Below are 57,671 nucleotides of genomic sequence, written 5' to 3'. Positions count from 1 at the left end.
GGACGAAGCCCCCGAACTCGTGGCGACCGCCCCGGACGCGACCGGGCACCCCACGTGGGACCTCGACGGCGGCTACCGGGTCGACCAGGTCGAGGAACTGGGCCTGCACGCTCCGGACGGGCCCTACGAGACGCTCGCGGGCCTGGTCGCCGAGCGGTTGTCCCGCATCCCCGAGGTCGGCGACGTCGTGGAACTGGGGGAGTGGACGCTGACGGTGACCGAGGTCGCGCAGCACCGGGCCGCCCGTCTCACCCTGACGGGACCGCGTCCCGACGCTGACGGTGACGCGGACGGTGCCGCCGACGCGGACGGCGACGACGCGCGGCGCGCCGATGAGGACGGCCGCTGATGACCGTCGTTCAACTCCTCATCGGAGCGCTCACACTCGTCACCAACGCCTTCTTCGTCGGCGCGGAGTTCGCGCTGATCTCGGTGCGCCGCAGTCAGATCGAACCGTTCGCCGCCGACGGCAACCGCCGTGCGCGCCGCGTCATCTGGGGTCTGGAGCACGTCTCCGCCGTCCTGGCCACGGCCCAACTCGGCATCACCGTCTCGTCGCTCGTGCTCGGCGTGGTGGCCGAGCCGGCCATCGCGCATCTGATGGAACCGGTGTTCCACGCCGTACGTCTGCCGGACGGCGCGGTGCACCCCGTGTCGTTCGCGCTGGCGCTGACGCTGGCGACGTACCTGCACATGCTCGTCGGCGAGATGATCCCGAAGAACATCGCGCTGGCGGCCCCCGCACGGACGGCCATGATGCTGGGGCCGGGGCTCGTGGCGATGACCCGCGGCCTCCGTCCGGTGATCTTCACGATCAACAAGCTCGCCAACGGCATCCTGCGGTTGCTGCGCGTCGAGCCCAAGGACGAGGTGAACGCGGCCTTCACCGGCGACGAACTCGGTCGCATGGTCGCCGAGTCGCGCGACACCGGCCTCCTCGACGAGGACGAGAGCGAACTGCTGCGCGACGCCCTCACGTTGGGCGAACGGCCCGTCTCCGAGATCGTTCTGCCGCTGCACAAGATGGTGCAGGCGCCGGCGGACGTCACCCCGCGCATGCTGGAGCAACTTGCGGTGCGCAGCGGCTACTCGCGGTTCCCCGTGGTCACCGACGACGGCGTGGTCCTGGGCTACCTGCACGTCAAGGACGCCCTCGACGCCGACGACCGGGACGCGCCCTTCCCCCGCGGGGCGTTGCGCCGGGCGACGACCGTCGCGGCCGAGACGCGCCTCGACGACGTCCTGACCGCGATGCGGCACACCGCGGCGCACCTCGCGGGCGTCACCGGCACCGACGGAAAGCTCATCGGCGTGGTGACGATGGCCGACGTCCTGAAGGAACTGGTGGGCCGACAGCACCGGGTCACCTGACGGGCGCTGCTGTGCCGGCGCTGCCCCGCGGGCAATGCCTCGGCTGGGCAATGCCTCGGCCAAATCTGGTGCTCGGCCCGCGCTGCGGTATCTACAGTCCGGTAGATTCACCGGCGCGGGCGGGCTCCCTTCGGCGAGTGCGCCCGATGGCACTGACGACTGGCGGAAGGAACGTACGCTGTGGGAGTCACCCTCGCCAAGGGCGGCAATGTGTCGTTGTCCAAGGCCGCGCCCGGACTCTCGTCCGTGGCGGTCGGTCTGGGCTGGGATGTACGCGCGACCTCGGGCGCGGACTTCGACCTCGACGCGAGCGCGCTGCTGCTCGGTGAGAGCGGACGAGTGCTGTCCGACGCGCACTTCGTCTTCTACAACAACCTCACGAGCCCGGACGGTTCGGTCCAGCACACCGGCGACAACCTCACCGGTGAAGGCGACGGGGACGACGAGGTCGTCAACGTCGAGCTGAACGGCGTGCCGGCCGACGTGACCCGGATCGTCTTCCCGGTGTCCATCCACGACGCCGACGTCCGCGGACAGTCTTTCGGCCAGGTACGCAACGCCTACATCCGTGTCGTCAACCGCGGCGACGACGCCGAACTGGCCCGCTACGACCTGACCGAGGACGCGTCGACCGAGACGGCCATGGTGTTCGGCGAGCTGTACCGGCACGGCGGCGAGTGGAAGTTCCGCGCGGTCGGCCAGGGCTACGCGTCCGGACTCGGGGGCATCGCACGGGACTTCGGCGTGAACGTCTGACCGACTCCGACGCGGTCGGGCAGTGTTCTCCGGCAGCCCCTGCATCTACAGACCTGTAGATGCAGGGGCTGCACTTCGTCCCGTCGGACAGGAGAGTGAAGCCGACCGAAAGGCGGGCGGTGTGACGCGAGTTCGCGGTCGCCGGGCGAGTGCGCGGCCAACGTGACTTCCCTCCCTATGTGGCGTGTGACGACGCACCCCGGGTAGCGCCTTGAGCGAGCCGAACATCTGGCTCGCCAACTCGAAGGGCATGGGTGCGACATGGGCATCATCGCGTGGATCATTCTCGGTCTCCTGGCCGGCGCCATCGCCAAGTTGCTCCTCCCCGGACGCGACCCGGGCGGCTTCGTCATCACGATCCTGATCGGCATCGCCGGGGCGCTCCTGGGTGGCTGGGCGGCCGCCGAACTCTTCGACCGCCCCTTCGAGAAGGACTTCTTCGACCTGCGCACCTGGGGCGTCTCGATCGCCGGATCCCTCGCCCTGCTGGTCGCGTACCGCATCTTCTTCGGCCACTCCCGCCGCGCCCGCCGCTGACTCGACCGGCGCCGCCGGCCGCCCGGCACGCGGACATGTTCGACGCGATCCGGGCGACCGCGCGCCCGGATCGCGTACCCCACCGCCACGGACGCGGGAGGGCGTTGCCGTCCTGCCGCCGCCTTCCCGAGCCGTCGCGGGTTTTCGTCGTTCGCGCTACGCCCGCCGCTCGACGACCTTGGCGTGCAGGAGCCTTCCGACAAGTTCGATGCGGAGACGGGGGTCGGCGGCGGCGGAGTTCTTGGGGCGAAGTTTGACCTTGGAGTAGGTGAGGGCGAGCCCGTCGGTGTCGAACACGATGTCCCGCGCGCCGGCGAAAAACAGCTTGCCGTGGACCATGTCCACCTCGACGCGCAGGACGTCGGAACTGATCACCGCGTCGCTGAAGTCGAAGGTGACGCGGCACAGTTGCGTGCGGACTTCGATACGTGGGGGCACCGACCACCGCCCCTCCCTGCGGTACTTGCCGCCGTGTTGCTCGACCACGAGCACGTCCTTGCCCTTGGCGCCGGGCGGCACCGGCAGGTCGGCGGTGAGTTCGGCCAACTCCCCGAGGGTACGGGCGGACAGTGCGCTCTCCAGCCGGGTGTCCAGTTCGTCGGCGTCCAGCCGACCGTCGCCGGCGGCGCGGCGCAGCGCATCCACGACGCGATCGCGGTCCTCGTGCGACGCCCGCGTGCCGGGTGGTTGGTTCGACATGCGGCCACGCTATCGGCCTCGCGTGATGATCCGGTGCCGGGACCGAGGTCGTCGGCGGCGTACCGGTCGGCGAGCCTTTGAGCAATTTCCGTCTTCTGGAAAAAGGCGTCGGGTTAGTGGTCCGTTCGCTGCGGTTATCGGCAGGTGACGGAGAAAGTGCCGACGCGATACCGTTGGCGCGTCGGCGGGCTGGGCATCCGAATAACCTCACACATGCCACCGGGGCCGGACAGAGAAAAATACGTCAGATATTCGGGCGGGTTCTGGCTGCGCAGATCCGCCTCGCGCCGTCGCCGGCCAGGGCATTGACATGAGCGGGCATCGACTGCAAACGTGATCGGCGCGCGCCGCGAATATCCGAACAGGGCGCGTTGCGCGAATTTCCAAAAAGCGCCGCTCTTGAAAACGGCAATACATTTCGCTCCTCATCCGCCTGGTTCGGCCGACAAAGGCCGCCCGGGTCACGGTGCTGCCACCGACACGCGGCACCTCACCCCCAGAAAGGTGGCTCGTGTTCACAGAATTCCGGCGACTGGCCCTGACAAGCGCCGTCGCCGTCACGCTTCTCGCCGTCTTACCGTCCGGCTCGGCCTCGGCGATCATCAACGGTGATCCCGCCACGAAGCCCTCGACCGTGTCACTCCAGAGCGTCAAGGACGGCGTCGCCGACCACGAGTGCGGCGGCGCACTCATCGCTCCCGACTGGGTGCTGACGGCCGCGCACTGTGCGCCGTACGTTCAGGACCAGGCCCGGCTGGGCTCGGTCACCTGGAACGCGGGCGGGGTCGTCGTGCGGGTCGCCCGCGACGCGGACAACAAGCCCGCCGTGTACAAGAACCCGGCCCATGACTCGGTGAACGGCGGCTTCGGGAACGACGCCGCCCTCGTCCGCCTGGAGCGTCCGGTGTGGGGTGCGCCGCTGCTTCCGATCGGCATCCCCGGCCGCTCGGGTGCGGTCGGCAATGTCGCGGGATGGGGGCGGACCTGCGACCGGGACTTCGACGACCCCGCGTGCAACGACTCCAATCCCGTGCGCTTGTGGCAGCTCCCGATGAAGCGCGTGGCCGACGAGACCTGCAACCTGATCCGGCCCCGGGACGGCCTCCAACTCATGGACCCCGCCACCATGAACTGCGTGGTGGTGGCCGACGGTCGGCAGGGCGGTGTCTGCTTCGGCGACTCCGGTTCGCCGTACACCGAAAAGGTGCGGACGCGGTTCGGCGAGGTCACGGTTGTCACCGGCATCGTGAACGGGATCATGAACGGCACGTTCCTGCAGCCGGACATCTGCTCCAGGAAACCCCCGAACGAGATCAACCGCGATGCGGTGACGGACGTCGGCTCGCAGCTGGAATGGCTGTTCGACGTGCTGCTCACGCACGGACCAGAGGCGGCGCAAGGCGTCCGGGACCGTCTGGTGACGACGACGGGCTGACGGTGGGCCACCCGGGGGCGCCGACGGTCGGCGTCCCCGGCGAGGGCATCACCAGTTACCCATCACCAGTTACCAATCACCAGCCACCAGTTCACCAATCGGCGTCGGTGAACTGGTCGAGCAGCGCGTCGCCGAGGTCCGCCGTCGGGGCGTCGCCGGCGCCGGGGAGGGGGAGTTCGGCCCAGATGACCTTGCCGCGGGCGGTGTAGCGGGTGCCCCAGCGGGCGGCGAACCTGGCGACGAGGAACAGTCCTCGGCCTCCCTCGTCGGTGGTGGCCGCGCGTCGCAGGTGCGGTGCGGTGCTGCCGGCGTCGGATACCTCGCACGTGAGGGCGCGTTCATGGATGAGGCGGACCCGGATCGGGGGAGTGCCGTAGCGGATCGCGTTGGTGACCAGCTCGCTGAGGATCAGCTCGGCGGTGAAGTCGATCGCGCCCAGGCCCCAGGCGTCCAACTGCCGGGCACACGCGGCGCGTACGGCGCCGACCGCCTCCGGGTCGGACGGCACGTCCCACACCGCGACCCGTGCGTCGTCCAGCACGTGGGTACGGGCCACCAGCAGCGCGACGTCGTCGCTCGGCCGTTCGACACCGAGCGCGGCGATCACCGCGTCACATGTCTGCTCCGGCGTCGCGGCCGGGCCCGCGGTGACCAGCGCGTCGCGCAGCAGGTCCAGCCCGGCGTCCCCGTCCCCGTCCTCGTGCCGGTCGCGGCGCTCCACCAGGCCGTCGGTGAACAGCACCAGCCGCGACCCCTCGGCCAGGTCGAACTCGGCGGTCTCGATGGGCAGTCCCTCGTTCAGCCCGAGCGGAAGCGACGCCGGCACCTGCGGGAAGTCCACGGCACCCGCGGCGTCCACGACCGCCGGCCCCGGGTGGCCGGCCCGGGCCGCGACCACCCGCCCGGCGACGGGGTCGTAGATCGCGTACAGGCACGTCGCCCCGGTCATCCGCCCCACCGACGCATCCGGACCGGCGAGGCCTTCGGGGCCGTCCGCGCCTCCGGGGCCGATCGCGTTGTCCTCGGGACGGTCCTGGTCGATCCCGGCGACGAGTTCGTCCAGGTGCCCGACCACCTCGTCCGGGGACAGGTCCAACGCGGAGAAGTTGCGTACCGCGGTCCGCAGCCGGCCCATCGTCGCCGCGGCGTGCAGGCCGTGCCCGACCACATCGCCGACCACCAGCGCCACCCGCGCGCCTGGCAGCACGATCACGTCGTACCAGTCGCCCCCCACGCCTGCCCCCACAACCGTCTCCGCCTCGGCCGCGTACGCCGCGGTGTCGGCTGGGGCGCCCGGGGCGGTGGCGGCGCGGGCGGGCAGGTAGCGGTACGCGGCGTCGACCGCGTCCTGTTCGGGGAGCGCGTGGGGGAGCAGGCTGCGTTGCAGGGTGACCGCGGTGGCGTGCTCGCGGGTGTACCGGCGGGCGTTGTCGACGGCGACGGCGGCTCGCGCGGCGACTTCCTCCGCGAAGGACACATCGTCGGTATCGAACGCCGCCGACCCCGCCCCGCGCCAGAACGTCGCCAGGCCCAGCACCAGGCCGCGGGCCTTGAGCGGCACCGTGACCAGCGAGTGCACCCCGGCCTCGATCAGCCGCGCGGCACGGTCGGGGGCCTGCGCCTGCCACGCCAGGTCGGCCGCCAGGTCCGCCCGCAGCACCCCGCGCCCGTCGCGCAGCGCCTCGGCCATCGGCGTCGCCTCCGCGAACTCGATCTCCTCGCCGATCGGATACAGCGTCGGAACACCGCCGCCCCACTCCGCCCAATGCGACGTCACCCGCCGCATCCGCCCGGAAGACCCTGGGGCCGCCTCGGAAGCGTCGTGCGTCTCCGGGTCGGTGACGGGCGAGGGAGTGGGCGAGGGGGTGGGTTCGCCGCCGTCGAGCATGGCGTCCAGGAGGTCGACGGTGACGATGTCCGCGAACCGCGGTACGCACAGGTCCGCCAGCTCCTGCGCGGTGCGCGCCACGTCCAGCGTGGTGCCGACCCGTACCCCCGCTTCGTACAGCAGGCTCAGCCGCTCGCGCACGGCCTGGGCCTGCCCGGCCAGCTGCCGCAGCTCGGTGGTGTCGCGCAGTGTCACCACGCTGCCGGCCGACCCGTACGGCGCGGTGGGCCGCTGATTGACCGCAAGCAGCCGGTCTCCGACGATGTGCACCTCGTCGGAGGCGTCCCGCCCGGACACCAGCAGGTCCGCCAGACCCGGCGGCAAAGCCAGGGACGCCGAACCGCGCCGCTCGACCACGTCGGGCAGGTCCAGCAGGCGCCGGGCCTCGTCGTTGGCCAGGACCACGCGCCGCTCGGCGTCCAGGATCAGCACGCCCTCGCGGGCCGCGTGCAGGACCGCGTCGTGGTGTTCGTACATACGGGTGATCTCGCTCGGCCCGAGCCCCCGGGTCTGCCGCCGAAGCCGTCGGCTCACCAGGGCCGCCGCGCCCGCCGACAGCGCCAGTGCGCCCGCCGCGCCGAGCACCAGCCAGGGGATCAGCCGCCCTACGGTGTCGTTGACGCGGTCCACGGTGATCGCGGCCACCACGAGCGCCAGCGGCTCGCCCGCGCGCCCGTACACCGGCACCACCGTGACGAACGCGTCGCCCTGGTTCGTGGAGTACTTCGTGGTCAGGGACTGCCCGGCGGCCAGGAACGGCCCCAGGTTGCCCTGGTAGCGGCTCCCGATCTGCGCCGTGTCCGGGCCGGTCAGGAACACCCCGGCCGGGTCGAGCACGGTGATCGCGTCCACCCCGCCGGCCTCCTGCGCGACCTGCGCGGCCGGTTCGAGGACGGCGGCGGGATCGGGGCCGGTCAGCACGTCCACCAGCCCGGGGGAGTGGGCGAAGGTTTCCGCGGCGGTCTGCGAGCGGTGCCGCGCGTCGCGTTCGCTGTCGCGGCGCGCCTGCACCAGCAGCACTGCCACCGCCGCGGCGACAAGCAGCACCACGACCACGACCTGGAGCACGAACATCTGCCCTGCCAGACTGCGCGGGCCGTGGACGCGCGACCGGATCAAGCGGACAAAACGCCCCATCATTTCTTCTTTCTAGCACCGTTCCCGCGGGTCGACCCGTCCCCGGCTCCGCCGCGCGCCCGGGGATGCGCCCGGGGCGACTCGTATTGCACCGACTGATGCAAAACAGGTAGCGTGCCGGTATGGCGAGGCCGCGATCATTCGACGAGAACCAGGTCCTGGAGACGGCGATGCGTACCTTCTGGGCGCACGGCTACGAGTCGACCTCGACCAGAGACCTGTGTGATGCCCTCGGTCTGGACCGCAGCAGCGTGTACAACGCCTTCACCAACAAGCGCGAGTTGTTCAAGCGGGCGCTGACCCGCTACATGGACGCGACCACGGCCGACCAGCTGCAGATCCTCGAGGACCCCGGACGGCCGCCGGCCGACCGGATCCGCGCGCTGTTCGCCCGGATCCTGCGCACCGAGGCGGAGAACCGGCGCGACGGCTACGGCCTTGGCTGCCTGACCGTCAACACCACCATGGAACTCGCTGGCCGCGACCCGGAGATCGCCCTGATGCTGGAGCGCGACGCGGAACGCCGCCTCGCCGCGCTGGCCGCGATCATCGGCGTCGGGCAGCGCGACGGCGGCATCGGGTCCGCCCGCGACGCGGCGGCGCTGGCCCGTTTCGTCAACGCGGTGATCGCCGGGATCCGGGTGGCCGCGCAAGGCGGCGCGGACGACGCCGCCCTCGAGGCCATCGCCGCCGCGGCCATGGACGCCCTGGTCTGACACCGCACTTCCGGGGCCGGGGCACTTCCTCGGCCCTGGGCCTTCCCCTGCCCAAATTCTGCATCGATCGATGCAAAAAGGAGTCCGCATGCCCCGTGCCGTCTACGTCCTGGCCATCGGCATCTTCGCGATGGTGACCAGCGAGTTCGCCGTCGGCGGCCTGATGCCCGAGATGGCCCGCGGGCTCGGTGTCTCGCTCGCCCAAGTCGGCTACCTGATCACCGCGTTCGCGGTCGCCATGGCGGCCGGCGGGCCGCTGATGACCGTCGCGCTGGTGCGGATACGCCCGAAGACCGCTCTCATGATGCTGTTCGCCGTCTTCCTCGCGGGCAACGTGCTGGCCGCCGTCGCGCCGTCCTACCGGGTCATGCTGGTCGCTCGCGTCGTCTCCGGCGTCGCCTCGCAGGCGTTCTTCGGCGTCGCCATATCGATGGCGGTCCACTTGAGCCGCCCGGAAGTGCGCGGCCGCGCCTTGGCCGTCGTGCTGAACGGCCTGATGCTCGGCACGCTCCTCGGACTGCCGCTGTCCACGGTGATCGGCGGGCAATTCGGCTGGCGTGCCGCCTTCTGGACCGTCGGCGCCCTGACCGTCATGGCCGCACTCGCCACGATGGCGGGCGTCCCCGACCTCGACCGCGCCGGTGACGGCGGCGGCAACCTGCGGCAGGAGCTTGCGGTCTTCCGGAACGGCCGGCTGTGGCTGGCCCTGTCGACCAGCACCTTCATCATCGGCGCGACCTTCGCCGCGTTCAGCTACCTCAGCCCGATTCTCACCGAGGTCACCGGATTCGCGTCGGAAGCCGTCCCGCTGCTGCTGGTCGCGTACGGGGCGGCGACGGTCGTCGGCAACCATGTCGTGGGACGCCTGGCCGACCGGCACACTGCGCGCGTACTGCTGGCCGGCCTCGTCCTCAACGCGCTGTTCCTGGCGGCATTTGCCCTCCTCGCCCACCTCCGCGTCCCCGCGGTGCTCGCCATGACGGGCGTCGGGCTGGTCGGCGTGACCATGAACCCGGCGATGGCGGTCCGCGTCCAGCGCGCGGGCAACCCGGGGCCGATGGTCAACACCGTCCACGCGTCCTTCATCACCCTCGGCGTGATCGTCGGCTCCTCGTTCGGCGGCCTGGCCATCGACGCCTTCGGCCTGCGTGCGCCGCTCTGGCTCGGCGCCGGCCTGGCCGTACTCGGCACCGCGACCGTCCTCCCCGAGCTCGGCCGCGCGGCCCGAAAGCGGCAGCGGCCGGTCTTGGGTGAGCCCGCGCAGGACAAGGCTGTGACCTGCGGCGGCGTCCGGACTTGACCTACTGATCCATCGCCCGCGAAAGGCCGGAGGTCCCTGTCCGACGGCCGCGCGTCGCAGCTCGTCGTCACGGGCGCCCGTAAGTGCCTTGACCTCGAAGGCGGTTCGGCCGGGCGCGGACCGGGTCGCCGGTCAGCAGTGCTTCATTCCATACTGGCCGGGGTTGAGGTCGAAGGCCCACGACGTGCTCACCGCGCTCGCGGGGACGAAGCCCCACTGGCCGGTGTCGTCCCCGACGGTGCCGTACCAGGTCTTCGTGCCGCCGCCGTGGAACTCGCCGATCGTGTAGCAGCCGAACCAACTCCATGTGGTGCGCAGAACGTCGACCTGCCAACTGTCCGTGGCGTACGGCGAACTCCGCACCGAGGTGGGGGCGGAGTTCCAACACGACAGGCTCCCGGTCGACGCCGTGACGCCGCAGGTCTGTCCGAGCGGCGCGACCTCCGCCCGGCTCTGCGCCTGTGCGGTCGCGGGTACGGCAAGCAGGCCCGCGGCCGCCGTGAGGGTCGCCGCGGCGGAGATGACAGTGCGTCGGATCGGCACGTGCAGTCCTTTGTGTAGACGGGTGTCCCCGTGGCTTGCGTGACCGCGCCGTCGCGATCACGCACGCAAGCCTCACAGGCGGATCAAGCGGCCGGAAAGGAGGAAGGCGCCATCAATCCACCGATGCCGATGCCGATGCCGATGCCGATGCCGGGATGCGGCCGATGGGTACGTGTTGAGGCCGCGGTGCCGCGTGAGCGGTCACAGGTGTTCGGCGGCGAAGCGTTCCAGGCCGGCGATCTTCTCGTCCAGCGTCTCGGCGTCCGGAATGCCGACGGTCCACGCGGCGGCCATGGTGTCGGTCACGCCCGTGGCGCGCAGGCGTTCGAAGGTCGCGGCGACCGGCGCCGCGTTCGGGATCGCGAAGACGGTGAACGGCACGTCCGGGTCAGTGGAGCCGTCGCGCAGCCGGGTCACGGTGGCGACTGTCCGCTCGATGTCGTCCAGGTCGTGGTTCATGCCCAGCCAGCCGTCGTGCCGCGCGGCGCGTTCGAGCGCCCGTCGGCCCGAGCCGCCGACCAGGATCGGCACTCGGTGCCGGGGAGCCGGGAACATCCCGCTCCGCGGGAAGGCGTGGAACCGCCCGTCGTGCTCGGCCCGGCCGTCGTCCCAGAAGTCCCGCAGGACGGTGAGGATCTCGTCGGTGCGCGCGCCGCGCGTACCGAAATCCCGGCCGAGGATCTCGAACTCCTCACGCAGCCAGCCGACCGCACAACCCAGCGCGACCCGCCCGTCGGTCACCGTCGCCAAGGTGCCGAACTGCTTCGCCACGGTGAACGGGTCACGCAACGGCAGGATGTAGGCGTACGTCATGAACCTGAGGCGCCGGGTACGCGCGGCCAGCGTGGCGATCATCGTCACCGGGTCGGGGAAATCCGAGGCGGCGGTGAACGGGTTTTCGCCGGACGGATGAACCGAGGCGAACGTCTCCGGAACGGCCACGTGGTCGGCGAGCAGAACCCCCTCGAAGCCGAGCCGGTCGGCCGCCTCGGCTATCGGGCCGTACTCGTCCGGAGGCAGGCAGATCAACGGTACCCAGAACCGCACGCGCTCTCCTCACGGCAACGGACCGCACCCCGACCAGGTGCCGGAATGGGCAGCAGGAGTGTCACCCGAAGGGCTTGCCTCCGCAAGGGTCATGTCTGCTCGGGTGAACACGCATCGGGGAGTCCGCAAGCGTCGCGGCCACCTCATGGGGCGACGTCGCCCTCCCACTTCAGGTCCGGCGGGGTCCATGCCTCGAACGCGGTCAGCAACTGCGCCGCGTCCGTCGTCACAAGCAGCGTCTCGGCGTAATGCGGCTTGATGAAACCGGACTTGACCATCGTGCCCAGCATGGCCCGCAGCGGTGTCCAGAAGCCCGCGACGTCCAGCAGGGCGACGGGCTTGGCGTGGATCGCCAGATGCTGCCAGGTCCAGACCTCGAACAACTCCTCCAGCGTGCCGACACCGCCGGGCAGCGCCACGAACCCGTCCGACAGCTCCGCCATCAGCGCCTTGCGCTCGTGCATCGTCTCCGTCACCCGAAGATCGGTCAGACCCCCGTGGGCAACCTCCCACTCCACCAGGGAACGCGGGATCACCCCGACCACCTCGCCGCCCTCGGCCAGCGCCGCGTCCGCCATCGCGCCCATCAGGCCCACATGGGCACCGCCGTACACGACACCCACACCGGCACGCGCAAGCGAACGCCCCAGGTCCTCGGCAGCCTCCCGGTACTGCCGCCCCACTCCTGACGACGAACCCGCGAACACGGCAACACGCACTCGAACCTCCTCAGATCCCGGCCTCGGCGGCACACTCGCACCGCCCCGCGATGGCAGCGCGGTCCGGCGCTGTGCAGCGTACGACCAAGGCCGAGGCGACGCCCCCTTCGCTGCTGACACGCGCACACCGATCTCGACCGTTTCATCGCCGTGCCCGATCGCCGGGTCAGTCGCATGGCGCTGCTTCAAGAAGGGAGCCGTCGAGGTACTGCTGTGTTTATTTGGCTAGTGGGAAATGCCCGGGAGTGCTGTTGGTGGTTTGTCCCTATTGTGATGGTCGTGTTTGTACTTTCCGGCGGTGGGGCGAATCCGTTAGCGTGCGGGGCCGAATGCCTGCGGCGGCTCATGCACGCTGTCGGCGGCGAAATCCGACGGTCCCACGTACCACGGAGCAAGTGTGCGCCCGTTTCACCAGCAGAACGACCAGGCCCTGATGCGCGAGCTGATGTCGAGGAATCGCGTGCGCAAGGGGCGGCCCGGAAGTGCCGGGAGGTGGTTCACCGATCACGCCCTGGCGCGCCTGGTGGAGGCGGGGGACTCGCCGACGCATGTGCGTGCGGTGGAGGCGCTGCTGACCGAGCGCGGGACGCTCGATCTGCCGGTGATCGAGGCGGGGAGCGTACGGGTGGACGGTGCGGCGCGGCGGGTTTCCATCGTCGCGGCGACGGACATCACCGGCGATCCGACTGTTCGGCACGGCGAGATGTCGGCGATGTTCTACCTGCGTGACCACGTGCAGTCCGCGAGCGCCATGATGGAGCTGTTCCTGAGGGACCCGGTCCGGTACGCGGCGGAAGGGGACACCGGGCGCGAGCTGATCCACAGCGCGCTGCACTTGATGTCCACGCCCGCGCAGCTCGCCCGGTTCGCCGCTGTCGTGGAGCGGGGCGACACCGGGCAGGAGGACTGGCCCCATATATCCCTGTGGTTCGACGATCTCGACGCCGAAAAGCCGAACACCTGGCGGAACAAGCAGGATTCGTTCCAGATGCTCGCGTTCCTCGTCCTGGACGCGGTGGAACGCGGATTCCTCGGAGCCGACGAACTGTTGGCGGCACACAGGAAGTTCCTCGGTTTCGTGGTGCCGTTTCTCCGAGCCGTCGGGTTCCCGCGGTACGAAAGCTCCGGGTCGTGGGAAGAGGTCGCCGCGCAGCGCACCTCGGTGATGGCCGTCGAAACAGCCTTGCTCCACAAGATCCGGGTGCTCGTGGACAACGGGGTACTGGGCTTTCTGGCGGACAGGGCGGATTCGGCGGACAGGGCGGACTTCACCGCGAGCGTCGACGCAATGGTGGACGCCGGCCTTCGGGAAATCGGGCGGAGGATCCCGTTCGAGTCACCTGACTACGCGCCCGGTTCCGTCCGACACCGCCGCGCGGACGCGTCCCTGGTCTACCTGCTGATGTACGGCCTTCCGGAACTGCTCGCCGAATCCCGCATCCCCGTCGGAGCGCCGGCCCGGCCCATGACCGCTCCGGAGGTCGAGACCGTGGTCCTCGATGCGTTGCGCACCTTGGAGGACCCGGTCACCGGCGGCGTCATGCGCTATGCGGAGGACTCCTATCAGCGCGTGAACTTCCATACGTACGAGGTGCAGGCGACCGTACGGGCCATCAAGGACAAGGTCAAAGCCGAGGCGGAGGACCGCGGCGACGACCTGGATCTGGACCGCAAGCAGGAGATGCGCGGCCGTCTGACCCCGCAGGGGCGCGAAGCCGCGTGGACACACCCACTCGGACAACTGGCTGCGTGGGCCGCCCGCCGATGCCGGAATTCGCAGGAAGTGGATCACGAACAGGCCCGGCATTACCGCGAACTCGGAGTGCACTACCTGAACCGAATGCTGGCCACGGTCACCGGAGAGGGCCAATGGCACGCCGTGCTCCGCGAGGACGGCGATTACCACGTACGGGAAGTTCCGCACTTCCGAGTTCCCGAATGCCTCGTCACCTACCGCGACGACCGGGGCGACGAACTGATCGTCCCCTCACCCCACACGCCGCTCAACTGGGGCACTGCCACGCTCAAAATGGCCGTCGGCCTCCTCGCGACGGAAGACCACGTCGCCGTTCGGGGACTGTGAGGCAACGGGTCCGCCTCACACTCGGTGGCCGCTCCGCTCGTATGCGCGTACGCCGTTCGCCGGTTTTTCAGGCGGGCTGGAGTCCGGGTCGGCCGGCCTCGGTGACGAACGAGGTGCGGGTGGAGATCGGCGCACCCGGCGTCGTCACGTACGGGAGGACGCGGAAGTCCGCACGGCAGCTCTCCGGGGTGAGCGAGCAGCGAACGTACCCGCGTTGGTAGTTGGTGAACTTGATGTGCGAATTGGCAGTCAGCAGGGCGGCCCCGGACGCGTCAAGGTCCTCGCCGTCCATCTTGGTGGAGATGGAGGTGCCGACGAACTCGACGCCGATCGTCGGCGAGGCAGGGTCGTCGAAATCCCTTTTGAGGTCGGCCGCGAGATGGCGGTGCATGTCTCCGGTCAGCACGACGGGGTTGGCCACGTCGCGTGTCACCAACGTGTCGAACAGACGGTCGCGCGACGCCACGTATCCGTCCCAGAAGTCCATCACGAAGGACTGGCCCGGCCCCGGGTCGGTGTCCACCTGGGTGACCGGTATCTGCTGCGCGATGATGTTCCAGGTGGCGTCCGAGCGCCCGAGGGTGTTGTCGAGCCAGCGCTGCTGCTCGTCGCCCAGGACGGTGCGTTCGGGTGAAAGGCGCTCGTCGCAGCCACTGCGCGTGCCGTCGCCGCATGCCTGGTCGTCGCGGAACCTCCTGGTGTCCAGGATGTTGAACCGGGCTGTCCTGCCGTACCTGAGGTCGCGGTACAGGCGGGCGTCGAACCCCTGCGGCCTGTTGGGCAGGCGCAGCGGCAGGTGCTCGTAGTAGGCCTGGAACGCGGCGGCGGCGCGGGTACGGAACACCGCGGGATCCTGGTCGGGTTCGTTGTCCGCCTTCGAGTGGTCGGCCACCCAGTTGTCCTCGACCTCGTGGTCGTCCCAGACGACGGCCCAGGGGTGTGCCTGGTGGGCGGCGATCAGGTCCGCGTCGAAGCGGTGCAGCGCGTAGCGGTTGCGGTACTGGACCAGGTCCATGGGCTCGGCCTGCAGTTCGGGCGCGACCGGCACCTTGCGGACGCCGCCCATCGCGTCGATGGGGTTTTCGTAGATGTAGTCGCCCAGGTGGAGGACGAGCGCGACGTCCTCCTCGGCGAGGTGGCGGTACGCGGTGTAGAAGCCCTCGAACCACGCCTGGCAGGACACGAAGGCGAAGGAGAGGTCGCCGGGCCGGGCGAACGGCGGGGGAGCGGTGCGCGTGCGTCCCACCGGGCTGATCGTGCCGCCGGCGCGGAAGCGGTAGTGGTACTGGCGCCCGGGGCGCAGCCCGAAGACCTCGACGTGCACGGAATGCCCGAGGTCGGCGGTCGCCAGGGTCCGGCCGCGGCGCACCACGTGCCGGAACCGGTCGTCCTCGGCGACTTCCCAGTCGACGTGCACCGGCCGCGGCGGCATGCCTCCGGCGCCGTCGGGGTCGAGTGGCCTGGGGGCCAGCCGCGTCCACAGCACGAATCCATCGGGCCAGGGGTCACCGGAGGCGACGCCCAAGGCGAACGGGTAGTCGGCGAAGCGCTCGTCGGCTCGGGCGCGGTCCGCCGACCGCAGCCCGAGAGTCATTGCGAGGGCGGCCGTTCCGGAGGCGCCGAGCAGGGCGCGGCGTCCGATGCCGCTGATTCCGGTGGTGGTGCGCATGCCGACAGGTCCCCGTCCGTCGTGCGGCACAGCCCGGTGAAGGACAGGCCACTGCGTCATTTAACGTCTCGTGTTGTTGTATTCACATGTAAGTATCACGCGCCAAACACGCCTCGCAAGGGTCGCGGGGAGACCCCTCTGGCAGGAACAGGCGGTCGTAGCAGGGTATTTAGTAGTCATTAGGAGGGTATGCGCTTGCGCGATTCCGGAATCGTCAGCGCGGCCTGCGGCCCATCTGCGCCAATGGATCGCACGATTCGTGCTGAATTCACGTCCACTGGTGGTGATATTCACGGCGACGATGGTGGCGGACCTACCGGGCGATGGGCAGGCCGGGGGCCGGACGTGGCCGAGCCGTCCTGCCGTGCCTCAGTGGCCGGGGTAGGACCGGGCGAGGTGGTCGCGGACCGCCGCGGCGGCGTCGTCCGGTCGGCCTCCCTCGACGGCCGCCAGGATGCGGAGGTGGTCCGCGCGCAGGATTGCGGCAGATTCCGGCCACCCAAGCCGTTCGACGGCCTCGACCGCGTGGCGGCCGACGGCGTCCCGCAGGCCGTGCATGAGCGTGGCCACCACCGTATTGCCGGACGCCTCCGCGAGGGCGAGGTGGAAGTCCGCGTCGGCCTGGTTGAAGCGGTCGGGGGTCAGTCCGGGGCCGGCCATGCGGGACACCGCGTCGCGCAGCCGGGCCAGGTGCTCGGGCCCGGCCTGCTCGGCCGCGGACCTGGCCGCCCAGGTCTCGACGATCCGGCGGGTCTCGACGATGTCGTGCAGCGAGAAGTGCGCGAGCCCGACGTGCAGGCGCAGGATGTCGGCGAGCGCGTCGGCCGGCCGGCCGACGAGGACCGCGCCGGCGTCGGGGCCGCGTCCGGTCGTGGAGACCAGGACGCCCATCGCCTCCAGGACGCGCAGGGCCTCGCGGACCGAGGCCCGGCTGACGCCGAGCGATTCGGCCAACTGGCGTTCGCCGGGGAGGCGGTCGCCGGCCTTGAGGCGTCCGGCGGCGATCTGTTCCTCGATCCGGGCGAGGACCTCCTCGTGCGCGCGTACGCGACGGACCGGCCGCCAGTCGGGACCGTCGGTGGGTGGCGTGCTCACGTGGGGGTCTCCTGCGGCCGGTGGCGGGATCGGTCGGATCGGCGGGATCGCTCGGATCGGTGGGATCGGTCGGATCACAGGATGGCATGGCTCGACCAGGACCGACCAATGTATGGTCTGACCATTCACCTGTCCCGTGAGGAGGTCGGCCGGTGCGCGTCGCACTGTTCATCACGTGTGTCAACGACACGCTCTATCCACGGACCGGGCAGGCCGTCGTCCGCCTCCTGGAACGACTCGGCTGCCAGGTCGACTTCCCCGCCGAGCAGTCCTGCTGCGGCCAGATGCACTGGAACACCGGGTACGGCAGGCAGATAGAGCCCCTGGTCCGCCGCTTCGCGGACACCTTCGCCGCCTACGACGCCGTGGTGACGCCGTCCGGCTCGTGCGGCGCGATGATCCGCGACAACCATCCCAAGGCCGCCGCCCGGGCGACCGATGCCGGCCTCGCCGAGGCGGTCGCCGCCGTGGTGCCGAAGGTGTACGACCTCAGCGAATTCCTCGTCGACGTGCTCGGCGTCACCGATGTCGGCGCGTACTTCCCGCACAAGGTGACGTACCACCCGACCTGCCATTCGATGCGCCTGATGCGGCTCGGCGACCGCCCCACCACTCTGCTGCGCAACGTCCGCGGGCTGGAACTGCTCGAACTGCCCGGTGCGGAGGAGTGCTGCGGCTTCGGCGGCACCTTCGCGATGAAGAACCCGGACGTGTCCGCGGCGATGGGCGCCGACAAGGTACGCCATGCAGTCGGCACCGGAGCGGAGGTGCTCTGCGCCGCGGACAACTCCTGTCTCATGCACCTGGGCGGCACGATGGACCGGCAGCGAGTCGGCGTACGCACCCTCCACCTCGCCGAAATCCTGGCTTCCACCGAGGAGTTCCCCGCATGAGCGACGCGAGCACCTTTCTGGGGCTGCCCGCCTTCCCGAGCGCGGCGCGCGATGCGGTCGGCAACGCGCAGCTGCGCCACAACCTCCGCAAGGCCACGCACACGATCCGGGCCAAGCGGGCCGCGGTGGTCGACGAGCTGGACGACTGGCCGCAGTTGCGCGAAGCGGGCAAGGCGATCAAGGACCACACCCTGCGGAACCTCGACCGCTACCTCCTCCAGGTCGAGGAGGCGGTCACCGCCGCGGGCGGCCACGTGCACTGGGCCGCGGACGCAGCCGAGGCGAACCGCATCGTCACCGACCTCGTACGGGCGACCGGCGAACGCGACGTCGTCAAGGTCAAGTCCATGGCCACCCAGGAGATCGGGCTCAACGAGGCGCTGGAGGAGGCGGGTATCCGGGCCTACGAGACCGACCTCGCCGAACTCATCGTGCAGCTCGGCGACGACCGGCCGTCGCACATCCTGGTGCCGGCCATCCACCGCAACCGCAGCGAGATCCGCGAGATCTTCCTGCGCGAGATGGCCGCGTGGGGTGAACCCGCGCCCGCCGACCTGGCGGACGAGCCCCGCGCCCTCGCCGAAGCCGCGCGGCGGCACCTGCGCGAGCGCTTCCTCACCGCCAAGGTCGCGGTCTCCGGTGCGAACTTCATGGTCGCCGAGACCGGCACCCTGGTCGTCGTCGAGTCCGAGGGCAACGGCCGCATGTGCCTCACCCTCCCGGACACGCTCATCTCGGTCGTGGGCATCGAGAAGGTCGTCCCGACCTGGCAAGACCTCGAAGTGTTCCTCCAGTTGCTGCCGCGGTCGTCGACCGGCGAGCGGATGAACCCGTACACGTCGACGTGGACGGGAGTCACCCCGGGCGACGGCCCGCAGAACTTCCACCTGGTCCTGCTCGACAACGGCCGCACCGGCGTGCTGGCCGACGAGGTGGGACGCCAGACGCTGCGCTGCATCCGGTGCTCGGCATGCCTGAACGTGTGCCCGGTGTACGAACGGGCGGGCGGGCACGCCTACGGATCGGTCTACCCGGGACCGATCGGCGCCATCCTGACCCCGCAACTGCGCGGCACCGCAAATGCGTTGGACGCGTCGCTGCCGTATGCCTCGACGCTCTGCGGAGCCTGCTACGACGTGTGCCCGGTCGCCATCGACATCCCCGAAGTGCTCGTGCACCTGCGGGAACAGGTCGCCGAGGGAGGCGGGCACCGTGCGGAGAAGGCCGCGATGAAGGCGGCGGGGTGGATCTTCGCGGACCCGGTGCGGCTGGCGCGCGTGCAGCGCGTGGCCGGGCGTACGCGACGCCTCGTCCCCCTTCGCCGCCTGCCCGGCCCGGGGGCGGCATGGACCGATACACGGGACCTGCCCGCGCCGCCCGCGCAGTCGTTCCGCGACTGGTGGGCGGCCGAGCGACGCAACGGAACACCTGGGAGTCGGGCATGAGTTCGCGTACGACTGTACTGGCGCGCATTCGCGCCGCGCTCGAGGCCGTGCCCGGCGGCGATGCGGCCGACGAGGCGTCCTCAGGGGGGCGTGGCGGGGCGGACGCCGCGTACCGCCAGGCGCACGTCTTGCCGCACGAAGTCCTCCCGCTCCTGGCCGAGAACCTGCGCGACTACAAGGCCGTGGTCCACGAAGTGACCCAGGACGAACTGCCCCGAGCCGTCGCGGACGCGGTACGCCGGCGCGGGTGCGAGCGGGTCGTCGTCCCGCCCGGCCTCCCCGCCGTGTGGACGACCGGCCTCGTGGACACCGAACTCCTGGACGACACCCCACCCCTGACGATTGATCAGCTCGACTCGGCGGACGGCACGGTCACTGCCTGTGCGGTGGCGATCGCCGAGACGGGCACGATCGTCCTGGACGCGGGGGAGGGACAGGGCCGCCGCGCGCTCACCCTCGTACCGGATTACCACCTCTGCGTCGTGCGCGCCGATCAGGTCGTGGCGTCGGCCCCGCAGGCCCTGCACCGGCTCGACGCGCGGCGCCCGCTCACCTGGATCAGCGGCCCGTCGGCCACGAGCGACATCGAACTCGACCGAGTGGAAGGCGTCCACGGCCCACGCACCCTGGAAGTGCTCCTGGTGCTGCCCGAGGTTCCCGAGGGCCGGGGAGACTCGGGGCCCTGAACCGTTCCGTCCGCGGCAACGAGGGCGGACGGAACGAAAGGCCCCGGTCGACCGCACCGGCGGCCGGAACGGCAACGCCCGGCGTTCCAGGCAGGAATCGCCGGGCGTTGCCGTTGCGGCAACCGGTCAGCCGAGGCGGCGTTCCGCCGCGTCCCAGGCGGACCGGCCGGAATGGGTGCCGCCCGGGGCGTAGCGGTGGAGCGACTGGGTGGCGGCTGTCAGTTCCCGCATCTCGGTGAGGTCGCTCACCACCCCCGCGGCGCGGGCCTGGACGAGGACGTTGCCGATCGCGGTCGCCTCCACCGGGCCGGCCACCACCGGGACGCCGCAGGCGTCGGCGGTGAGTTGGCACAACAGCTCGTTGCGTGCCCCACCGCCCACAAGATGGACGGTCTCCACGGCGGTACCGGACAACCGGACCGCGTCGCGGACGGTGCGGCGGTAGGCCAGGGCGAGGCTTTCGACGACGCAGCGAACCACCGCCGCGGGCCCCTGTGGAACCGGCTGCCCGGTGCGCTCGCAGTGCGCCGCTATGCGCACCGGCATGTCGCCGGGCGGCAGGAACTCCGGGTCGTCGGGATCGACGAGCGACCGGAACGGCTCCTCGCGGGCGGCCTGTTCGAGCAGCGCGGGAAGGTCCACGGCCAACCCCCGTGCCTGCCACACGCGCAGGCATTCCTGAAGGATCCACAGACCCATCACGTTGCGCAGGTACCGGATCGTGCCGTCCACGCCGGCCTCGTTGGTGAAGTTGGCGGCCCGGCTCTCCTCGGTCAGCACCGGCTTGTCCAACTCGACGCCGACCAGCGACCACGTACCGCAGGAGATGTACGCGAAGTCCCGGCCCCGCGCCGGAACTCCGACCACTGCGGACGCGGTGTCGTGGGATCCCACGGCGACGACGGGGGTCGACGGGTCGAGGCCGGTCGCGTCGGCGGAGTCCGCGGTGAGTGTGCCGGTCCGCGTGCCCGGGTCGTGCAGGGGCGGCAGGAGTTGGACGGGGATTCCGGCGCGGGCGGCGAGCTCGGTGGACCAGGTGCCGCTCCGCACGTCGTACAGCTGGGTGGTGGACGCGTTGGTGCGCTCCGCCCCCACGCGGCCCGTCAGCCAGTACGCCAACAAGTCCGGTATCAGCAGGAGTTCGCGGGCCGCCCCGAGCCGTTCCGGGGCCTCGGCGGCGAGCTGGTAGAGCGTGTTGAAGGGCAGGAACTGAAGGCCCGTGGTGCGGTAGATGTCGCGGGCGGGCACCGCGGAGAGCACCCGGTCCATCACTCCGTCCGTACGGCCGTCGCGGTAGTGCACCGGGTTGGCGAGCAGATCGCCACGCGCGTCGAGGAGGCCGTAGTCGACCGCCCAGGTGTCGATGCCGACGGAGGCCGGCCGGACCCCGCCCGCGCCCAGCTTGCGCAGACCGTCCAGGGCCTCGCCGTACAGGCCCAGGATGTCCCAGTGCAGTGTGCCGCGGACCCGCACCGGGCGGTTCGGGAACCGGTGGACCTCGGTGAGGTCCAGGATCGGCGGCCCACCGCCGGTGCCGCGCCCGGCGGCGACACGACCGGCGATCACCCGCCCACTGGACGCGCCGATGTCGATCGCGGCGAAGACGGGGAGCGGGGACGGCGTGCTCACGAAATTCTCCTGCGGTGCCGGGGTACCAGGGCGAGGGGTGTGGCGTCCTAGACGGTGACCAGGGCCAGCCCGGTGAGGTCGGAGACCGCTCGCAGGTCTTCGACCAGGTGTCCGGTGGCGAGTGCCCAGTGGTGGTGGATCCCGGTGGCGCTCCACGCGTCCGTCCACTCGCCGGGGTCGCGGCCGAAGTCGACGCGGGACGTGGTGTTGCCGATGGCCAGGAGCGGTCCGCCGACGACGGTGCCTTCGGACGCGACGAGTTCGTACCGTCCGTCAACCGTCTGCGCCAGCCCCACCAGCGTCACCGGACCGTGCTTGACGTCGAACTCGACGGACACGCCCCAGCCGCGCTTGCCGTGGTACACACCCAGCCCGCGCAGCAGCGGGCGGCGCTCGCTGATCGCCAGGTGGCCCGGACCGTCGTGGCCCATCTCGACGACGCCGTCCCGGAAGTTCAGGGCCTGGAGTTCGGTGAAGGAGCCGCCCGCGCCGAGGCGGTCGGCGACGAGCATCGCGAGCGAGGTACGCAGTTCGTACTCACCGCACGTGGGGATGCCGCGGGCGGTCAGCAGCGACGCGCCCAGGATCATGCCGGCGCCCAGGCGTTCGTGGAGTTCACCGTCGAGACCCCGGTGGTAGTACGCGAGGCTGTCCAGGTCGAAGTCGGCGACCAGCCGGTCCAGACCCACCGAGACCTTCGCGGCCCAGGCGAGATCGTCGTCGACGACCGACTCGTCCACCTCGAACACGTCGCGTGTCTCGGCCAGTTTCGCGGCCACCTGATCGTCCGTCACCTCTGCCACGCGAACCCGCAGATCGTCGAACTCCACGACCTCGACGTGTCCGCCGCTCTGCCCCGCGACCATGGTCAGGTCCGTCGAGACGTCGTACATGCCCGGGTAGAGGTGGCCCATGAGGCCGTGCCGTCCGTTGCGCAGCACGGCGCGAACTCCGGCCGCACGGATCCACCGGCCGATGCGCCGCCACGCGTTCTCGTCCTCGAGGTACCCCGACACGGACCGGAAGTCGACGCCGACCCGGCGGAACGTGTTCGCCATCTCGGGCAGCGGGCAGGCACCGCAGTACGCCAGCCATGCTCCGGTGTCGAATGTCGCGTGGTCCATAGCCTCGGTCGGCTGGAGGTTGATCAGCAGCACGGGCGCCCCGGACCGCTGCGCAATAGGCACCAGCATCGTCGCCGTCATGTAGGTGGTCAGGAAGCCGACGATCAGGTCGCAGCCCTCACGCCGCAGCCGCTCGGCCGCGACCGCGCCCTCCTGCGCGTCGGAGATGAAGCCGACGTCGATCACCTCCGCGTCGAACGCCCCCATGCGCTCCGCGACGCGGGCGGCCGAACGCCGCAACTGCGGCAGCAGTTCCGGGAATTGCGGCCAGTATGCGCCCAGGCCCCCGGACACCAGACCGACCTTCGGGCGGCGCGCCGTGGCCGGGACGCGGACGGGGACAGGGACGGTGGGGTCCGTGGTGCTGGTCATCGGGTGCTTCCTCTCGCGAACTGTCGTGTGTGCGCCGCGGTTCTTGGTCGTACGGCACACGGTGGAGGCGGCGGGGCGGGCGGGCCCCCAGGGGCCAGGGCACGCGCCCGTCCCGCCGCGCTCATGGGGGTCAGCGCAGGAAGGCGGCGGCGACCCCGGCGTCCACGGGGATGTGCAGCCCCGTGGTGTGCGACAGGTCTCCGCCGGTCAGGGCGAAGACGGCGTTGGCGACGTGCTCGGGCAGGACTTCGCGCTTGAGGATGGTGCGCTGGGCGTAGAACTCGCCGAGCTTTTCCTCTTCGACGCCGTAGACCGCCGCGCGCTGCGCGCCCCAGCCGCCGGCGAAGATCCCGGACCCGCGGACGACGCCGTCGGGGTTGACGCCGTTCACGCGGATGCCGTGCTCGCCCAGCTCCGCGGCCAACAGCCGGACCTGGTGGGCCTGGTCGGCCTTGGTGGCGCTGTAGGCGATGTTGTTCGGTCCGGCGAAGACCGCGTTCTTGGACGCTATGTAGACGATGTCGCCGCCCAGCTTCTGGGCGAGCATCACGCGCGCGGCCTCGCGCGAGACCAGGAAGGAGCCGCGGGCCATGATGTCGTGCTGGAGGTCCCAGTCGCGGGCGGTCGTCTCCAGCAGCGGCTTGGAGATGGAGATGCCGGCGTTGTTGACCACCAGGTCCACGCCGCCGAACGCGAGTACGGCCGCGGCGAACGCGTCGCGGATCCGCTCTTCGTCGGTGACGTCGACGGGGACCGCCACCGCCTTGTCCGGACCGCCGAGGGAGGCAGCGACGGCGTCGGCGTTCTCCACGTTCAGATCGGCGACCACGACACACGCGCCTTCGGCGACCAGTCGCTCCGCGATGGCCTTGCCGATGCCCGATCCGGCACCGGTGACCAGAGCGACGCGGGTCGCGAGCGGTTTCGGCTCGGGCAGTCGGGCGAGCTTGGCCTCCTCCAGAGCCCAGTACTCGATGCGGAACTTCTCGGATTCCTCGATCGGGGCGTACGTCGAGATCGTCTCCGCGCCGCGCATCACGTTGATCGCGTTGACGTAGAACTCGCCGGCCACGCGGGCGGTCTGCTTGTCCTTGCCGAACGAGAACATCCCGATGCCGGGCACCAGCACGATCGCCGGGTCCGCGCCGCGCATCGCCGGGGAGTCCGGGGTGGCGTGCCGGGCGTAGTACGCCGCGTACTCCTCGCGGTAGGCCGCGTGCAGCTCGCGGAGCCGGGCCTCGACCTCCGCCAAGGGGGCCTCGGGGGCGGTGTCGAGCACCAGCGGGCGGACCTTGGTGCGGAGGAAGTGGTCGGGGCAGGACGTCCCGAGCGCGGCGAGCCGGGGGTGCTCGGCTCGGCCGAGGAATTCCAGCACCACGTCGGCGTCCGTGAAGTGGCCGATCTGCGGGCGGTCGGTGGAGGCCAACCCGCGTACCAGCGGCGCGAGTTCGGCCGCCCGAGTGCGTCGGGTGCCGGCGGGGAGCGGTGCGTACCGGGGCAGCTCGTCCCCGAACGGGTGCGCCGCCGCGTCGAACCGGGCGGCGATGAACTCCTCCGCGGTGCGGATGATCCGCAGCGAGTTGGCCTCGCACTCTTCGGACGTCTCGCCCCATGCGGTGATCCCGTGGCCGCCGAGAACGCAGCCGATGGCGCCCGGGTTCGCCGCCTTGATCGCCGCGATGTCCAGGCCGAGCTGGAAGCCGGGGCGGCGCCACGGCACCCACACCACCGCGTCGCCGAAGCACTCCGCGGTCAGCTTCTCCCCGTCGGCGGCCGTCGCCAGGGCGATTCCGGAGTCCGGGTGCAGATGGTCCACGTGGGCGGCGTCGACCAGGCCGTGCATGGCCGTGTCGATCGACGGGGCCGCGCCGCCCTTGCCGTGCGCGCAGAAGTCGAACGCGGCGACCATCTCGTCCTCGCGCTCGACGCCCGGGTACACGTCGACCATCGCGCGCAGCCGGTCCAGGCGCAGCGCCGCGAGCCCGCCCTCGGTCAGCGTGCCCAGGTCGCCGCCCGAGCCCTTGACCCACATCAACTCGACGTCGGCACCGGTGACCGGATCGCGGTCGGTGCCCTTCGCCGAAGTGTTGCCGCCCGCGTAGTTCGTGTTGCGCGGATCGGCGCCCAGGGCGTGGGAGCGGTTGAGCAGTGCTTCCACCGCCGGGTTGGTCGGTGGCTTCATGATGTGTACCCCTTGGTGTGGAGGACGGAGCGGGCGGATTCGGGGATTCGTCGAAATCGCCGGGGAGTGTCGTCGAAGTCCCGGCGGGAGTTCGAAGGCGCAACCTGGGTGGGGAGCCGGACCTTCACGGGATCGGCTGTGACGGGATCGGGTGTGACGGGATCGGGTGTGCCGGGATCGGGTGTGACGGGGACCGGTACCCGTGCCGCGGCGTTCCCACGCCGGCCGCTCAGGCGCCCCAGCCGGCCTGGTTGCCGCCGACGCGCTCGGCGCGAATGCGCTCCGCGTACCCGGAGGCGGCGTACGCGGCCATCGGATCCGGTGCCAGGCCCGTCTCGGTGCGCAACTCGGCCAGCAGCGGCCGGACATCGGTGTTGTAGGCGTCCATCAGCACCGCGTTCGCACCCAGGACGTCCCCGGCCGACTGGGCGGCGGCTAGGGCGTCCTTGTCGACCAGCAGTGCCTTGGCGGTGGCCTCCTGGACGTTCATCACCGAGCGGATCTGGCCGGGGATCTTCGGCTCGATGTTGTGGCACTGGTCCAACATGAACGCGACCTCGGCCGCGTCGTCGAGGCCGCCGCCGCGTACGACCTCGTGCATGATGCGGAAGAGCTGGAAGGGGTCCGCCGCACCGACCATCAGGTCGTCGTCGGCGTAGAAGCGGGAGTTGAAGTCGAAGGCTCCCAGCTTCCCCTCGCGGAGCAGGAACGCCACGATGAACTCGATGTTCGTGCCCGGCGCGTGGTGCCCGGTGTCCACGACGACCTTGGCCCGCTCGCCGAGCTTGAGGCAGTGCGCGTACGCCGTGCCCCAGTCCGGGACGTCGGTCGTGTAGAACGCCGGCTCGAACAGCTTGTACTCCAGGATGATCCGCTGGTCCCCGGTAAGCCTGGCGTACACCTCCGCCAGCGCCTCGGCCAGCCGGTCCTGACGGGCCCGGATGTCGTCCTGGCCGGGGTAGTTCGTGCCGTCCGAGAACCACAGCTTCAGGTCCCGCGACCCGGTCGCGTCCATGACGTCGACGCATTCGAGCAGGTGGTCGGTCGCCTTGCGCCGGACCCGCGGGTCCGGGTGGGTGACCGACCCCAGCATGTAGTCGTCGTCCTGGAACACGTTGGAGTTGATCGCCCCGACCGACACCCCCGCCGCACGGGCGTGCTCGGCAAGCCGCGTGTAGTCCTCGACCTTGTCCCACGGGATGTGCAGCGACACCGACGGCGCGACGCCGGTGAACCGGTGCACCTGCGCCGCGTCCGCCAGCTTCTCGAACGGATCCCGCGGGACGCCCTGTTGCGCGAACACCTTGAAGCGCGTTCCGGAGTTGCCGTACGCCCAAGACGGCGTCTCGATGCGCTGGGCCCGCAGAGCGGCCTTGACGTCCTGCTCGGTCATGAGGTTCGACACTCCTGGTGCTGAGGCGGTGCTGAGACTTGGCGGGTGCTGAGGGGGTGGGGCGCTGCGGGGCGGGCGGACCCCGCTCAGGCGAGGTGAAAGACCTCGTCGAGCGGGGCCATGGCCTCGTCGGGACGTCGGCCGTCCAGGGCCTCGGTCTCGAAGAGGTCGCCCATCTCGCGCTGCCAGCGGGCGTTGACCTCGGTGGCGTCCATCGCGGATCGGGCGGCGGCGAAGTCGTCGGTCTCCAGATATCCGACGAGCAGCCCGTCGGGTCGCAGGAAGAGCGAGTAGTTGCGCCACCCGGCGGCGGTCAGTGCGTCGCGCATCTCGGGCCAGACGGCGGCGTGCCGTTCGCGGTACTCGGCGATGCGTCCGGGGCGGACCCGGAGGACGAAGCAGACGCGTTCCACGGTGGCCGGCTCAGAAGTCGTACTGGTCGACGTTGTCCTTGTTGAACACCGTCGGCGGGCCGAGGATGATCTCGCCGTCCTTGCCGATGGTGTACTCGCCGAGGTCGCCGGCCGTGAACTTCTCGCCCTCGGCTCCGGTGATCTGCCCGGACGCCAGCGCGGCGGCCGAGTAGACCGCGAGCTTGCCGAGCTTCTTCGGGTCCCACAGGGAGAACTGCTCGACGGTGCCGTTCTTGACGAACTGGCGCATCTGGTTCGGCGTGCCGAGACCGTTGACGACGACCTTGCCCTTGTACTGGGAGCCGTCGATGTAGCGGGCCGCGGCCGAGATCCCGACCGTCGTCGGCGCGATGATCGCCTTCAGGTCGGGGTTCGCCTGGAGCAGGCCCTGCGTCTCCTGGAAGGACTTCTGGTCGTCGTCGTCGCCGTACGCGACCTTGACCAGCTGCATGTCCTTGTACTCGGGCTTGGCCAGCTCCTGCTTCATGTAGTCGATCCAGGTGTTCTGGTTCGTCGCGTTCTGCGTCGCGGACAGGATGGCGATCTTGCCCTTGTAGCCGACCTGCTTGGCGACGTTCTGCACCAGCGACCGGCCGACGTCCTCGGACTTGGCCTGGTTGATGAAGAGCTGGCGGCAGTCCTTGGCGGTGTCCGAGTCGTACGCGACGACCTTGACGCCCTTGGCCATGGCCTGCTTGAGCGGGCCGCAGACCGCGTTGGCGTCGTTGGCCGCGATCATGATCGCGTCCTGGTTCTGCTGGATCAGGGTGTTGATGTAGGACACCTGCGAGGAGGCGTTGGCGTCCGAGGGGCCGACGCGCTTGCCCTCGCTGCCTATCTCCTTGGCGGCGGCGAGGCCGGCCTCGCCGGTGATGGTCTCGTACGGGTTGTTGATCTGCTTGGGCAGGAAGGCCAGCTTGAGGCCGGTCTTGAGGGCCGCGTTCGGGTCGGCGGTGGCGTTCGCGCCGGCCGCAGCGCTGCCGCCGGAGCCCTTGTCGTCGTTGTCGTCCTTGCTGGTGCCGGAACATCCGGCGAGGGCCAGTCCGAGGGCGGTCGCGGCGGCGACGGCGGCCGTGGTGCGCCGGCCGTGGGTGCGAAGTCTCGCGTTCATGGTCGTCCTTCGAGGGGTGGGGGGCTGGACTGGACGGTTTGCAGGGGATGCCGAACCGGCGGATCAGGCGGCGGCCGACGCGGCGCCGGGCGGCGCGCCGGACTCGGGCTCCGACCGCCGGCGCCGCTGTCCGATCGCCTGGACGGCCCGCGGGGTCAGGACGGACACCACCAGCAGCACGCCGGTGACGATCGACTGGACCTCGTTGGCCACGTCGTTGAGGGTCAGCAGGTTGCGCAGCAGGGCGATCAGCAGCAGGCCGGACACGACGCCGCCGAGGGTGCCGCGACCGCCGTCGAAGTCGACGCCGCCGAGCAGGACGGCCGCGATGACGGTCATCTCGAAGCCCATGCCGTTGTCGGCGCGGGCGCTGCCGTAGCGCAGGGTGAAGACGATGCCGGCGAACGACGCCACGACGCCGGTCAGTGCGAACAGTGCGAGCTTGATGCGCTTGACGCGGATGCCGGCGAAGAACGCGGCCTCCTGTTGCGAGCCGATCGCGAACATCGCGCGGCCGAGACCGGTCGCGTGCAGTACGACCGCGGTGATGATCGCGAGGATGCCGAACAGCGCGATGGGGAACGGGATGAAGCCGAGCACGGTCCGCTGGGTCAGGTCGGCGTACTCCTGCGGGAACTCGGCGACCGCCTTGGTGCCGAGCACCACCGAGGCGAGGCCCCGGTAGAGCGTCATGGTGCCGATGGTGACCGCCAGGGACGGCAGTCCGACCTTGGTCACCAGCAGGCCGTTGACCAGGCCTCCGGCCAGTCCGACGAGCAGCACGAGCGGGACGATCATCTCGAAGGTGTAGCCCGCGTCCCACAGCGACCCGGCCAGCGCGCTGGACAGGCCGAGCATGGACGCGACCGACAGGTCCACCTCGCCGCACACCACCAGCAGGGTCATCGGCAGCGCGATGATCGCGACCTCGGCGATGTCGTTGAGTGCGAAGGACAAGTTGCCGGTGGTGGCGAAGGAGGCGTTGTCGGCGCTGCCGTAGCCGAACGCGGCGATCAGGATGATGGTGACCGCGAGGTCCCAGCGCAGGAAGCGGGCCAGGCCCGGGGATCCGGCGGCGGCCGCTGCGGGCTTCGTCTCGCGGGGTTGGGTCCGGGTGTCAGCCATGACGGGCGTTCCTCTTCCGCAGTGCACGGGTCACCCGCACCTGGACGATCCGGTCGATGCTGATGGCGGCCAGCAGCAGGGCGCCGTTGATGGCCTTCTGCCAGAAGGAGTCGACCTTGAGGACGACGAGCGCGCTGCCGATCGTGGTGAGCAGCAGCGCGCCGAGCGCGGCGCCCCAGACGGTGCCGATGCCGCCGGTGATGGCGACGCCGCCGACCACGACCGCGCTGACGACCTGGAGTTCCCAGCCGTTCGCGGCGTCGGCGACCACGGTGCCGAAGCGGGACAGCCACAGGGCGCCGGCGAGTCCGGCGATCGCGCCGGAGAAGACGTACGCGGTGAACACCCGGCGCGCGGAGGGCACGCCGGCGAGTCGGGCGGCCTCGGGGTTGGAGCCGATCGCGTACAGCTCCCGACCGGTCCGGTAGCCGCGCAGGTACCACCCGGTGAGCAGCAGCACCACGGCGGCGATCAGCGGCAGGTACGGGATGCCGAGCACGCTTCCGGTGCCCAGGTCCAGCACGCCCCTGGGCAGGGTCTCGGCGTTGATCTGCTCGCCCTGCGCCCAGTAGTAGTCGATGCCCTGGATGATGTAGAGGGTGCCGAGCGTGACCACCAGCGACGGCACCCGGCCGAGGCTGACCAGCAGGCCGTTGACCACACCGCAGGCGATGCCGACGAGGACGCCGACCAGGGCGACGGCCGCGACCGAGTGGGTCGATCCGGACGCGAACTTGCCGCACGCGAAGGCGGACAGGCCGACGACCGAGCCGACCGACAGGTCGATGTTGCGGGTCACGACGACGACCGACTGGCCGACCGCGAGCAGCACCAGGATGGAGGCGTTGAGGAACAGGTCCTTGACGCCTTGCTCGGACAGGAAGCGCGAGTTGCTCAGCTGAGTGCCGACGACGAGCGCGACCAGGGCGACCAGCAGGGTGAGTTCGCGGGCCCGGAAGACCTTGTCGACCAGGCCGCGCGACGACTTGGCCGCCTCCGGTTCGGCCGTCGGCGGGGGCGAGATGGCTGTGGCCGTCATGCGGCGGCGTCCTTTCCGTGCGGAGCGTTGCCGGCACCGGTACGTCCGGTCGCCGCCGCCATGACGGTTTCCTCGGAGGCGTCCGACCGGGGGATCTCGGCGGTGATGCGGCCCTCGTGCATCACCAGCACCCGGTCGGCCATGCCGAGGACCTCCGGGAGATCGGAGGAGATCATGAGGATGGCCAGCCCTTCGGCCGCGAGGCCGGAGAGCAGGCGGTGCACCTCGGCCTTGGTGCCGACGTCGATGCCGCGGGTCGGTTCGTCGACGATGAGCACCCGCGGGTCGGTGGCCAGCCACTTGGCGAGTACCACCTTCTGCTGGTTGCCGCCGGACAGCACGCCGACCGCGTCGGAGAGCCGGGCGAACTTCAACTGGAGGCGCAGCGCCCAGTCGCGGGCGGTGGCGTGCTCGGCGCCGCGGTCGACCAGCCCCGCCTTGGCGAGCGCCTTCAGCCGGGTCAGGCCGATGTTGCGCTCGATGGACAGGTCCATGACCAGGCCCTGCTGGCGGCGGTCCTCGGGGACCAGGGCCAGTCCGGCGGCCATCGCGGCGGTGGGCGAGGCGGCCTTGTACGTGCGGCCGACGACCTCGACGCTGCCCGCGTCGTACCGGTCGACGCCGAAGACCGCGCGGGCGACCTCGCTGCGGCCCGCGCCGACGAGTCCGGCGAGGGCGACGATCTCGCCGCCGCGTACCTCGAAGGAGATGTCGCGGAAGACGCCCTCGCGGGTGAGGTGTTCGACGCGCAGTGCGGTCTCGCCGACGACCGTGTCCTGCTTGGGGTAGAGCGAGTCGAGGTCGCGGCCGACCATGCGGCGGACGAGGTCGTCCTCGGTGAGTCCGTCGAGCGTTTCGGAGGCGATCCAGCGGCCGTCGCGCAGGGTGGTGACGCGCCGGCACAGCGCGAAGATCTCCTCCAGCCGGTGCGAGATGAAGAGGACCGCCGCGCCCTGGTCGAGCAGGGTGCGCACCACGGAGAACAGCCGGGCGACCTCGCTGCCGGTGAGGGCGGCGGTCGGCTCGTCCATGATCAGGACGCGGGCGTCGAAGGACAGGGCCTTGGCGATCTCGACGATCTGCTGGTCGGCGATCGACAGGCCGCGGGCGGGCTGCTCGGGGTCGAGGGCGACACCGAGCCGCGCGAACAGTTCCCCGGTGGTGCGGTTCATGCCGCGCCGGTCGATGCGGCCGAGGGCGCCGCGCGGCTGGCGGCCCATGTAGATGTTCTCGGCGACCGACAGGTCGGGGAAGAGGGTGGGCTCCTGGTAGATCACCGCGACGCCCGCGTCCCGCGCGGTGGCCGGGTTGCCGAACACCACGGGGCGCCCGTCGAGCAGGACCTGGCCGGCGTCGGGGCGGTGCACGCCGGCGAGGGTCTTGATGAGGGTGGACTTGCCCGCCCCGTTCTCGCCGGCGAGGGCGTGCGCCTCGCCGGCGTAGAGGTCGAGCGACACGCCGTGCAGCGCCCGCACCGCGCCGAAGGACTTCTCGACGCCGCGCAGCGCCAGCACAGGCGCCGGCGGATCGCCTCCGGGGGTGGTGGGTACAGCGGTCATGGGCTCAGCTCCTCGTCGCCTCGTCCTCGCTCCGTCATGAAACGTTTCACAGAGGTTGCGAGGAAGTTAGGTCGGTGTCACGCGTCACGTCAAGAGGTGTGGGTGCGGAAACTCGGCACGTTCGCGTATGGTGACGATCGGTAAACAGCCGTGATCGGGGATTGGGGACGCGCCTCACGTCGCACGGCTATTGACACGTTTCAGAGTTGATCACCACAGTTGGGCGGCATGGCGACGACGGGTATCAAGGACGTGGCCCGGCACGCGGGAGTGTCGGTGGGCACAGTCTCCAACGTGCTCAACCGGCCCGACCGCGTCTCCGAGGCCACCCGTAGCCGCGTCCTCAGGGCGATCGACGAACTGGGCTTCGTCCGCAACGACTCCGCCCGGTCGCTGCGTTCCGGACGCACCAACGCCCTCGGGCTGATCGTGCTCGACGTCGCGAACCCGTTCTTCACCGACGTCGCCCGCGGTGTCGAGGACGTCTCCAGCCGCCGGGGCACGGTGGTGATCCTCTGCAACTCCGACGACTCGGTGGTCAAGCAGGAGACGTACCTCCAGGTCCTGCAGGAGCAGCGGGTACGCGGGGTGCTGGTCACTCCCGCGCACGACTCCGCGCTGCCGGTGGACGCGCTGCGCACCCGCGGCATGGCCGTCGTGCTGCTCGACCGCAGCGGCGACCGCCCCGACCTGTGCTCGGTCGCGGTCGACGACGAGGCCGGCGGACAACTGGCCACCGAGCACCTGCTGGCCGCGGGCCACGACGACTTCGCGTTCGTCAGCGGCCCGCTGACGATTCGTCAGTGCGAGGAGCGCCGGCGCGGGATGCGCCGGGCGCTGCGCGGGGCCGGGCTGCGCCTGAGCGGCGCCGTGCGCGACGTACAGGTGTCGGGGATGAACGCCCGTTCCGGCGCCGAGGCCGCGCGCCGACTGCTGGCCGACGGCAAGAAGGGCCTGCCGTCCGCGGTCCTGTGCGCGAACGACCTGCTGGCCATGGGCTTCATGCGCGAGATGCTGCGAGCCGGCGTCCGCATCCCCCAGGACGTCGCGCTGGTGGGCTACGACGACATCGAGTTCGCGGCGGCCGCCGCCATACCGATCACCTCGGTGCGCCAGCCGACCTACCAACTCGGTCAGACGGCCGCCGAGCTGCTGCTGGACGAGTGCGAGAACCCCGAGGGGCACGCCCACCAGCAGGTGACCTTCCAGCCGGAGCTGGTGGTCCGCGAGTCGACGGCCGGCTGACGGGGCGCGGTGCCAACGGGGGTGTACCCCCGGACCGGCCTCAGGACCGTGGTTCCCGGTGCCCGCCCGGGCTGTCCCGACCTGTCTCGTCCGCCGGGCTTGGCCCGGCCTTGGTTCGCGCCCTGGTTCTGGCCTGGCACTCGTCCAGCGCTGGACCAGCACTCGTCCAGCGCTGGTCCAGTACTGGTCTGGCAGTGGCCTGGTCCTGGCCTGGCCCGCCGGAACGCGAATGCCTTCTCCCGGATGTGGAATCCCCTTGGCGTCGGCAGATCGCCGCGAGCGCGAGGGGGACGGCGGTCCGGCCGTTCGGCGTGCTCCGGAGCGAGGGTTGCCGCCATGATTTAACGCAACAGGATGTTGTATTCACACAGTAAATATCACGCACGCGTATGGGCTGACAAGAGCGGCCGCATCCGGCCCCGGTCGTCCCAAAAATCCCGATGCATGGGCTCTTTGCTGACGCTGCGAGGCGACTTTCGCACGCACCGCGAACATCCTTGACACGATTCATAAGCGGCTCGTAGTGTCCACGCCACAGAATTGACGTTAGATTTCACATCGTCTTCACGCCAGCCGACGGCGATGTGTGCCACCAGGTGGTACGCCGCATCAGGCGTAGAGGAAGGACAAGCCCGTGCCCGGTTCCCCGGCAGCGGATGTGCCCGCCCCCCGCCTCGCGGACGCTCTCGAAGGGCGCGCGAACGCGGCGGGCGCCGAGGGCCTGCGGCCCTACGGCCTGCGCTGCGAGCACCGGACCGCGCCGCTGGGCATCGACGAGACCGCCCCTCTGCTCGGCTGGCGGCTGTCCTCCGCGCGGCGCGGCGACGACCCCGTCGCCTACCGCGTCCGCGTCGCCGAGGAGGCCGCCGGCCTCGCGGACGGCGTCGAGGCGCTGTGGGACACCGGCCGCGTCCAGGACGCCGACGCGATCGGGGTGACGTACGCCGGCCCCGCCCTGCGCCCACGCACTCGCTACCACTGGCGGGTCGACGTATGGTCGGCCGGCTCGCCCGTACCGGCGGAGGCCACTTCGTGGTTCGAAACCGGAATGACCGACTCCGTTTGGCAGGCCGCGTGGATCACCCACGACCCCGATCCCCTCCCGATCATGGACGCGCCGATCGAGGGCGAGAGGGCACTCGACAACTACGGCCTTGCGCCGTGCCCCATCCTGCGCCGCACGTTCACCCTGACCGCCGGCACCCGGCGCGCACGCCTGTACGTGAGTGCCCGTGGCCTGTACGACGTGCGGGTCAACGGCACCCGCGTCGGCGACGCGGAACTCGCGCCCGGCTGGACCGACTACACCCGCCGCATCCAGTACCAGACGTACGACGTGACCGACCTGCTCCAGGACGGCGAGAACGTGCTCGCCGCCACCGTCGCCGACGGCTGGTGGAGCGGCTTCGTCGGCTTCGAACCGCGCCGCGCGGGAGCCCACTACGGCTCGTTCCCGCAACTCCTGGCCGAACTGCGGATCACCGCCGCCGACGGAACGACCACCACGATCGCCACCGACGACACGTGGCGCACCGCCACCGGGGCGGTCCGGCACGCCGACCTGCTCATGGGCGAGTGCCACGACCTGCGGCACGCCGCCGCGGGCTGGGAGCACCCCGGGTTCGACGATGTGCACTGGTCCCCGGCGATGGTCGTCGACCGCGACCACCGCCTCCTGGTCGCCTCCGCCGACGAGCCCGTCCGCGCGATGGCGGAGGTCCGCCCGCGCTCGATCGCGCGCATAGCCCCCGACACGCACATCGTCGACTTCGGCCAGAACATGGCCGGCCGAATACGGCTGAACGCCGCGGGACTGCCCAGCGGCGCGCGCGTGGTGATCCGCCACGCCGAGGTCCTGGACACCTCGCGCCGGCTGTACACCGACAACCTCCGCACGGCCGCCGCCACGGACGTGCTGATCTCCGACGGCCGCCCCCGCATCGTGTTCGAACCGCGGTTCACCTACCACGGCTTCCGCTACGCGGAGATCCGCGGGATCCGCGAGCTGTCCGGCGCGGACGTCGTCGCGGTCGCCCTGCACAGCGACACCTCGTGGGCCGGCGGGTTCGACTGCTCCGACCCGGACATCCGGCGCCTGTACGACTGCGTCGCCTGGGGCCAGCGCTCCAACTTCGTCAGCGTGCCCACCGACTGCCCACAGCGGGACGAGCGGCTCGGCTGGCTCGCCGACGCGCAGGTCTTCCTGCCGACCGCCGCGCTCAACGCCGACGTCGCCGCGTTCTTCACCAAGTGGCTGCGCGACGTCGAGGACGCCCGCGACCCGGACGGCGGATTCTCCAACGTCGCCCCGCGCCTGGTCGGCGTGGCCGACCAGGGCGCGCCCGGCTGGGGCGACGCGGGCGTGATCATCCCGTGGCACCTGTACCGGGTCTACGGCGACAGCCGGTTCCTCGCCCGCGCGTTCGACGGCATGCACACCTGGGTCGACCTGATCCACCGGCACAACCCCGACCTGGTCTGGCGCCACCGGGTGGGGCCGCACTTCTCCGACTGGCTCGCGCCCGGGACACCGACGCCCCGCGAGGTGATCGCCACCGCGTACTTCGCACACAGCGCGCATCTCACCGCGCGTGCGGCCGACGTCCTCGGCCACCAGGACCTCGTGAAGACGTACCACCGGCTCGCCGCGGACATCCGCACCGCCTTCCGCGAACACTTCGTCACCGTCGAGGACGCCGACGGCACCCCGGTCGTCCGCGTCGCGGGGGACACCCAGACCGGCTACCTCGTCGCGCTCGCGTTCGGGCTGCTGCCCACCGGGCACACCGAGGCCGCCGCCCGCCGACTCGCCGAACTCGTCGAGACCGACGGCCCCCGCCTGCAAACGGGTTTTCTCGGCGTCGCACTCGCCGCACCCGTCCTGGACGCGCACGGTCGCGCCGACCTCGCGCACGCGCTGCTGCGCCGTACCGAGGCGCCGTCGTGGCTGTTCCCGCTGCGGCACGGCGCCACCACGATCTGGGAGCGCTGGGACGGGTGGACGCCCGAGACCGGGTTCCGCGCCGCCTCGATGAACTCCTTCAACCACTACGCCCTCGGCTCGATCGGCGAGTGGCTGTACCGCGGCGTCGCGGGACTCGACCAGGCCCCCGAGTCCACCGCATACCGGCATCTGAGCGTACGCCCGGTTCCCGGCGACCTCGGCCACGCGGCCGCCCGGTACGAATCCGCCCGCGGCACCGTCGAGACCGCCTGGACCCGGCACGAAGACCGCATCGAGCTGTGCGTCCGGGTACCTCCGGGAGCCATCGCCGACGTGCGCGTCCCCACCACCGACCCCCGGACGGTCCGCGAATCGGACCTCGACCTACGCAAAGCCGAGCACGTCACCGTCCTGGAGACGGCCGACGACCATGTCGTCGCGCGCGTGGCCTCCGGGCGCTACCGCTTCACCGCCGCCCACACCCCGATGGGCAGGCATCCCGGACCGACGCCACTCGGCCGGCACCGCCCGCCACGCATTCCGAGTCCGGCGGCGACGCAGCCCGCCGGCCCCCACGAGGAGGAAACACCATGATCACGGGTTCCCGCAGCCTGTTCGGGCAGAGCACGGTCAGCCGCCGAGGTTTCCTCCGGATCGGCGGCGGCGTCGCGGCCGTCGCCGCGCTTCCCCTGTCCCTCACCGCCTGCTCGTCCTCGGGCGGCTCGGGCAAAGTGCGCGTGGTCGGCGTCGCGGACCAGCAGAAGCCGATGGAGGAACTCCTCGCGGCGTACAAGCAGACCCAGTCCGACGCCGACTTCAGCACCTCCTTCGCGCCGACCGACCAGGTCCAGACCGTGGTACGCACCCAACTGGCCGGCGGCAACGCTCCCGACCTGCATGTCCTGTACCCGGGCAACGGCAGCGCGATGTCGATGGCACAACTCGCGAAGGCCGGCCTGCTCGCCGACCTGAGCGCCCAGGCGTGGACGAAGGACGTCCCGTCCGGCCTCGACGCCGCCTACCGCAGCGAGGGCAAGACCTTCCTGTACTCGGCGGGCAGCAGCGTGATCGGCGCCATCTACAACAAGAAGGTGTTCGCGCAGGCCGGCCTGCAGCCGCCCAGGACCTGGGCGGAACTCCTCGACGTGTGCGCACAGTTGAAGGCCAAGGGCATAGTCCCGATCGCCCTCGGCGCGCAGACGCCCTGGGTGACCCAGCTGATCACCTACGCGCTCGTCCCGTCCGCCGTGTACGCGAAGAACCCGGGCTTCGACGACGAAATGGCCAGTGGCCGCGCCAAGTTCCGCGGCTCGGGCTGGGCGGACGCCCTGACCAAGTACCAGGACCTGCAGAAGCGCGGCTTCTTCAACGACAACCCGAACGGGACGACGTACGAGCAGCAGACCTCCATGGTCGCCACCGGCAAGGCCGCGATGGCCGTGCAGGTCTCCGCGGTGCTCTCCAGCTTCCGCCAGGCCACCTCGACACCCGACGACCTGGGCATGTTCCCCTTCCCCGGCTGGGACGACGCCGGCCAGCCCTGGATCCCCGCGGGCACCGTCGTCGGGCTGGGCGTCTCGGCGCGCGGCAAGAACCGCGACAAGGCCCTGGCGTTCGTGGACTTCCTCGGCCGGCAGGAGAACATCAACCGCTGGGCGGCCTCCGTCTCCGCCATCCCGTTCAAACGCGACGCGTCGAGCACGATCGACCCGGCGCTGGCCGACTTCCTGCCCATCATCGACGCCGACCACGCGGTGCCGTTCATGGACCAGCGCTGGCCCAACGCCGAGGTGCAGCCCGCGCACTTCGCCGCCGTCCAGAACCTGCTCGCCGGCAAGACCGACGTCGAGGGCGCGCTCGGCCAGATGGACGAGGCGTACGGGAAGAAGTCGTGAACTCCGCACCGAACCGCGGATCCGGGGTCGGGGTGGTCACCGACGCCGGATCCGGGCCTCCCTTCACAGGGCCGACCACCGGCAAGTCCGGGCCGCCCGCCACCGCGCGGCGCCGTCGGCCCCGCCGCAATCCCACCGCGCCGCCATGGCTGTTCGTCGTCCCGGCGCTGGTCGTCTACGCGGTCGTCGTCCTGTACCCGAGCATCGCGGGCGTGTTCTACGCCTTCACCGACTGGTCGGGCGTCGGCGGCTTCTCGTACACCGGCCTGGAGAACTTCAGGACGCTGCTGCACGACGACATGGCCCGCGAATCCATCCGCAACACCCTGCTGCTCACCGTCGCCGTCGTCGTCGTGCAGAACGGCATCGGACTCCTGCTCGCGCTGGGCGTCAACGCGAACATCAGGACCAAGTCGCTGCTCCGGGTGATCTTCTTCGCCCCCGCGGTGGTCAGCCCCGTCATGGTCGCGTTCCTGTGGAAGTACATCTACAACCCGGACGACGGCGCGGGCCTCAACGGCGTCCTGGGCGCGGTCGGCCTCGGCGGCCTGCGTCAGGACTGGCTCGGAGACCCGTCCCTCGCCCTGTGGTCCGTCGCCGCCATGGTCATCTGGCAGTACGCCGGCTACTCGATGGTGATCTTCCTCGCCGGCCTGCAGGGCGTACCGGCCGAACTGCACGAGGCGGCCAGGATCGACGGCGCGGGCACCTGGCAGCGCTTCCGCTACGTCACCTGGCCGCTCCTGGCCCCGGCGCTGACGATCAACCTCATGCTGTCCACCATCGGCGGCCTGAAGCTCTTCGACCAGGTCTACGCCGCGACCAACGGCGGCCCCGGCACCTCCAGCGAGACCCTGTCGACGGTTCTCTACAAACAGGCCTTCGTCTACGGGAAGTTCGGCTACAGCACCGCCGTGGCCCTGGTGCTCGCGATCTTCGTCGCGGCCGTCTCCCTGGTCCAACTCCGTTACCTACGCGCCCGGGAGGTAACCGCATGAGCACCGGTGCCGTCGTCGACACCGCCCCCGCGAGCCCGGTGAAGCCGCACCGCCGAAGGCTGCGCGCCGAGTTCGGCCGCTACGGGCTCGAACTCGTCATGGTCGCGGTCGCGGTGGCCTTCCTGTTTCCGGTCTACGCGCTGGTCACGCTGGCGATGAAGGACCCCGAGCAGATCGCCAACTCCCCGCTGTCCGTGCCCGAGCCGCCCACCCTGGGCAACTTCGGCGACGCCTGGACGTCCGCGTCGCTCGGCTCCGCGCTGCTCAACAGCACCCTCATCACCGTGGTCAGCCTGCTGCTGCTCATCGTCATCGGCTCCACGGGGGCGTACTACCTCGCCCGCTGCGCCAAGGGACTCGGCTACGGCCTGTACATCCTGTTCCTGCTGGGAATCGTGCTGCCGTTCCAACTCGGCATGATCCCGCTGTACAAGCTGGTCGACAGCCTCGGCTGGCTCGGCACCTACCAGGGCATGGTGCTGTTCTACACCGGCATCCAGCTGCCTTTCACCGTGTTCCTCTACACCGGATTCATCCGCGCGCTGCCGCAGGACTACGCGCAGGCGGCGCTGATCGACGGCTGCAACCACCGGCAGGCGTTCACCCGGATCGTGTTCCCGCTGCTGCGCCCGATCACCGGGACGGTGGTCATCCTGAACGCGGTCTTCATCTGGAACGACTTCTTCACACCCCTGCTCTACCTGAGCGGCTCGGGCAAGGAGACCGTGCCGGTGGGGGTGTTCTCCTTCGTGGGGCAGTACGTCTCGGACTACGGGCTGGTCTTCGCCGGCCTCGTCCTGGCCGCACTGCCGATCCTCGTGGTCTTCCTCGTCCTGCAGCGCTACGTGATCAAGGGATTCGCCGGCGGCCTCAAGGGCTGACCGGCGACCGATCCAGACAGGCAACCCCATGACGCACGCACCCGTCGGCGACCCGGGTCCGCTGCCCGGCCGGATCGCCGCGATCCTGGCCGACCCGCCGCGCGCCTTCTCGCCCACCGCCATCTGGTGGTGGAGCGGGGAGGCGCTCGACCCCGCCCGGCTCCGGGACCAGTTGGAACGCTTCGCCGAAGGCGGCGTGTTCAACCTGGTCCTGCTCAACCTCGCGCCGTCGGGCCCGCTGTTCGGCGCCGACGCCGACGACCCGCCGTTCCTGTCCGAAGCCTGGTGGCTTCTGCTGCAAGGAGTGTGCGACGACGCCCGCGAGCTCGGGATCGGCCTGTGGTTCTACGACCAACTCGGCTTCTCGGGCGCGGATCTGCAGGCCCGCCTGGTGGACGAGAACCCCCGGTACGGCGGGCGACGGCTCGAACGCCTGCGGGCGGTCGTCGACGGCGCCGACGTGCCGGGCGAACTGCGGTGCCCCGAGCCGGGGCGGCCGATCGCCGCACAGGCCGAACCGGTGGACGGCGACGACCGCCCCACCGGACCGCCGGTCGCCCTCGTCCCGGACGGCCAGGTGGTCCGGGCACCCGGTCCCGGGCGGTGGCGGCTGACGCTGCACCACCACACGCCCCTCGGCTTCGACTACCTCGGCACCGAGGCGTGCGCGACGCTCCTGGACCAGGTGCACGGCGCGTTCGAACGGCGCCTCGGCGACCGTCTCGGGTCGGTCGTCGTCGGCTCGTTCCAGGACGAGTTGCCGGCACTGCCCACGTGGTCGGACGGCTTCGCCGAGGCGTTCCGCTCGCTGCGCGGCTACGACCTCACCGCCCGCCTGGACGCGCTCTACCACGACAGCAGCCGACCGGACGCCGAACAGGTCCGGCGCGACTACCACCGCACACGGGCCGAACTGGCCGAGAGCGCCTTCTTCCGCCCACTCGCCGAATGGCACGAGAAGCACGGCCTGCTCGTCGGCTGCGACCAACAGGATCCCGCGCGGGCCGGGCACCCGGTCGGCGGCGTGGAACTGTACGCGGACTACGCGCGCACCCACCGCTGGTTCTCCGCACCCGGATCCGACCACCACGGCGACGCCCGCATCCACTCCTCGCTGGCCCACCTCTACGGCAGGCCGCGCACCTGGATCGAGGCCTTCCACTCCACCGGGTGGGGCGGCACGTTGGAGGAGACGTTCGACTGGCTGCTGCCATGGCTGCGCGCCGGTGCGACCTTGTACAACCCGCACGCGGTCTACTACACGACCAAGGGCGGCTGGTGGGAGTGGGCTCCGCCGGGCACCGACTGGCGTCAGCCCTACTGGCGCCACCACCGGGTGTTCGCCGACGCGGTGACGCGGCTGTGCGCGGTGCTGAGCCTGGACCGGCACCTGTGCGACGTCGCGGTCCTGCTGCCGACGACCACGGTTCAGGCCGGTGCGGCGCTGGACGGTGTCGGTGCGGACGCGCGGCGGGCGCAGGAGACGTACCTCGAACTCGTCGGCGACATGACGTGGTTCCGCACCGCGCCCGGTGTCCTCGACCGGCTCGGCGTCGACGCCGATGTCATCGACGACGCCTCCGTGGCCGCCTCGCGCGTCCACGACGACGGTTCGCACGCGCGGATGCGGGTGGCCGACGAGGCGTACACGGTGATCGTGCTGCCTTCCTGCACCGTCCTGGAACAGGACACGGCACGCCGACTGGTCGAGTTCGCCGCGGCCGGCGGCACCGTGGTCGCGGTCGGCGCGCTGCCCCGACGGGTCGTCGGGCCGGACGCGACCGAGGCCCTGGACGCGTTGCTCGCGCTGTTCGCCGACGGCCGCGCGGTCTTCGTCCCCGCGTCGGCGGATCTCGACGACGTTCTCGCGGTGCGGGAGCGGGTGGTCCGTGCCTCGGTCCCGGTGCTCGCGCGCCGCGTCGACGGGGCCACCGTGCTGTTCCTGACCGCGGGCAGCCCCCGGGCGACGCACGCGGCCGTCGCCGCGCCCGACGAACGGGGAGCCGCGCTGGGCTGGTTGGACGCCCGGTACGACTTCGACCCGGCCCGGTACGCCTCCCACGCCCGGGCGCGGGTCCGCGGCGTCGAGGGGCCCGCGGTCCTGCTCGACCCCTTCGGCGGAACTCCTCGCGTGCTCCCGGTCCACCCCGCCTCCGACGATCCGCATGCGGTGGACGTCGAGGTGCCCTTCGACGCGGGCCCCGCCGCGATCGTGGTCTTTCCCGGGGACGCGTCGCCGACGGACCCGGGTGCGTCGCCCCTGCCCGCAGCCGTGCCGGTGTCCACGCCGGCGTCCGCGCCGCTTGTGGAGATCCCTGCCGACGCCGCATGGGACATGGAACTTGTCCCGACCCTCGACGACACGTGGGGCGACTTCTCCCGCCCCGCGACCGGGCCGCCGCCGGTAGGGACGGCCTTCGTCGAGACGCGCGCCTTCCGGCACCGTGTCGAACAATCGGTCGACGCCGAGGGCGAGCGGTCGGACCACCCGGAGGACGACCGGGAGGACGGCGGCGCGCCCGCGACCACGGACGCCCCGGGCGAGGTGCACGCGACGTTCGGTCCACGCGCGGTGCTTGTCGACGCCGAGGGCTCGGTGCGGTCCGAAGTCGCGTGGTCGGACACCCGCGGGATCCACAAGGACCCGGTCCACCGCGACGTGCTCGGACCCAAGGGACATGTGCCGGAGGAGTTCTTGCGGCTGGGACCTGCCACCGACGGAAGTGTCGTGCGCGTGCGCACCGAACTCCTGCTCGACGCACCGTTCGACGGCCACTTGGCCATCGGCGCGGCGGCGGTCAAGTCGGTGCGGCTGGACGGGCTGCCCGTGGCACTGGACGACCGAGGGCATCTCGCTTTCGGCCCGGTCGAGTTGACGCCCGGTCGCCGCCTCCTCGAACTCGACCTGACCGCCGAGCACGACGGCGAACTGCGCGCCCATGTCGCCCTGGTGCGCGACATCGAACGCTATCGGCGGCCGGAGTGGATCCTCGCTCCCGGGCCCGGCGGCGGCGCGGTGCTGGGCACGACCGTGTCGCTGGCGGCGGTTCCCGCGCGGGCCGTCGTACAGGTCGCGGCCCGCGGATCCTGCGTGCTCCGCGTCAACGGGGAACCGGTCGGCAGGCAGGGCGGGTTCGACCCGTACGCCGACCATGCGATCCCGCGCGTGCGGCGGCACGACGTCACGGAGGCGCTGCGGGTCGGCGACAACGACATCACGGTGGAGGTCGCCGCCGACGGCGACCCTGCCGTGCTGGTCGACGCGGTTCTGGGCGAGACGGCGGTGCACAGCGACGCGGCGTGGTGGTCGGAGCGAGGCGGCGTGCGGGAGCCGGCCGTGGTGCGCCGTGAGGCGGTCGGCGACCCCGCGGCGCTGTACCTGCGCCGCCGACCGCATCCGCTGCCCGGTGCCGCCTGGTTGGACCCGGACGCCGACGACGGGACGGTGCTGCCGGTGGACTTCGCGGTCCCCGGCCGGGGCGCCGCGGTGGAGTGGTTCGAGTGGCGGCTTTCTCCCGGCGCGCTGCGCTTGACGGCCCGCGTGCACGGCGACACGGCGGTGTTCGTCGACGGGCGCGAGCGGACCGCGGTCACGAGCGGAACCGACGACGGCGTCCGCACGGTGGAGGTCGACCTGTCCGACGACGGACCGGCAGGCGCGCGGACCGCCGCGCTGCGGGTGCGGACCGGCCCGGGCCGCCGGGGCGGCGCGGCCTTGGCCGACGCGGTGCGCTGCGAGGTGGGCAGGGGCCCGATCCTGCTCGGCGACTGGGAGGAACGCGGGCTCGCCGAATACAGCGGCGGCGTGCGGTACGGCCGCATGCTGCCGCCGGTGGCCGCGACGGGCCGCGTACTGCTCGACCTGGGACGCGTACGCGGCACCGCCGAAGTGTCCGTCGCCGGTGTCTCGGCCGGCGTGCGGGTGTGCTCTCCCTACGTCTTCGACGTGACCGGACTCGTCGGGGACGCTCCGGTCAGGGCCGAAGTCACCGTGTACGGGACACTCGCACCGCACCTGGACGCGACCAGCCCCACACACTTCGTGTTCCCCGGCCAGCGGGTCACCGGACTGATGGGTCCGGTACGCGTCCTCGGCGTCGCGTGACGGCACTCGGCGTCGCATGACGGCGCGCCCGCGCACGGTGGCACGGGTCAGGCACGCGTCCCGTGCCACCGTGCGCGGGCGCTGTCCACGCGGAACAGGTAGTCGGCGTAAGCCTGCTCGTAGTGCGCGACGCCTGCGGGGTCGGGGTCGACGATCGCGTCGGGGAGCGTCCAGGCGGCCGCGTCGAGGCCGCCGCCGAAGTCCCCCGCGCGGGCCGCGACACCCGCGAGGACCGCGCCGCGGGCACCGGGCTCCGGGCCCCGGGCCACGCGTAGCGGTCGCCCGAGTACGTCGGCGAACACCCGCAGCCAGGCCCGATTTCGTGAGCCTCCGCCGCAGACGGCCAGTTCGCCGGTCAGTCCGGCGGCCTCCAGGCAGTGCCGGGCCGCGAACGCTATGGCTTCGCACACGGCCCGGACCAGGTCGGCGCGGCCCGCGCGCAGGTCGAGGCCGGTGAACTCGGCGCGCGCCGCGGGGTCCACGAACGGCGACCGCTCCCCGGAGGGGGACAGGTAGGGCAACGCCGCGACGCCCCGCGCCCCGCGCGGGCTCTCGTCGAGCATGCCGGAGACCTGGGCGTGTGTGCCGCCTGTCAGGGTGAGGACCCAGTCGAGTGCGGCCGTGCCGGTCATGGCGGGCAGCGCCCGCAGGTGACGGTCCGGGCGGGAGGTGGCGAGGTGGAACCCCACCGGTTCGGCGTCGAGGGCGACCGTCTCGACCAGCACTTGGCAGGCCAGGGTGGTGCCGACGGTGAGGAGGCCGTCGCCCGGTTCGGTCACGCCGGCGCCGATCGCGCACGCGGGGAGGTCGTAGGGCCCCGAGGTGACCGGGGTCCCAACGGGCAGGCCCGGAGTGCCGCCGTGCGCCTGGCCGTAGGGGAGGGTCCGGGCGATTGGGGGCAGCAGGCCGGCACGGTGTCCGAGGCCGAGTGCGTCGAGCACATCCGGGGCGTAGGTGCGGGTGAGGGGGTCGAGGAAGGGGACGGACGCGTCGGACAGGTCGGTGCCGCGCTCGCCCGTCAGGCGCAGGTGGAGCACGTCCTTGCAGGACGCGGCGGTCGTCGCGGCGTCCAGCGCGGCGGGCTCGTGGCGGTCCAGCCAGGCGAGGAGAGGACCCGCGGAACCCGGGAACAGCACGTTCCCCGTCCGCCGGTACAGCCGTTCGGCGACGCCGTCGGCCATCCAGTCCGCCACCAGGCCGCCGGCGCGGCCGTCCAGCCACGACACGGCAGGGCGTACGGCGCGCCCGTCGGCGTCGACGAGCCACAGGCCGTCGCCCTGACCGGTGACCGCCACCAACTCCGGGCGGTCGTCCCCGATCACCGCGGCGAGGACGCCGGCGGCCGCGCGCCAGACCTCTTCGACGTCCTGTTCCAGGTGTCCGCCCCGGCCGCCGAGCGAGACGGGCGTCGACTCGACGCGCAGCGCGGTGCCGTCGTCCGCGAAGGCGGCCGCCTTCGCGACCGAGGTCCCCATGTCGAGTCCGACGAACACCGTGTCTCCCATCGTTGTTTCGCCATGCCGGTCCGCTCGGGTCCGGCGCGGTCAGACGACGCCGTGCGCGAGCGGTTCGCCGCGCAGGTACCGGCCCACTTCGGCGGCCGCGAGACGCGCCGCGTTGTGCGCGACCGCGGTGTTGGCCCCGGCCAGGTGCGGCGTCATGACCAGGCGCGGTGCCGAGCGCAGGCGCGAATCGGCCGGGGGCGGCTCGACGGCGAACACGTCCAGTCCGGCCGCCCCGAGCCGGCCGGACTCCAGCGCGTCGCACAAGGCGTCCTCGTCCAGGAGCGCGCCGCGCGCGCAGTTCACCAGGACCGCGCCCTCGGGCAGCAGCGCGAGCTCGCGGGCGCCGAGCAGGCCGCGGGTCTCCGGGGTCAGCCGGGCGTGCAGCGAGACGACGTCCGAGCCGGCGAGCAACTCGTCGAGGTCGCCGACGGGGGTGCCCAGCTCGCGCAGCAACGCCTGGTCCGCGTAGGGGTCGTGAATGCGGACGTGCGCGCCGAGCGCGGCCAGGGCACGGGCGACGCGGCTGCCGACGGCCCCGGCGCCGATCAGGCCGACGCGCGACCCGTCCAGTCCCGGGCCGCAGTTGTCGTACGTGTAGAACTCGCCGGCCCAGCGGCCGGCGGCGAGCGCGGCCGAGGTCTCGGGGATGCGGCGCATGGCGGCCAGCAGCAGCCCGACGGTGTACTCGGCGGTGGCCGCCGCGTTCCGGCCGGGCGTGTTGCACACGCGTACGCCGCGTTCGGCGGCCGCCTCGAGGTTGACGTTGACCGGTCCGCCGCGGCCGACCACCACCAGGCGCAGGCCGGGCGCCTCGTCGAGGATGCGCTTGGTGACCGGTCCCATCTGGGTCACCAGCGCCTCCGCGCCGCGCAGGGCGCCGAGGATCGTCTCTTCGTCCCCGGACGCCTCGTCGACCTCGGCTATCCGTCCGAACGGCGTCAGCGGCCAGGGCAGGCACAGCTGGTCGATCCGGTGTCCGGTGCCGATCTCTGCGGTCAGTTCGCGGGCGATCAGGTCGGGGGCGACGAAATGGTCGCCGGCGGCGAGGATGTGCATCGGCGAGTTCTCTCCTTGGCGGTGGGGCGACGGCGCGGACCCGGGGCGCGGACCGGGGGCGCGGACCGGGCGCGGATCGGGGGGCGGGCCGGCCGGGGCGGTGCGTTCGGCGCGGTCAGGTCGGGGCGACCTCGTAGCGGACGCCGCTGTCGTCGAGCGAGCGCAGGACGTCCGGCGGTGTCCGGTCGTCGATCAGGACGAGGTCGAACGCGGTGAGCGGGGCGAGCCGGTGCAGTGCGGTGCGGCCGAGTTTGGAGTGGTCGACCATCAGCACGTTGCGGCTGGCGGCCCGGAGCATCGCCCGTTTGACGGCGACGATGTGCTGCTCCTGGTGGAAGGCGAAGCCGCCGAGTACGGACGAGGTGGACACGAAGCACAGGTCGACGCGCAGGGCCTCGACCGCCTCGACGCACGGCACCCCGAGGAAGGAGTCGTGCAGCGGGTCGTAGTCGCCGCCGAGCGCCATCAGGCGGATGCCGCGCTCCTCGGCGAGCAGGTTGATGGTCTGCAGGAAGTTGGTGACCACGGTCAGGGGTTCGATGCGCGGCAGCAGCCGGGCCAGTTCGAGTGTGGTGGTCGAGTCGTCGATCATCACGGACATGCCCGGCTCGACCATGGAGACCGCCTTGGCGGCAAGTGCCTCCTTCTCCGCCCGCATGGACTTCTGGCGGTAGGCGACGTTGCTCTCGAACACGCCCGAGGGCTGGGCGGTCACACCGCCGCGGAACTTGCGCAGCACGCCTTCACGTTCGAGCTCGTCGATGTCGCGGTAGATCGTCATCAGGCTGACCCCGAACATCTCGGCCAGATCCGCGGCGGACGCGGATCCCTCGGTCAGCACGTGGTCGGAGATCTCCCTGCGCCGCTGCAGCGGGCCTCGCTGGCTCTTGTCCTGTGACATGTGCGTGGGTCCTGTCCTGGGCCGTCGTCTGCGGACAGCTTGGCTGCCCTTTCCGGAGATCAGTGTGCTGGCCGTTCGGGCGTGCCGGCGGCGGACGCCGCGCACGGGTCGGCGCGGGGGTGCGGACTCCTCCGTGAGTGACGCTTAACTAACATAAAGTGGTGTGGATATAACATCCAATGCTGATGTAGCGTTCAGTAGTGTTCATCACGCGCGGCGACCGAGTCAACCCGTCGCACTCCCCGAAGAACGCTCTCTCACCAGGTGCGATGACAGGTGCGACGAGGTGAACGGCGGCCCGCGGGGGTGCCGCCGCCGACGCGGATCCGGCAGCAACACGATGTGAAATCCCCGTGCAATCACCAGACGGCGAACGACAAGGCGGCGCGCGTGACAGACAGCCGGCATCAGGACGTGTGGATGGGCGTCGACCTCGGGACGCAGGGCGTACGCGCCCTGGCCGTCACCGCCGACGGACGGGTGCTCGGCCGGGGCTCCGCCGGACTGACCGGCCATCGCGAGGGAAACCGCCACCAGCAGCTCCCCGCGGACTGGTGGTCGGCGGTCGGCACCGCGGTACGGCGGACACTCGCCGCCGACGGCACGCTGTCGGTGCGGGTCCGCGGCCTGTCCGTGTGCAGTACCTCCGGCACCGTGCTGCTGACCTCTCCGGACGGCGCGCCGGTCGGCCCGGCGCTGATGTACGACGACGGGCGCGCCGAAGCCGAGGCCGGCGACGCCCAGGAGGCCGGCGCCGCGCTGTGGGACGAACTCGGCCTCCGCATCCAACCCAGCTGGGCCCTGGCGAAGCTGGTGTGGCTGGCCCGGCACGCCGACCAGTGGTCCGGCGGACCGCGGTCCGGCATCGACGGCAGCCGCGTCTGCCACCAGGCGGACTATGTCGTCGGACGGCTCGCGGGCCACCCGGTGGCGACCGACTCCAGCCACGCACTGAAGACGGGGTACGACCTGCACCGGGCGGCCTGGCCCACCCACGTGCACGACCGGCTGGGGCTGGACGGCCTGCGGTTCCCTGACGTCGTCCCGCCGGGCACCGTGCTCGGGACCGTCTGCCGCGACGCCGCCGCACACACCGGACTCACCGAAGGCACGCCGATCGTCGCCGGAATGACCGACGGATGTGCCGCCCAGCTCGGCTCCGGCGCCTGGGGCGTCGGCCAGTGGAACTCGGTGCTCGGCACCACCCTGGTTCTCAAGGGTGTGACCGCCACACCGCTCCGCGACCCCGCGGGCGTGCTGTACAACCACCGCTCCCCGGACGGGCACTGGCTGCCGGGCGGTGCCTCCAGCGTCGGCGCCGGCGCGCTGACCAAGGCGTTTCCCGGAGCCGACCTCGCCCGGCTGGACCGGCTGGCGGTCACCCGCGAGCCGGCGCGCGCCATCGCGTACCCGCTGGTCGCCGCCGGGGAGCGCTTCCCCTTCCTCGCCCCCGACGCCGAGGCGTTCATGCTCGGATCGGCACCCGAGGACGACGCCGACCGGCATGCGGCGCTCCTCCAGGGCGTGGCTCTCGTCGAGCGCCTGTGCCTGGCGTACATCCGCCTGCTGGGCGCCCCCGTCGACGCGGCGGTCACCTTCACCGGCGGCGCCACCCGGAGCCCGTACTGGAACCAGCTCCGCGCCGACATCCTGGGCCGTCCGGCCATCGTCCCCGAGCAGACCGACCCCGCGCTGGGGATGGCGGTCCTCGCGGCCCACGGCATCGCACGCGCCCGCGCGGCGGACGGCGTGGCGGTGCCCCTCGCCTCGACCTCCCGGGGCATGGTGCGGACGGGAGCCGTACTCGACCCCCGGCCGGACGTCACCCGCCGGTTCGCCGAACCCTTCGCCGCCCTCGTCGGCGAACTCGAACGCCGCGGCTGGCTGCCCCGCACCACTGCCGACTACGCACGGGAGCACGGATGAGCACCGGGTCGACCACCGCCGGATCCACCACGCTGTTCCTCGCCCGCCACGGCGAGACCGTCTGGCACGCCGAAAACCGGTACGCGGGTGTCAGCGACATCTCCCTCACCGACCGCGGCACCGCCCAGGCGAGCGCGCTCGGCGCCTGGGCCGAGTACGCCGGACTGGACGCGATCGTCACGTCGCCCCTGTCCCGCGCCCGGCGCACCGCCGCACCCGCGGCGCTGGCGACGGGGTTGAGCCCGGTCGTCGAGCCGGACCTCGTGGAACTCGACTTCGGCATCGCGGAAGGGCGCCTGCTGAGCGAACTGGAGGCCACCCACCCGTCGGAGGTGGCGGCCTTCCGCCTCGACCCCGCCGGGCATCCGCTGCCAGGAGGCGAGAATCCCGACGCCGCCGCCGGTCGCGGCGCCGCCGCGCTGGTACGGATTGCTGCGGTGCACCCCTCGCAGCGTGTCCTCGTCGTCGCGCACAACACGCTGCTCCGGCTGACCTTGTGCCGGCTGCTCGGTATTCCGGAACGCGAGTACCGGCGGGTCCTGCCCGGGCTCGTCAACTGCGCCCTCACCGAACTGCGGGTGACGGGGGATCAGGTCGCGCTGATGTCCTACAACGTCCCGCCGTTGCCCGCACCTCCGCCCGCGGCGGCACCCGACGCCCCGGCCGCCGCCCCGGTGAACCAGGGCGCCAGGCCCGAGTTCTGGGGTTCGGCGGACTGCGCGTCGTCCAAGCGACAGGGGCCGCCGACCCGATGAGCCTCCTCGGCTGATCGGCGCCCCCCCGCCGCGACATCCCATTTCGGCTCCCAATGTCCGCATGGCGCCGAACGGCCTTGCCACATCCCGCGATTGTCCTCCGGCGCGGGTAGCGTCGCTCGGACCTCGCCCAACCCGTTCGGCGGCGGCGAGCGTCCAGTCGGCTATGTGGAGAGGTCTGATCGCGTGAGCACTCGTGCGTCCGGGGATTTCGTGGACTGGATCCGCCGGGAACACCCTGGTGATGCCGCGCGGTTGCTGCGCCTGCTACCGGGACTGCCGCAGGACCTCAAAACAGCCCGCAACCGTGCCTGGTCCCAGCCGAAGAAGGCGCTCGGCATCTACCAGGGCATCGCCGCGGAGCTGACCCGCTCAGCCCCGCACGTGCTGCCCGGCTTCCACGAGCACGCGGCACGCGCGTTCCTGTCCACCCGGCACCAGGCGTTCGCGTCGCAGATGCTCGCTGCCGCCCGGCTGGCCGAGGCCGAGCACGGCCTTGCGGTGGACGACGACCACGTCGACGAGATCTTCCTCGAATTCGTGGTCGCCGACGCGCTGCCCGCCAAGGCCGTCGCGGAGTACTCCAAGGACCTGTTGACCCGTATGCCGGCCGACGAGGCTTTCACGCGGTTCACCCGCCTGTGCGTCCGCCGCACCGGGGCGGGGTTGCCGCCGTCCGTCCAAATGGCCTCGGCAGTACGCAAGTTGGCGCGCGAGGCGGGTGACAAGGACCGGCGCGAACAGGCATATCTGGCGGAGATACTTCGCCTGCCCGTCGTCGTCCGGGCCCCCGCCGGGTGGTGGCACGCACACCGGGCCGCCGTGGTCGCCGTGGCCCGCCGTGAGCCGGCCGTCCGGGGCCGGCTGCTGGATGTCGCACCGAAGTGGCACCAGCACGACATGACGTTCGACCAGGCCCGAGCGCTCTGCCGCGTGTGGATCGCCCTCCTGGAAGACTGCGGCGCCACCGCCGGGCTCGGCGACGGCGTCGGCGTCACCGACGAGGAACGCCCGTCGGACGGCACCACCGGGTGGCTCACCCGCATCCTGGAGGGTTGGATTCCCGGCGGTGAGGACCCCCGCATGCCCGGACTGCACGCGCTGCTGCCCCGGATCGCCGAGCGGATCACCGGCGAACTCGCCGCGAGCGGCGGGGCGTTCGAGATGACGTGGTCCCTGGCATCGGACGTCGACCTGGTCGACCTCATGTTGTCGCTCGGCATCCCGATGACCGATCCCCGCCCCGGCGGGCACCGGCTCGAACTCGACCGGTGGGCCCGTACCGACGACCGGCGAGACCTGCGCGCCCTCGCCGCGGCGCCCGGCCTCGCCCGGGCGTTCCGCAACGGCGCGAGCGGCTGGTACGACCAGAGCGAGCACCCGAGGACCGCACGCGCCTTGGCCGCGACCCCGGGTGGCCGGGTGCTGCTGGCCGACTGGATACGCGACCTGTCCCGCGCGTCCGCTCCGGCGGGCCTGCCGAACCTCCCGTCGGCGCAGAGCAGTCTCGCGTGGCTGCCACCCGACATCGCGGCCCTCGCCTCGGATGCGGTCGTCGAGGCGACGAAGGCCGATCTGGCCCCGGAGTTGGCCCGAACACTGCGGGCCGGACTCACCGACGAGTTGTGCTGGCCGGAGTTCGAGGAGATCACGGCAGGCCGCGCGACGGGGCGGCCGTACGTGGCCGAGGCCTGGCCCTACCTTGTGGTGGCGAGGGACACCGAGGTGAGGGTGCTCGGCCCCGGAGGCGTGGTGCTGCGGCACACGTCACGCGCCCCTTCCACGGGGGCCTTCCGTCCCGAATTCCACTACGTGGACGGCGCGTTGCTCGTCTACTGGAAGGAGTACGGGGCGGGGTACCGCGGCTACTGGTACCGGCCGGACGAGGCGCCCGACGGCCCGGCCGAGCCCGTGGCACTGTTCGGCCTCGACCCCGAGGAGTACCGGCGCAGCGGCGAGGTCTCCCTGCCGCTGCCCGGCGGCGGTCGCTTCACCGGCCGCGGAGTCCTCCGCGCGGGCGACGCGGACATCCCCGAAGAATCCCCGACCAGCGGCGACGGAACCCGGTTCTGGGCCTGGGACGAGAAGGCGTCCGCCTGGTTCCGGCACGACCCCGGGACCGGAGCGCAGGGTGAGCGCGACCTGCCCGGCCTCATGGCCGCCGGAGCTGCCGAGACCGGCCTCGGCGCCCTGGACGGCCGCCACAGCTGGGTACGGCCCGCCCCGATCGCCGAACCGGCGCCGGTCGCCGTCCCCGTCGACGGGCTGCTCGGCTGGCACGTCACCACACAGCCCGACGGAACCCTGCGCGGCAAGGACCTCGCGGGCCGCGCCGTGACAGTGCCGGGCGACGTGGCTTCCCGCCCGTTCCCCGCACACCCCTTCGCGGCGCTGACACTCCCCGGCGACGAACGGCCGCGTGCGCTGGTCCGCGACAAGAACGACCGGGTCGACATCGTGGACCCGGAGGGCGTGGTGACGGCCGGCGGCTTCGAGGCGTTCTCGGCCGGCAATCCCGTGCTGCCGCCCACGTCGTTCTGGCACATGATGCGGATCCGCGACCGCGAAGGCTCCCTCGCCCTGCGGACCGTCGACGACGAAACCGCGGCCGCGCTGATCGCAGCCGCCGGTACGGGAGACGACAGCGACCTGCCCAAGGCCGTCCGTGCCCTGCTCCCGTCGGTCACCGACCCGGTCCTGGCCGCCGGGATCGCGGGAGTGGTCCGATTCGCGGGCGAACGCCGGGCCGTCCTCGACGGCGTCGCCGAGCGCGCCACGGCCCCCGAACCCGGGGACGGGCCGCGGGAAGTGCCGGGTGACCCGAAGACCGACCCGGGAGACGAACTGCTCCGCTGCGCACTCGACGGGATCGGACTGACACCGCGTGCCATCGGCACCGCACCCGACCCGGCGTCGGCGGCCCGCCATCAGGGCCGGAGTCGGGCCTTCCGGCAACTCCGAGAACTTCACGCCCAGTTCGCCGCCCGGCGATCGGCGGCCGACGACGCCGCGGACGACGCCAGGCGGCTGCACTTCGGCACGAAGGACGTGCCCCGTACCGACATTGCCGTCGACGATCTCGTCCTGCGTGCCTCGGCGGTCGCGGTCAAGGCCGCATCGCCCGTCACCCCGCCCGCGGAACAGGAAGCCCTACGGGCGCTGCTCACGCTCCTCGACGCCTTTCGGATGGACGCCGAGAATCCGGCGAGCTGGCGCCGCGTTCGGATGCACGCCGACCAGGAGCCCCTGAGGCACGCGGGATGGCACGGCGACAGGTACTACGACGACGGGGCGCGAGGAGTGCTGGGGCTCGGCGGAGGCGCGTTCGTGTTCGTCAACGACGCCTACGTCCCGCTCTACACCCCGGACCGCAAGACGTACGGCATGGACTTCACGGCGTTGGTCCGCGACCCAGCCGGCCGTTTCGAACTGCCTGGCGGATACACCGTCACCGATACGGCACCGGTCGACACGGCGTGGTTCGCCGGGCTCGGGGAGTTCCTGGAGACGTGGGGCCGACAAGGCCAGGTGCCGTGGGACCCGTCGGCCGCCGACGTGTTCGCCGAAGCCACCGGAGTGGGCCAGGCCATGGCGCGCCTGGTCGTGGCCGGCCTGCCGGAACTGTCGAGTCCCGCCTTCCCGTCCGCCGAACTCCGGGCCGTGCTCGGCCTGAAGGCATCCGAGGCCGGAGCCGCCCGCAGCGAGATCCGGCGCCTGGCCGGCCCGGACGTGCGCGGCGAGCTGGTCGCCGCGCTGCTGCCCGCGGACCCGGCACGGCTGTGGACCGACGGCGTGGACGCGGCAGCCGCGGCCGCCGTCTGGAACTCCCGGGTCGGCCGCCTGCGGCCGGTGCCCGACGCCCTCCTGGTCGACGCGGTCGGCGCGCTGCCCGACCTGTGGTGGTCGAGGTCCACCGGTCGGTACGCCTCCATCCACGACGTGGACACGACCCGCGGGCCCTCCGGCGCGCTGCGTGCCGCGGTCGATCCCGATGCCAGTCCCGCCCTGACCCGGGACCACACCTGGACCCTCGACGAGGGCCGCCTTCGCTCCTCCGACGCCACGGAGTGGGCGTTCCACGGCGGGATCCTGGTCGCGACCGTGGCGACAGTGCAGTGGCTGGCCCACCGGCTCCCGGCCGGCGACCCGCTGCGCGCCACACTGCCGGCCACGCTGCGCCGGTTGCGCGAACGTCTGGCCGCCCCCGGGACGTTGGTCGACCTGAACGTCAACGCGCACTTCGGCGCCTTCCGCAAAGCCGCCGGGGAGCCTGCCGACACCGGGGCCGAGTGGGAGCGCTACGGGGCCTTGGTGGTGCCGTGCCGGCTGGACTGGGATGCGCACCCGAACATCGTCGCGTCGCCGATCGTACGCACGGACCTGCTGGACGGGGCCGGAAGCGACCCGTACGTCGAGCTGGCCCTCGCCACCGTTCCGGGACTCGACCGGTCGTTGCGGCACCTGACCGCCCTGGCCCGCGTCTTCGACCCGGCCTTCGCCGCTCTGCTCGGCGACCCGGGGGAACCGGTCGTCGGCAGCCGTGACCGCGACGGAACGTGGTGGCCGCAAGACCCGTCGCGGTCGGTCCCGGACCTGGTCACCGAAGTCGCCGGTGAACTGGACATCACCGAGGACGCCGCCGCGCTCTACCTCGTGCTCCTCGCCATGCCCGACCCGACCGACCGCAACACCGCCCTGTGGACCGGCTGGAAGCCCGCCCGGGCCAAAGCCGCCCGCACCGCGCTCGCGACCAGTGGCCGGGTGGTCGAGGCCCGCCGGGCCCGCGCCGGGCGCTCGTTGTTCCTGCCGGGGGAGTGGGTGACCGCCAAGGCACCTCATCTACCGCTGGAAGCTTGGAAGTTCCCGCTCTACGGCCTGACCGGGCTGACGCTGCCCGCAGTCGGTGCGGTCGTCCCCGCCGAACCCGCCGCCGACCTCTACCGCCGTGCCTGGCACCGCCTCCAATCCGCCGACGCCCCACAGCCCATCCCCCTGTAACCCAACCAACCCCCACCCCGGAACCCGCCCTTGTAGCACTCGCGTTCCGCGCCCGCGGTTCGGTGCCCGCCCGTGTCGGCGTGGTGGCATGAGTGATTGTGCTGCCGCGCCGGTGCGGCTCGGCTGTGTGGCGGTGTCGCGGGGTGTCAGGCCACGTATTCCGGTTCGGGGTGGGTGGGGTTGAATGCCTCGGTGAAGGCGTCGGGGACTTCGACGTGGTCGAGGCCGGGGAATCTGGCGATGTTGTGCGGCACGACGAAGCCCTGACGGGTACGGGCCGCGGGGCCGGTCTTGATGACGTTGGCCTGGGCGATGTCGTGCCAGCGGGTGACGAATTCGCCCGGGGACCAGGTGGCGATGGTCGCGGCCGGAGTGCCGAGGATTTCGGACCACAGGCCCAGCCGGAACGCGCGTACTCCGGCCGGGTCGTACCAGGCGATATTGGCCTCGGTGTCGACGCGGAAGCTGCGCAGGTTCGTGTTGGCGGAGCCGACGGTGGCCCATTCGTCGTCCACGATCATCGCCTTGCTGTGCATGTAGATCTGTCGGCTGCCGGCGCTGTCGGTGATGTGCTTGGTGGCCGCGGCGGTGCGGGCCACCATCGAGTGGATGCCGATGTCGGCGCCGAACGCGTCGATCAGTGCGGAGAGTGTCTGGTGCTGGAGGAACAGACCGTGCTCCGTCACCGGGTCGAGTGTCCCGGCCACTTCCTCCGGGGCGACGGGAAGCATGATGATCAGCTTGAGCTCGGGCCGGTCGCCGCGGCGGTCGATCAGCCACTCGGCCAGATCGGTGGACCGGACGTACTGGTTCTCCACGTATACAAAGTGGTTGGCGTGCGCGATCGCGGCCTCGTAGCCCTCCTGGATGTCCTCCCGGATGTTGGCGGGCACCGGGAAGGCGACGCTGTTCGTGGAGAGGGTGCGCCACAACTGGGCGGTGGCCGGGCCGGTGCCGGATGGGACGGGGGTCGAGGGGACGGGAACCGAGGGGGCCACGGTCTTGCCCGGTGCACCCAGCCCCGCCGGCCCCGGAATGCCGACGAACGTGTTGAACAGCGGGGCCTCGGTGTTCCACCGTCCGAGGAAGTTGCGGTCGAGGTCGGCCGCCACCGGGCCGTCCACCTTGACGTGGATGTCGTGCCACAGCCGCTTGTTGTGGGCGGGGGTGTCCACGCGGCCGGTGTTCACGTCCAACCCGCCGCAGAAGCCCGTGACCCGGTCCACCACACACAGCTTCTGGTGGTGCGAGGCCGGGTACATCTGCCACGGCGCGTCGGCCCGGAGAACCCAGCGGTCACCGGTCGGGGCGACCTCCAGGTACGGCCAGAGCCGGGGCATCGTGGCCACCCGGGTGCGGGCTGCGGACCAGCCGCCCCTGTTGAGTTTGGGCAGCAGGGCCCTGGCCCTGGTAGCCAGCAAGGGCGCCAGCGCCTCGACGCGCGCGTCGTGCATGGTCACGACCGTCTCCAGATTGCCTTTGCCCCAGCGGGCGTTCAGCGCATTGAGCTGACGGCAGGCGTTCCAGTTGTTCTCGTGATTGGCGTTGCCCAGCACTCCGTCGAAGTCGTTGAGCAGGATGCGGGTCTGGACGCCCAATCCGGCCATGGTGGCCAGTAGTTCGCCCCAGGTGCCGACCTTGCGTCGCACCCCCCGCTTGGCCAGCTTGGCGTTGACGTCGCCAAGGGCCTGAAGCGGGGTCTTGGGGTTGAAGATCCACAGGGACAGGTGGACGGTCGTGGTGGCGTCGGCAATGGCACGTTCCATCGCCTGGAAGGTGGCCACACCGTCGACAATCGGTCGGACCGTGGTCCCCCCGCGCTTCTCGGCGCGGAACTCGCGGTCGTCACCGGTGTCGGTCGATGACAGGAAGAAGTCGTCAAGACGTGCCATCAGTCCCCCTGCTGACAGTACGAGTTCTCTGCGGTTCCGCTTGTGAACACGGCGGTTGTCACGAGAGTATGACCGACGCGGAGGCGGTGGGGGCCCTTTCCGCGTACCACCCTCGTTCGACATCTCCGGGGGGAGAGCGATGTTCGGAACGTGTGGATCGGCTCAAGGGGTCGGCGCCGGAGGCGCAGCCTCCTCAGGGGCCGGACGATCGCCGGTCGATGAACCTGCGCCGCACCGCAGGTCGGCGGGTACGAAGGTGCCCGCAACAGGTGAGGAACGGCGGCCACGCGCCCGGCAGTTCACCGCCCCGCCGGGTCGGTGCCCGGGACCGGCGCCCACCCGCCGCTCCGATCGGTGAACACCGACGACTTCGAGACCTCCGGACGTTGCTTCCAGGTGCCTTGAGCGGGTTTGCCTGCTCCCGACCGGGGCCGCCCCGGCCGCCGGAAGAGCACGAGCCCGGACATGCCACCTTCCCAATGCCCTGAACCACGCCGCGCGGCCCGCGAAGCGGGACGTTCGACGGCCCGACGGATGCACGGCTTCACCGCTTGACGGCTCGACGGATGCACGGCTTCACCGCTTGACGGCTCGACGGATGCAC

General features: G+C 71.5%; 40 protein-coding genes (1 of these 40 running past the window's edge). 20 read left to right on the top strand and 20 right to left on the bottom strand.

Annotation, left to right across the window (positions count from 1 at the left end; genetic code table 11):
* The 4 genes from AB0C36_RS11910 to AB0C36_RS11895 all read left to right on the top strand — a co-directional run.
* Positions 1–349, top strand: partial view of a hemolysin family protein gene (locus tag AB0C36_RS11910; RefSeq protein WP_358352669.1) — the final stretch only. 1,034 nt of this gene lie to the left of the window's left edge; 349 of the gene's 1,383 nt are visible here — the last part of the coding sequence; its start codon lies beyond the left edge, outside the window; it ends in the stop codon at positions 347–349.
* Positions 349–1,371, top strand: a complete 1,023-nt coding sequence (locus tag AB0C36_RS11905) for a hemolysin family protein (protein ID WP_358352667.1) — start codon at positions 349–351, stop codon at positions 1,369–1,371. The genes AB0C36_RS11910 and AB0C36_RS11905 overlap by 1 nt, the downstream gene beginning before the upstream one ends.
* Positions 1,372–1,551: 180 nt before the next feature.
* A complete protein-coding gene (locus AB0C36_RS11900; protein WP_358352665.1) occupies positions 1,552–2,127 on the top strand; it encodes a TerD family protein in 576 nt (191 codons plus the stop codon).
* A 261-nt stretch (positions 2,128–2,388) separates the two neighbouring features.
* The gene (locus AB0C36_RS11895) at positions 2,389–2,664 is read left to right on the top strand and encodes a GlsB/YeaQ/YmgE family stress response membrane protein (protein ID WP_358352663.1); all 276 of its coding nucleotides are present in this window, start codon (positions 2,389–2,391) and stop codon (positions 2,662–2,664) included.
* Positions 2,665–2,820: 156 nt separating this feature from the next.
* On the opposite strand, the gene AB0C36_RS11890 is transcribed toward AB0C36_RS11895, so the two are convergent.
* Positions 2,821–3,363 (bottom strand): DUF1707 SHOCT-like domain-containing protein, encoded by a 543-nt coding sequence (locus tag AB0C36_RS11890; RefSeq protein WP_358352661.1) that lies wholly within the window; start codon positions 3,361–3,363, stop codon positions 2,821–2,823.
* A 511-nt stretch (positions 3,364–3,874) separates the two neighbouring features.
* Between AB0C36_RS11890 and AB0C36_RS11885 the strand changes: the two genes are divergently transcribed.
* Positions 3,875–4,798: a S1 family peptidase gene (locus AB0C36_RS11885; RefSeq protein WP_358352659.1), complete on the top strand. Its 924-nt coding sequence runs from the start codon at positions 3,875–3,877 to the stop codon at positions 4,796–4,798.
* A gap of 91 nt (positions 4,799–4,889) precedes the next feature.
* Here the strand turns inward: AB0C36_RS11885 and AB0C36_RS11880 are convergent, their stop codons facing one another.
* On the bottom strand, positions 4,890–7,760 hold the full coding sequence (locus AB0C36_RS11880) for a SpoIIE family protein phosphatase (protein WP_358352657.1): 2,871 nt from the start codon (positions 7,758–7,760) through the stop codon (positions 4,890–4,892).
* Positions 7,761–7,945: 185 nt separating this feature from the next.
* On the opposite strand from AB0C36_RS11880, the gene AB0C36_RS11875 reads away from it, so the two are divergent.
* Together AB0C36_RS11875 and AB0C36_RS11870 are read left to right on the top strand one after the other, a co-directional pair.
* Positions 7,946–8,539, top strand: coding sequence for a TetR/AcrR family transcriptional regulator (locus AB0C36_RS11875; protein WP_358352655.1), 594 nt, complete (start codon positions 7,946–7,948; stop codon positions 8,537–8,539).
* An 88-nt stretch (positions 8,540–8,627) separates the two neighbouring features.
* Positions 8,628–9,839, top strand: coding sequence for an MFS transporter (locus AB0C36_RS11870; RefSeq protein ID WP_358352654.1), 1,212 nt, complete (start codon positions 8,628–8,630; stop codon positions 9,837–9,839).
* Positions 9,840–9,971: 132 nt separating this feature from the next.
* Here AB0C36_RS11870 and AB0C36_RS11865 read toward each other — a convergent pair whose 3' ends face one another.
* The 3 genes from AB0C36_RS11865 to AB0C36_RS11855 form a co-directional block, all read right to left on the bottom strand.
* Positions 9,972–10,382, bottom strand: coding sequence for a hypothetical protein (locus AB0C36_RS11865; RefSeq protein WP_358352652.1), 411 nt, complete (start codon positions 10,380–10,382; stop codon positions 9,972–9,974).
* Between the two features lie 201 nt (positions 10,383–10,583).
* Complete coding sequence (locus AB0C36_RS11860) at positions 10,584–11,429, bottom strand: TIGR03619 family F420-dependent LLM class oxidoreductase (RefSeq protein WP_358352650.1); 846 nt, start codon at positions 11,427–11,429, stop codon at positions 10,584–10,586.
* Between the two features lie 143 nt (positions 11,430–11,572).
* Positions 11,573–12,148: an LOG family protein gene (locus AB0C36_RS11855; protein WP_358352648.1), complete on the bottom strand. Its 576-nt coding sequence runs from the start codon at positions 12,146–12,148 to the stop codon at positions 11,573–11,575.
* Positions 12,149–12,545: 397 nt separating this feature from the next.
* Here AB0C36_RS11855 and AB0C36_RS11850 point away from each other — a divergent pair, with 397 nt between their 5' ends.
* Positions 12,546–14,231, top strand: a complete 1,686-nt coding sequence (locus tag AB0C36_RS11850; protein WP_358352646.1) for a hypothetical protein — start codon at positions 12,546–12,548, stop codon at positions 14,229–14,231.
* 67 nt (positions 14,232–14,298) lie between these two features.
* Here the strand turns inward: AB0C36_RS11850 and AB0C36_RS11845 are convergent, their stop codons facing one another.
* Together AB0C36_RS11845 and AB0C36_RS11840 are read right to left on the bottom strand one after the other, a co-directional pair.
* Positions 14,299–15,900 carry an alkaline phosphatase D family protein gene (locus AB0C36_RS11845; RefSeq protein ID WP_358352644.1) on the bottom strand — a complete coding sequence of 534 codons (1,602 nt, stop codon included), beginning with the start codon at positions 15,898–15,900 and terminating at the stop codon, positions 14,299–14,301.
* A 369-nt stretch (positions 15,901–16,269) separates the two neighbouring features.
* Complete coding sequence (locus tag AB0C36_RS11840) at positions 16,270–16,995, bottom strand: FadR/GntR family transcriptional regulator (RefSeq protein WP_358352642.1); 726 nt, start codon at positions 16,993–16,995, stop codon at positions 16,270–16,272.
* Positions 16,996–17,147: 152 nt separating this feature from the next.
* On the opposite strand from AB0C36_RS11840, the gene AB0C36_RS11835 reads away from it, so the two are divergent.
* Genes AB0C36_RS11835 through AB0C36_RS11825 form a run of 3 tightly spaced genes read left to right on the top strand, consistent with a single transcriptional unit; the run spans position 17,148 to position 20,019 of the window.
* Entirely contained in the window at positions 17,148–17,888 is a 741-nt protein-coding gene (locus tag AB0C36_RS11835; protein WP_358352640.1) for a (Fe-S)-binding protein, read from the top strand.
* Complete coding sequence (locus AB0C36_RS11830) at positions 17,885–19,333, top strand: LutB/LldF family L-lactate oxidation iron-sulfur protein (RefSeq protein WP_358352638.1); 1,449 nt, start codon at positions 17,885–17,887, stop codon at positions 19,331–19,333. Before AB0C36_RS11835 ends, AB0C36_RS11830 begins: the two co-directional genes overlap by 4 nt.
* Complete coding sequence (locus tag AB0C36_RS11825; protein WP_358352636.1) at positions 19,330–20,019, top strand: LutC/YkgG family protein; 690 nt, start codon at positions 19,330–19,332, stop codon at positions 20,017–20,019. Before AB0C36_RS11830 ends, AB0C36_RS11825 begins: the two co-directional genes overlap by 4 nt.
* A 126-nt stretch (positions 20,020–20,145) precedes the next feature.
* On the opposite strand, the gene AB0C36_RS11820 is transcribed toward AB0C36_RS11825, so the two are convergent.
* The 9 genes from AB0C36_RS11820 to AB0C36_RS11780 all read right to left on the bottom strand — a co-directional run bounded on the left by AB0C36_RS11820 (position 20,146) and on the right by AB0C36_RS11780 (position 31,966).
* Positions 20,146–21,648, bottom strand: a complete 1,503-nt coding sequence (locus AB0C36_RS11820) for a rhamnulokinase (RefSeq protein ID WP_358352635.1) — start codon at positions 21,646–21,648, stop codon at positions 20,146–20,148.
* 47 nt (positions 21,649–21,695) lie between these two features.
* The gene (locus AB0C36_RS11815; protein ID WP_358352633.1) at positions 21,696–23,144 is read right to left on the bottom strand and encodes an L-fucose/L-arabinose isomerase family protein; all 1,449 of its coding nucleotides are present in this window, start codon (positions 23,142–23,144) and stop codon (positions 21,696–21,698) included.
* A gap of 130 nt (positions 23,145–23,274) precedes the next feature.
* Complete coding sequence (locus tag AB0C36_RS11810; protein WP_358352631.1) at positions 23,275–25,326, bottom strand: bifunctional aldolase/short-chain dehydrogenase; 2,052 nt, start codon at positions 25,324–25,326, stop codon at positions 23,275–23,277.
* Between the two features lie 229 nt (positions 25,327–25,555).
* Positions 25,556–26,719: an L-rhamnose isomerase gene (gene rhaI / locus AB0C36_RS11805; RefSeq protein ID WP_358352629.1), complete on the bottom strand. Its 1,164-nt coding sequence runs from the start codon at positions 26,717–26,719 to the stop codon at positions 25,556–25,558.
* 86 nt (positions 26,720–26,805) lie between these two features.
* Positions 26,806–27,132: an L-rhamnose mutarotase gene (locus AB0C36_RS11800; RefSeq protein ID WP_358352628.1), complete on the bottom strand. Its 327-nt coding sequence runs from the start codon at positions 27,130–27,132 to the stop codon at positions 26,806–26,808.
* A gap of 10 nt (positions 27,133–27,142) precedes the next feature.
* Positions 27,143–28,243 (bottom strand): rhamnose ABC transporter substrate-binding protein, encoded by a 1,101-nt coding sequence (rhaS, locus tag AB0C36_RS11795; RefSeq protein WP_358352626.1) that lies wholly within the window; start codon positions 28,241–28,243, stop codon positions 27,143–27,145.
* Positions 28,244–28,306: 63 nt separating this feature from the next.
* Positions 28,307–29,368, bottom strand: a complete 1,062-nt coding sequence (locus AB0C36_RS11790; RefSeq protein WP_358352624.1) for an ABC transporter permease — start codon at positions 29,366–29,368, stop codon at positions 28,307–28,309.
* Positions 29,361–30,407 carry an ABC transporter permease gene (locus AB0C36_RS11785; RefSeq protein WP_358352623.1) on the bottom strand — a complete coding sequence of 349 codons (1,047 nt, stop codon included), beginning with the start codon at positions 30,405–30,407 and terminating at the stop codon, positions 29,361–29,363. Before AB0C36_RS11785 ends, AB0C36_RS11790 begins: the two co-directional genes overlap by 8 nt.
* Complete coding sequence (locus AB0C36_RS11780) at positions 30,404–31,966, bottom strand: sugar ABC transporter ATP-binding protein (protein WP_358352621.1); 1,563 nt, start codon at positions 31,964–31,966, stop codon at positions 30,404–30,406. The genes AB0C36_RS11785 and AB0C36_RS11780 overlap by 4 nt, the downstream gene beginning before the upstream one ends.
* A 228-nt stretch (positions 31,967–32,194) precedes the next feature.
* On the opposite strand from AB0C36_RS11780, the gene AB0C36_RS11775 reads away from it, so the two are divergent.
* The 6 genes from AB0C36_RS11775 (at position 32,195) to AB0C36_RS11750 (ending at position 44,034) form a co-directional block, all read left to right on the top strand.
* Entirely contained in the window at positions 32,195–33,211 is a 1,017-nt protein-coding gene (locus AB0C36_RS11775) for a LacI family DNA-binding transcriptional regulator (protein ID WP_358352620.1), read from the top strand.
* Between the two features lie 634 nt (positions 33,212–33,845).
* Complete coding sequence (locus tag AB0C36_RS11770; protein ID WP_358352618.1) at positions 33,846–36,749, top strand: alpha-L-rhamnosidase; 2,904 nt, start codon at positions 33,846–33,848, stop codon at positions 36,747–36,749.
* Entirely contained in the window at positions 36,746–38,050 is a 1,305-nt protein-coding gene (locus AB0C36_RS11765) for an extracellular solute-binding protein (RefSeq protein ID WP_358352616.1), read from the top strand. Before AB0C36_RS11770 ends, AB0C36_RS11765 begins: the two co-directional genes overlap by 4 nt.
* Positions 38,047–39,048 carry a carbohydrate ABC transporter permease gene (locus AB0C36_RS11760; RefSeq protein ID WP_358352615.1) on the top strand — a complete coding sequence of 334 codons (1,002 nt, stop codon included), beginning with the start codon at positions 38,047–38,049 and terminating at the stop codon, positions 39,046–39,048. The genes AB0C36_RS11765 and AB0C36_RS11760 overlap by 4 nt, the downstream gene beginning before the upstream one ends.
* Positions 39,045–39,929 carry a carbohydrate ABC transporter permease gene (locus tag AB0C36_RS11755; RefSeq protein WP_358352613.1) on the top strand — a complete coding sequence of 295 codons (885 nt, stop codon included), beginning with the start codon at positions 39,045–39,047 and terminating at the stop codon, positions 39,927–39,929. Before AB0C36_RS11760 ends, AB0C36_RS11755 begins: the two co-directional genes overlap by 4 nt.
* Positions 39,930–39,957: 28 nt before the next feature.
* Positions 39,958–44,034: a glycosyl hydrolase gene (locus tag AB0C36_RS11750; protein WP_358352611.1), complete on the top strand. Its 4,077-nt coding sequence runs from the start codon at positions 39,958–39,960 to the stop codon at positions 44,032–44,034.
* A gap of 47 nt (positions 44,035–44,081) precedes the next feature.
* Here the strand turns inward: AB0C36_RS11750 and AB0C36_RS11745 are convergent, their stop codons facing one another.
* The 3 genes from AB0C36_RS11745 to AB0C36_RS11735 all read right to left on the bottom strand — a co-directional run bounded on the left by AB0C36_RS11745 (position 44,082) and on the right by AB0C36_RS11735 (position 47,496).
* Positions 44,082–45,539: an FGGY family carbohydrate kinase gene (locus tag AB0C36_RS11745; RefSeq protein ID WP_358352609.1), complete on the bottom strand. Its 1,458-nt coding sequence runs from the start codon at positions 45,537–45,539 to the stop codon at positions 44,082–44,084.
* A 39-nt stretch (positions 45,540–45,578) separates the two neighbouring features.
* A complete protein-coding gene (locus AB0C36_RS11740) occupies positions 45,579–46,595 on the bottom strand; it encodes a 2-hydroxyacid dehydrogenase (RefSeq protein WP_358352607.1) in 1,017 nt (338 codons plus the stop codon).
* 115 nt (positions 46,596–46,710) lie between these two features.
* On the bottom strand, positions 46,711–47,496 hold the full coding sequence (locus AB0C36_RS11735; protein WP_358352605.1) for a DeoR/GlpR family DNA-binding transcription regulator: 786 nt from the start codon (positions 47,494–47,496) through the stop codon (positions 46,711–46,713).
* Between the two features lie 420 nt (positions 47,497–47,916).
* On the opposite strand from AB0C36_RS11735, the gene AB0C36_RS11730 reads away from it, so the two are divergent.
* The 3 genes from AB0C36_RS11730 (at position 47,917) to AB0C36_RS11720 (ending at position 55,175) form a co-directional block, all read left to right on the top strand.
* Positions 47,917–49,422, top strand: a complete 1,506-nt coding sequence (locus AB0C36_RS11730; protein WP_358352711.1) for an FGGY-family carbohydrate kinase — start codon at positions 47,917–47,919, stop codon at positions 49,420–49,422.
* Positions 49,419–50,177, top strand: a complete 759-nt coding sequence (locus AB0C36_RS11725) for a histidine phosphatase family protein (RefSeq protein WP_358352603.1) — start codon at positions 49,419–49,421, stop codon at positions 50,175–50,177. Before AB0C36_RS11730 ends, AB0C36_RS11725 begins: the two co-directional genes overlap by 4 nt.
* Positions 50,178–50,363: 186 nt before the next feature.
* Positions 50,364–55,175, top strand: coding sequence for a DNA-binding protein (locus tag AB0C36_RS11720; protein ID WP_358352601.1), 4,812 nt, complete (start codon positions 50,364–50,366; stop codon positions 55,173–55,175).
* A gap of 146 nt (positions 55,176–55,321) precedes the next feature.
* Here AB0C36_RS11720 and AB0C36_RS11715 read toward each other — a convergent pair whose 3' ends face one another.
* Positions 55,322–57,067 (bottom strand): phospholipase D-like domain-containing protein, encoded by a 1,746-nt coding sequence (locus tag AB0C36_RS11715; RefSeq protein WP_358352599.1) that lies wholly within the window; start codon positions 57,065–57,067, stop codon positions 55,322–55,324.
* Positions 57,068–57,671 lie beyond the last annotated feature (604 nt).

It is taken from the genome of Streptodolium elevatio (assembly GCF_040649515.1).
Lineage (GTDB): Bacteria > Actinomycetota > Actinomycetes > Streptomycetales > Streptomycetaceae > Yinghuangia > Yinghuangia elevatio.
Note: the sequence above shows the minus strand (reverse complement) of the source record. Positions and strands in the feature narration are given on the sequence as shown.

Excerpts from the sequence above, each read along its gene's own strand:
- AB0C36_RS11905 (WP_358352667.1), top strand. The coding sequence starts at position 349 with ATGACCGTCGTTCAACTCCTCATCGGAGCGCTCACACTCGTCACCAAC.
- AB0C36_RS11895 (WP_358352663.1), top strand. The coding sequence starts at position 2,389 with ATGGGCATCATCGCGTGGATCATTCTCGGTCTCCTGGCCGGCGCCATC.
- AB0C36_RS11890 (WP_358352661.1), bottom strand. The coding sequence starts at position 3,363 with ATGTCGAACCAACCACCCGGCACGCGGGCGTCGCACGAGGACCGCGAT.
- AB0C36_RS11880 (WP_358352657.1), bottom strand. The coding sequence starts at position 7,760 with ATGTTCGTGCTCCAGGTCGTGGTCGTGGTGCTGCTTGTCGCCGCGGCG.
- AB0C36_RS11875 (WP_358352655.1), top strand. The coding sequence starts at position 7,946 with ATGGCGAGGCCGCGATCATTCGACGAGAACCAGGTCCTGGAGACGGCG.
- AB0C36_RS11870 (WP_358352654.1), top strand. The coding sequence starts at position 8,628 with ATGCCCCGTGCCGTCTACGTCCTGGCCATCGGCATCTTCGCGATGGTG.
- AB0C36_RS11845 (WP_358352644.1), bottom strand. The coding sequence starts at position 15,900 with ATGCGCACCACCACCGGAATCAGCGGCATCGGACGCCGCGCCCTGCTC.
- AB0C36_RS11830 (WP_358352638.1), top strand. The coding sequence starts at position 17,885 with ATGAGCGACGCGAGCACCTTTCTGGGGCTGCCCGCCTTCCCGAGCGCG.
- AB0C36_RS11825 (WP_358352636.1), top strand. The coding sequence starts at position 19,330 with ATGAGTTCGCGTACGACTGTACTGGCGCGCATTCGCGCCGCGCTCGAG.
- AB0C36_RS11815 (WP_358352633.1), bottom strand. The coding sequence starts at position 23,144 with ATGACCAGCACCACGGACCCCACCGTCCCTGTCCCCGTCCGCGTCCCG.
- AB0C36_RS11810 (WP_358352631.1), bottom strand. The coding sequence starts at position 25,326 with ATGAAGCCACCGACCAACCCGGCGGTGGAAGCACTGCTCAACCGCTCC.
- rhaI (WP_358352629.1), bottom strand. The coding sequence starts at position 26,719 with ATGACCGAGCAGGACGTCAAGGCCGCTCTGCGGGCCCAGCGCATCGAG.
- rhaS (WP_358352626.1), bottom strand. The coding sequence starts at position 28,243 with ATGAACGCGAGACTTCGCACCCACGGCCGGCGCACCACGGCCGCCGTC.
- AB0C36_RS11790 (WP_358352624.1), bottom strand. The coding sequence starts at position 29,368 with ATGGCTGACACCCGGACCCAACCCCGCGAGACGAAGCCCGCAGCGGCC.
- AB0C36_RS11785 (WP_358352623.1), bottom strand. The coding sequence starts at position 30,407 with ATGACGGCCACAGCCATCTCGCCCCCGCCGACGGCCGAACCGGAGGCG.
- AB0C36_RS11780 (WP_358352621.1), bottom strand. The coding sequence starts at position 31,966 with ATGACCGCTGTACCCACCACCCCCGGAGGCGATCCGCCGGCGCCTGTG.
- AB0C36_RS11775 (WP_358352620.1), top strand. The coding sequence starts at position 32,195 with ATGGCGACGACGGGTATCAAGGACGTGGCCCGGCACGCGGGAGTGTCG.
- AB0C36_RS11765 (WP_358352616.1), top strand. The coding sequence starts at position 36,746 with ATGATCACGGGTTCCCGCAGCCTGTTCGGGCAGAGCACGGTCAGCCGC.
- AB0C36_RS11755 (WP_358352613.1), top strand. The coding sequence starts at position 39,045 with ATGAGCACCGGTGCCGTCGTCGACACCGCCCCCGCGAGCCCGGTGAAG.
- AB0C36_RS11750 (WP_358352611.1), top strand. The coding sequence starts at position 39,958 with ATGACGCACGCACCCGTCGGCGACCCGGGTCCGCTGCCCGGCCGGATC.
- AB0C36_RS11745 (WP_358352609.1), bottom strand. The coding sequence starts at position 45,539 with ATGGGAGACACGGTGTTCGTCGGACTCGACATGGGGACCTCGGTCGCG.
- AB0C36_RS11740 (WP_358352607.1), bottom strand. The coding sequence starts at position 46,595 with ATGCACATCCTCGCCGCCGGCGACCATTTCGTCGCCCCCGACCTGATC.
- AB0C36_RS11735 (WP_358352605.1), bottom strand. The coding sequence starts at position 47,496 with ATGTCACAGGACAAGAGCCAGCGAGGCCCGCTGCAGCGGCGCAGGGAG.
- AB0C36_RS11730 (WP_358352711.1), top strand. The coding sequence starts at position 47,917 with ATGGGCGTCGACCTCGGGACGCAGGGCGTACGCGCCCTGGCCGTCACC.
- AB0C36_RS11725 (WP_358352603.1), top strand. The coding sequence starts at position 49,419 with ATGAGCACCGGGTCGACCACCGCCGGATCCACCACGCTGTTCCTCGCC.
- AB0C36_RS11715 (WP_358352599.1), bottom strand. The coding sequence starts at position 57,067 with ATGGCACGTCTTGACGACTTCTTCCTGTCATCGACCGACACCGGTGAC.